This is a genomic window from Micromonospora sp. CPCC 205558 (assembly GCF_036902955.1).
Lineage (GTDB): Bacteria > Actinomycetota > Actinomycetes > Mycobacteriales > Micromonosporaceae > Micromonospora.
The window spans coordinates 1-56,457 of sequence record NZ_JBAKHR010000040.1 but is presented as its reverse complement, the minus strand read 5'-3'; the positions used below and the strand labels follow the sequence as shown (position 1 = coordinate 56,457).

56 protein-coding genes and 1 pseudogene are annotated in these 56,457 nt (G+C 71.6%); 17 read left to right on the top strand and 40 right to left on the bottom strand.

Going from position 1 to position 56,457, the window contains the following annotated elements; translation table 11 throughout:
* Nucleotides 1-64: 64 nt before the first annotated feature.
* The 9 genes from V6U86_RS30260 to V6U86_RS30220 form a co-directional block, all read right to left on the bottom strand.
* Entirely contained in the window at nt 65-1,297 is a 1,233-nt protein-coding gene (locus V6U86_RS30260) for an RNA polymerase sigma factor (protein WP_334509301.1), read from the bottom strand.
* 29 nt (nt 1,298-1,326) lie between these two features.
* Nucleotides 1,327-1,662 (bottom strand): YciI family protein, encoded by a 336-nt coding sequence (locus tag V6U86_RS30255; protein WP_334509298.1) that lies wholly within the window; start codon nt 1,660-1,662, stop codon nt 1,327-1,329.
* 86 nt (nt 1,663-1,748) lie between these two features.
* Nucleotides 1,749-2,360 carry a GTP-binding protein gene (locus tag V6U86_RS30250; protein ID WP_334509296.1) on the bottom strand — a complete coding sequence of 204 codons (612 nt, stop codon included), beginning with the start codon at nt 2,358-2,360 and terminating at the stop codon, nt 1,749-1,751.
* Nucleotides 2,341-2,727, bottom strand: coding sequence for a DUF742 domain-containing protein (locus V6U86_RS30245; protein WP_030337267.1), 387 nt, complete (start codon nt 2,725-2,727; stop codon nt 2,341-2,343). Before V6U86_RS30245 ends, V6U86_RS30250 begins: the two co-directional genes overlap by 20 nt.
* A gap of 5 nt (nt 2,728-2,732) precedes the next feature.
* Nucleotides 2,733-3,155 (bottom strand): roadblock/LC7 domain-containing protein, encoded by a 423-nt coding sequence (locus V6U86_RS30240; RefSeq protein ID WP_030337269.1) that lies wholly within the window; start codon nt 3,153-3,155, stop codon nt 2,733-2,735.
* Nucleotides 3,156-3,245: 90 nt separating this feature from the next.
* Entirely contained in the window at nt 3,246-5,798 is a 2,553-nt protein-coding gene (locus V6U86_RS30235) for a sensor histidine kinase (RefSeq protein ID WP_334509294.1), read from the bottom strand.
* Nucleotides 5,799-5,922: 124 nt separating this feature from the next.
* Complete coding sequence (locus V6U86_RS30230; protein WP_334509293.1) at nt 5,923-7,539, bottom strand: prenyltransferase/squalene oxidase repeat-containing protein; 1,617 nt, start codon at nt 7,537-7,539, stop codon at nt 5,923-5,925.
* Nucleotides 7,532-8,449 (bottom strand): terpene synthase family protein, encoded by a 918-nt coding sequence (locus V6U86_RS30225; protein ID WP_334509291.1) that lies wholly within the window; start codon nt 8,447-8,449, stop codon nt 7,532-7,534. Before V6U86_RS30225 ends, V6U86_RS30230 begins: the two co-directional genes overlap by 8 nt.
* Nucleotides 8,446-9,783, bottom strand: a complete 1,338-nt coding sequence (locus V6U86_RS30220) for a cytochrome P450 (protein WP_334509325.1) — start codon at nt 9,781-9,783, stop codon at nt 8,446-8,448. Before V6U86_RS30220 ends, V6U86_RS30225 begins: the two co-directional genes overlap by 4 nt.
* A 431-nt stretch (nt 9,784-10,214) precedes the next feature.
* On the opposite strand from V6U86_RS30220, the gene V6U86_RS30215 reads away from it, so the two are divergent.
* Nucleotides 10,215-10,463: a DUF2630 family protein gene (locus V6U86_RS30215; protein WP_184176801.1), complete on the top strand. Its 249-nt coding sequence runs from the start codon at nt 10,215-10,217 to the stop codon at nt 10,461-10,463.
* 45 nt (nt 10,464-10,508) lie between these two features.
* Here V6U86_RS30215 and V6U86_RS30210 read toward each other — a convergent pair whose 3' ends face one another.
* The 3 genes from V6U86_RS30210 to V6U86_RS30200 all read right to left on the bottom strand — a co-directional run bounded on the left by V6U86_RS30210 (nt 10,509) and on the right by V6U86_RS30200 (nt 13,210).
* Nucleotides 10,509-11,441 carry a serine protein kinase RIO gene (locus V6U86_RS30210; protein ID WP_334509286.1) on the bottom strand — a complete coding sequence of 311 codons (933 nt, stop codon included), beginning with the start codon at nt 11,439-11,441 and terminating at the stop codon, nt 10,509-10,511.
* A 198-nt stretch (nt 11,442-11,639) separates the two neighbouring features.
* On the bottom strand, nt 11,640-12,284 hold the full coding sequence (locus tag V6U86_RS30205; protein WP_334509284.1) for an HAD family hydrolase: 645 nt from the start codon (nt 12,282-12,284) through the stop codon (nt 11,640-11,642).
* Between the two features lie 65 nt (nt 12,285-12,349).
* On the bottom strand, nt 12,350-13,210 hold the full coding sequence (locus V6U86_RS30200) for a carbon-nitrogen hydrolase family protein (RefSeq protein WP_334509282.1): 861 nt from the start codon (nt 13,208-13,210) through the stop codon (nt 12,350-12,352).
* 77 nt (nt 13,211-13,287) lie between these two features.
* Here V6U86_RS30200 and V6U86_RS30195 point away from each other — a divergent pair, with 77 nt between their 5' ends.
* The 6 genes from V6U86_RS30195 to mug all read left to right on the top strand — a co-directional run bounded on the left by V6U86_RS30195 (nt 13,288) and on the right by mug (nt 17,632).
* The gene (locus tag V6U86_RS30195; RefSeq protein WP_091403732.1) at nt 13,288-13,860 is read left to right on the top strand and encodes a TetR/AcrR family transcriptional regulator; all 573 of its coding nucleotides are present in this window, start codon (nt 13,288-13,290) and stop codon (nt 13,858-13,860) included.
* A gap of 83 nt (nt 13,861-13,943) precedes the next feature.
* A complete protein-coding gene (locus V6U86_RS30190; RefSeq protein WP_334509277.1) occupies nt 13,944-14,870 on the top strand; it encodes a TIGR04222 domain-containing membrane protein in 927 nt (308 codons plus the stop codon).
* Nucleotides 14,867-15,685: a DUF692 domain-containing protein gene (locus tag V6U86_RS30185; RefSeq protein WP_334509275.1), complete on the top strand. Its 819-nt coding sequence runs from the start codon at nt 14,867-14,869 to the stop codon at nt 15,683-15,685. The genes V6U86_RS30190 and V6U86_RS30185 overlap by 4 nt, the downstream gene beginning before the upstream one ends.
* On the top strand, nt 15,682-16,227 hold the full coding sequence (locus V6U86_RS30180) for a hypothetical protein (RefSeq protein WP_334509272.1): 546 nt from the start codon (nt 15,682-15,684) through the stop codon (nt 16,225-16,227). The genes V6U86_RS30185 and V6U86_RS30180 overlap by 4 nt, the downstream gene beginning before the upstream one ends.
* A complete protein-coding gene (locus tag V6U86_RS30175) occupies nt 16,212-16,973 on the top strand; it encodes an SDR family oxidoreductase (protein ID WP_334509269.1) in 762 nt (253 codons plus the stop codon). Before V6U86_RS30180 ends, V6U86_RS30175 begins: the two co-directional genes overlap by 16 nt.
* A 29-nt stretch (nt 16,974-17,002) precedes the next feature.
* On the top strand, nt 17,003-17,632 hold the full coding sequence (gene mug / locus V6U86_RS30170; RefSeq protein ID WP_334509267.1) for a G/U mismatch-specific DNA glycosylase: 630 nt from the start codon (nt 17,003-17,005) through the stop codon (nt 17,630-17,632).
* Between the two features lie 14 nt (nt 17,633-17,646).
* On the opposite strand, the gene V6U86_RS30165 is transcribed toward mug, so the two are convergent.
* From V6U86_RS30165 to V6U86_RS30155, 3 genes are all read right to left on the bottom strand, one after another.
* Nucleotides 17,647-19,623 carry an ABC transporter ATP-binding protein gene (locus V6U86_RS30165; RefSeq protein ID WP_334509323.1) on the bottom strand — a complete coding sequence of 659 codons (1,977 nt, stop codon included), beginning with the start codon at nt 19,621-19,623 and terminating at the stop codon, nt 17,647-17,649.
* Between the two features lie 114 nt (nt 19,624-19,737).
* Nucleotides 19,738-20,505 carry an enoyl-CoA hydratase/isomerase family protein gene (locus tag V6U86_RS30160; RefSeq protein ID WP_334509265.1) on the bottom strand — a complete coding sequence of 256 codons (768 nt, stop codon included), beginning with the start codon at nt 20,503-20,505 and terminating at the stop codon, nt 19,738-19,740.
* A 46-nt stretch (nt 20,506-20,551) separates the two neighbouring features.
* Nucleotides 20,552-20,779: a helix-turn-helix domain-containing protein gene (locus V6U86_RS30155; RefSeq protein ID WP_007462679.1), complete on the bottom strand. Its 228-nt coding sequence runs from the start codon at nt 20,777-20,779 to the stop codon at nt 20,552-20,554.
* 216 nt (nt 20,780-20,995) lie between these two features.
* Here V6U86_RS30155 and V6U86_RS30150 point away from each other — a divergent pair, with 216 nt between their 5' ends.
* Nucleotides 20,996-21,595 (top strand): cadmium resistance transporter, encoded by a 600-nt coding sequence (locus V6U86_RS30150; protein WP_334509263.1) that lies wholly within the window; start codon nt 20,996-20,998, stop codon nt 21,593-21,595.
* Between the two features lie 8 nt (nt 21,596-21,603).
* On the opposite strand, the gene V6U86_RS30145 is transcribed toward V6U86_RS30150, so the two are convergent.
* Nucleotides 21,604-23,208 (bottom strand): ABC-F family ATP-binding cassette domain-containing protein, encoded by a 1,605-nt coding sequence (locus tag V6U86_RS30145; protein WP_334509261.1) that lies wholly within the window; start codon nt 23,206-23,208, stop codon nt 21,604-21,606.
* A gap of 263 nt (nt 23,209-23,471) precedes the next feature.
* Between V6U86_RS30145 and ypfJ the strand changes: the two genes are divergently transcribed.
* The gene (gene ypfJ, locus V6U86_RS30140; RefSeq protein ID WP_334509259.1) at nt 23,472-24,392 is read left to right on the top strand and encodes a KPN_02809 family neutral zinc metallopeptidase; all 921 of its coding nucleotides are present in this window, start codon (nt 23,472-23,474) and stop codon (nt 24,390-24,392) included.
* Between the two features lie 89 nt (nt 24,393-24,481).
* Here the strand turns inward: ypfJ and V6U86_RS30135 are convergent, their stop codons facing one another.
* The 12 genes from V6U86_RS30135 to V6U86_RS30080 form a co-directional block, all read right to left on the bottom strand.
* Entirely contained in the window at nt 24,482-24,841 is a 360-nt protein-coding gene (locus V6U86_RS30135; protein WP_334509258.1) for a YybH family protein, read from the bottom strand.
* A 77-nt stretch (nt 24,842-24,918) separates the two neighbouring features.
* Nucleotides 24,919-25,218: a muconolactone Delta-isomerase family protein gene (locus tag V6U86_RS30130; protein WP_279518060.1), complete on the bottom strand. Its 300-nt coding sequence runs from the start codon at nt 25,216-25,218 to the stop codon at nt 24,919-24,921.
* Nucleotides 25,219-25,313: 95 nt separating this feature from the next.
* Nucleotides 25,314-25,961, bottom strand: a complete 648-nt coding sequence (locus tag V6U86_RS30125; protein WP_334509254.1) for an acVLRF1 family peptidyl-tRNA hydrolase — start codon at nt 25,959-25,961, stop codon at nt 25,314-25,316.
* Between the two features lie 244 nt (nt 25,962-26,205).
* Entirely contained in the window at nt 26,206-26,838 is a 633-nt protein-coding gene (locus V6U86_RS30120) for a LysE family transporter (protein WP_334509252.1), read from the bottom strand.
* Between the two features lie 388 nt (nt 26,839-27,226).
* Nucleotides 27,227-27,673 carry a metal-sulfur cluster assembly factor gene (locus V6U86_RS30115; protein WP_334509250.1) on the bottom strand — a complete coding sequence of 149 codons (447 nt, stop codon included), beginning with the start codon at nt 27,671-27,673 and terminating at the stop codon, nt 27,227-27,229.
* 67 nt (nt 27,674-27,740) lie between these two features.
* Nucleotides 27,741-28,214 (bottom strand): Fe-S cluster assembly sulfur transfer protein SufU, encoded by a 474-nt coding sequence (sufU, locus tag V6U86_RS30110; protein ID WP_334509321.1) that lies wholly within the window; start codon nt 28,212-28,214, stop codon nt 27,741-27,743.
* 2 nt (nt 28,215-28,216) lie between these two features.
* Nucleotides 28,217-29,521 carry a cysteine desulfurase gene (locus V6U86_RS30105; RefSeq protein WP_334509248.1) on the bottom strand — a complete coding sequence of 435 codons (1,305 nt, stop codon included), beginning with the start codon at nt 29,519-29,521 and terminating at the stop codon, nt 28,217-28,219.
* A 20-nt stretch (nt 29,522-29,541) separates the two neighbouring features.
* A complete protein-coding gene (gene sufC / locus V6U86_RS30100) occupies nt 29,542-30,315 on the bottom strand; it encodes a Fe-S cluster assembly ATPase SufC (protein WP_334509246.1) in 774 nt (257 codons plus the stop codon).
* Nucleotides 30,315-30,641, bottom strand: coding sequence for a non-heme iron oxygenase ferredoxin subunit (locus V6U86_RS30095; RefSeq protein WP_334509245.1), 327 nt, complete (start codon nt 30,639-30,641; stop codon nt 30,315-30,317). Before V6U86_RS30095 ends, sufC begins: the two co-directional genes overlap by 1 nt.
* On the bottom strand, nt 30,641-31,786 hold the full coding sequence (gene sufD / locus V6U86_RS30090; protein WP_334509243.1) for a Fe-S cluster assembly protein SufD: 1,146 nt from the start codon (nt 31,784-31,786) through the stop codon (nt 30,641-30,643). The genes V6U86_RS30095 and sufD overlap by 1 nt, the downstream gene beginning before the upstream one ends.
* A 57-nt stretch (nt 31,787-31,843) precedes the next feature.
* Nucleotides 31,844-33,274, bottom strand: coding sequence for a Fe-S cluster assembly protein SufB (gene sufB / locus V6U86_RS30085; protein WP_030337321.1), 1,431 nt, complete (start codon nt 33,272-33,274; stop codon nt 31,844-31,846).
* Nucleotides 33,271-34,071: a helix-turn-helix transcriptional regulator gene (locus V6U86_RS30080; RefSeq protein ID WP_442935032.1), complete on the bottom strand. Its 801-nt coding sequence runs from the start codon at nt 34,069-34,071 to the stop codon at nt 33,271-33,273. Before V6U86_RS30080 ends, sufB begins: the two co-directional genes overlap by 4 nt.
* Nucleotides 34,072-34,169: 98 nt before the next feature.
* On the opposite strand from V6U86_RS30080, the gene V6U86_RS30075 reads away from it, so the two are divergent.
* Nucleotides 34,170-35,135, top strand: a complete 966-nt coding sequence (locus V6U86_RS30075; protein WP_334509240.1) for a COX15/CtaA family protein — start codon at nt 34,170-34,172, stop codon at nt 35,133-35,135.
* Nucleotides 35,136-35,545: 410 nt separating this feature from the next.
* Here the strand turns inward: V6U86_RS30075 and V6U86_RS30070 are convergent, their stop codons facing one another.
* The 3 genes from V6U86_RS30070 to V6U86_RS30060 form a co-directional block, all read right to left on the bottom strand.
* Nucleotides 35,546-36,466, bottom strand: a complete 921-nt coding sequence (locus V6U86_RS30070; protein ID WP_334509238.1) for an ATP-grasp domain-containing protein — start codon at nt 36,464-36,466, stop codon at nt 35,546-35,548.
* A gap of 13 nt (nt 36,467-36,479) precedes the next feature.
* Nucleotides 36,480-36,815, bottom strand: a complete 336-nt coding sequence (locus V6U86_RS30065) for a hypothetical protein (RefSeq protein ID WP_334509236.1) — start codon at nt 36,813-36,815, stop codon at nt 36,480-36,482.
* 405 nt (nt 36,816-37,220) lie between these two features.
* Entirely contained in the window at nt 37,221-38,174 is a 954-nt protein-coding gene (locus V6U86_RS30060) for a heme o synthase (RefSeq protein ID WP_334509234.1), read from the bottom strand.
* 265 nt (nt 38,175-38,439) lie between these two features.
* Between V6U86_RS30060 and tkt the strand changes: the two genes are divergently transcribed.
* From tkt to pgl, 6 genes are all read left to right on the top strand, one after another.
* Nucleotides 38,440-40,578, top strand: coding sequence for a transketolase (gene tkt, locus V6U86_RS30055; RefSeq protein ID WP_334509232.1), 2,139 nt, complete (start codon nt 38,440-38,442; stop codon nt 40,576-40,578).
* Between the two features lie 15 nt (nt 40,579-40,593).
* Nucleotides 40,594-41,793 (top strand): transaldolase, encoded by a 1,200-nt coding sequence (gene tal, locus V6U86_RS30050; RefSeq protein ID WP_334509230.1) that lies wholly within the window; start codon nt 40,594-40,596, stop codon nt 41,791-41,793.
* 76 nt (nt 41,794-41,869) lie between these two features.
* The gene (locus V6U86_RS30045; protein ID WP_334509227.1) at nt 41,870-43,519 is read left to right on the top strand and encodes a glucose-6-phosphate isomerase; all 1,650 of its coding nucleotides are present in this window, start codon (nt 41,870-41,872) and stop codon (nt 43,517-43,519) included.
* A gap of 2 nt (nt 43,520-43,521) precedes the next feature.
* Nucleotides 43,522-45,075 (top strand): glucose-6-phosphate dehydrogenase, encoded by a 1,554-nt coding sequence (gene zwf / locus V6U86_RS30040; protein ID WP_334509224.1) that lies wholly within the window; start codon nt 43,522-43,524, stop codon nt 45,073-45,075.
* Complete coding sequence (locus V6U86_RS30035; protein WP_124771041.1) at nt 45,072-46,088, top strand: glucose-6-phosphate dehydrogenase assembly protein OpcA; 1,017 nt, start codon at nt 45,072-45,074, stop codon at nt 46,086-46,088. The genes zwf and V6U86_RS30035 overlap by 4 nt, the downstream gene beginning before the upstream one ends.
* A gap of 143 nt (nt 46,089-46,231) precedes the next feature.
* Entirely contained in the window at nt 46,232-47,002 is a 771-nt protein-coding gene (pgl, locus tag V6U86_RS30030) for a 6-phosphogluconolactonase (protein ID WP_334509221.1), read from the top strand.
* Nucleotides 47,003-47,019: 17 nt separating this feature from the next.
* On the opposite strand, the gene V6U86_RS30025 is transcribed toward pgl, so the two are convergent.
* The 8 genes from V6U86_RS30025 to rapZ all read right to left on the bottom strand — a co-directional run bounded on the left by V6U86_RS30025 (nt 47,020) and on the right by rapZ (nt 54,120).
* Nucleotides 47,020-47,361, bottom strand: coding sequence for an RNA polymerase-binding protein RbpA (locus V6U86_RS30025; RefSeq protein WP_124771039.1), 342 nt, complete (start codon nt 47,359-47,361; stop codon nt 47,020-47,022).
* 140 nt (nt 47,362-47,501) lie between these two features.
* Nucleotides 47,502-47,762, bottom strand: a complete 261-nt coding sequence (gene secG / locus V6U86_RS30020) for a preprotein translocase subunit SecG (RefSeq protein ID WP_121653040.1) — start codon at nt 47,760-47,762, stop codon at nt 47,502-47,504.
* A 96-nt stretch (nt 47,763-47,858) separates the two neighbouring features.
* Nucleotides 47,859-48,650, bottom strand: coding sequence for a triose-phosphate isomerase (tpiA, locus tag V6U86_RS30015; protein ID WP_334509215.1), 792 nt, complete (start codon nt 48,648-48,650; stop codon nt 47,859-47,861).
* Entirely contained in the window at nt 48,651-49,850 is a 1,200-nt protein-coding gene (locus V6U86_RS30010; protein WP_334509213.1) for a phosphoglycerate kinase, read from the bottom strand.
* Complete coding sequence (gene gap / locus V6U86_RS30005) at nt 49,847-50,851, bottom strand: type I glyceraldehyde-3-phosphate dehydrogenase (RefSeq protein WP_088988543.1); 1,005 nt, start codon at nt 50,849-50,851, stop codon at nt 49,847-49,849. The genes V6U86_RS30010 and gap overlap by 4 nt, the downstream gene beginning before the upstream one ends.
* 267 nt (nt 50,852-51,118) lie before the next feature.
* Nucleotides 51,119-52,099 (bottom strand): DNA-binding protein WhiA, encoded by a 981-nt coding sequence (gene whiA, locus V6U86_RS30000; RefSeq protein WP_030337350.1) that lies wholly within the window; start codon nt 52,097-52,099, stop codon nt 51,119-51,121.
* A 54-nt stretch (nt 52,100-52,153) separates the two neighbouring features.
* A complete protein-coding gene (locus tag V6U86_RS29995; RefSeq protein ID WP_334509206.1) occupies nt 52,154-53,221 on the bottom strand; it encodes a gluconeogenesis factor YvcK family protein in 1,068 nt (355 codons plus the stop codon).
* Nucleotides 53,218-54,120, bottom strand: a complete 903-nt coding sequence (gene rapZ / locus V6U86_RS29990) for an RNase adapter RapZ (RefSeq protein WP_334509315.1) — start codon at nt 54,118-54,120, stop codon at nt 53,218-53,220. The genes V6U86_RS29995 and rapZ overlap by 4 nt, the downstream gene beginning before the upstream one ends.
* A gap of 313 nt (nt 54,121-54,433) precedes the next feature.
* Here rapZ and recQ point away from each other — a divergent pair, with 313 nt between their 5' ends.
* The gene (gene recQ, locus V6U86_RS29985) at nt 54,434-56,275 is read left to right on the top strand and encodes a DNA helicase RecQ (protein WP_334509204.1); all 1,842 of its coding nucleotides are present in this window, start codon (nt 54,434-54,436) and stop codon (nt 56,273-56,275) included.
* 73 nt (nt 56,276-56,348) lie between these two features.
* Here recQ and V6U86_RS29980 read toward each other — a convergent pair.
* A pseudogene (locus V6U86_RS29980) lies at nt 56,349-56,457 on the bottom strand (C39 family peptidase); the annotation flags it as partial.

Genomic DNA, 56,457 nt, shown 5'->3' with positions numbered 1-56,457 from the left:
GCCCTCTCCGATGCCCCGACCGGCGTCTTCGGCACGGTCGGACCACCAGACGCACAGAGCCGTTCTAGGGGGCGAGTTCGTCGGCCCGGTCGAGCAGCGCGCGGCGCTCGTCGGTCGAGCCGACCGCTGCCGCCGCCTCCCGGAACAGGCTGGCCGCGCGCAACCGGTCACCCTGCCGGGCCACCAGATCGGCCTCCACCGCCACGGCCAGCGGGTAACCGTCCAGCCCGCCCCCGGCCCGCGCCGCGTCGAGCAGCACCAACCCCACCTCCGGCCCGTACGCGTAGCCGTGCGCGACCGCACGGTTGAGCGCGATCACCGGGGAGGGCCGAATGTCGGCCAGCGCGTCGTAGGCCCGCGCGATCGTCGGCCAGTCGGTGTGGTCTGCGGAGGCGGAGGTGGCGTGGCAGGCCGCGATCCGGGCCTGCCACGCGTACGGCCCGTCGTGGCGTACCCGATCGAGGGCGGCCAGGCCCTCGGCGATTGCGGCGCGGTCCCACCGCGAGCGGTCCTGCCGCTCCAGGGTGTGCAGGTTGCCTGCGGCGTCGCGGCGGGCGTCCCGGCGGGAGTGCTGAAACAGGCACAGCGCCAGCAGCGCGGCCACCTCGGACTGCTCCGGCATCAGCCGGTCGAGGAGCCGTGCCAGCCGGACCGCCTCGTCGGCGAAGGCCGGTTCGCCGCCGGCGACGTAGCCCCTGGTGAACAGCAGGTACAGCACGGCGAGGACGCCGGGCAGCCGCTCGGTCAGCGCCGGCCCGCTCGGCACCCGGTACGGGATGCCGGCCTGGGCGATGCGGGTGCGGGCCCGGGTCAGCCGGCGGGTCATCGTCGACTCGCTGACCAGCAGGAGTCGGGCGATGTCAGCGGTCGGCACGCCGCAGACCGTTCGTAACGTCAACGCCACCCGGGCGTCGATCGCGAGCGCCGGATGGCAGCAGGTGAAGATGAGCCGGAGCCGGTCGTCCACCACGTCCTGGCCCACCTCCGGCTCCGACGACGCGTCGTCCGGCGTGAGCAACGCCAGGTCGTGCAGCTTGCGCCGCTCCACGGTGGCCCGGCGCAGCACGTCGATCGCCCGGTTGCGCGCCACCGTCATGAGCCAGCCGCCCGGGTTGGCGGGCACACCGTCGGCGGGCCAGCGTTCCAGCGCGACGGTCAACGACTCCTGGGCGCAGTCCTCGGCCAACGCCCAGTCCCCGGTCACCCGGATCAGGGTCGCGACGATCCGGGGGTACGCCTCGACGCCGGCGGCAGCGACGGCCTCCGCCGCCGCGCCGGCCGTTGCCCCCGTGCGCATCGGCCGGCGCTGCGACGTGGACACCTTCGTCAGTCGGCCAGGTCCGCGAACGGACGCAGCTCCAGTCGCCCTTCGCGGGCCATCGGATGGGTGCGGGCGACCTCGATCGCCTCGTCCAGGTCGGCGCAGTCGAGCAGGTCGAAGCCCACGATCACCTCGGCGGTCTCCGCGAACGGCCCCTCGGAGACGAGCAGCTCACCGCCGCGAACACGGACGGTGGTGGCCGCGCTGGTCGGCCCCAGCTCGTTGCCGCTCAGGCGGCGGCCACGAGAGTCGTTCTCCGCCACCCACTTGTCGATGTCGGGCAGCTCGGTGGGGTCGGTGTCCGGCTCGGCGTCGCTGCAAACGAACATCATGTACTTCATCTGGTCGCTCCCTGGTCTCTCGGGGTATCGCCAGCATGACGAACGGCCGACCGCGTTCCGGACACCCTCCCCCGAAAAAACTTCGGTCAGTCTCCGCTGGCGGCGCGGCGGCGGGCCTCGCGGGTCTTCATGGCGTGCTCCATCAGCGTGACGAGCACCTCCTTGCTGGACTCACGTTGCCGGGCGTCACAGAGCAGCACCGGCACGCCCGGGTCCAGGTTCAGCGCGGCCTGCACCTCGTCGAGCCGGTACGCCCGAGCGCCCTGGAAACAGTTCACCGCCACCACGAAGGGCGTGCCCCGACCTTCGAAGTAGTCGATCGACGGGAAGCAGTCGGCGAGCCGGCGGGTGTCGGCCAGCACCACCGCGCCGATCGCGCCCAACGCCAACTCGTCCCAGACGAACCAGAACCGGTCCTGCCCCGGCGTACCGAACAGGTAGAGCACCAGGTCGTCGCTGATGGTGATCCGGCCGAAGTCCATGGCCACGGTGGTGGTGGTCTTGCCCTCCACCCCGGACAGGTCGTCGATGCCGACCCCCGACTCCGTCAGCACCTCCTCGGTGCGCAACGGCCGGGTCTCGCTGACCGCGCCGACCATGGTCGTTTTGCCCACGCCGAAGCCGCCCGCGACCAGGATCTTGATCGCGGTGGGCAGTGGCGTCGCTCCCGCCGGCCGGTCAGAGTGCCCGTAGTCCATTGATTACCGCCTCGAAGATGCTGTTGTCGGGAAGACCGGCCGTGGTCTGCGGCTCGCGGACCTGCACCAGGCTGCGGGCTGCCAAATCACCAAGAAGCACCCGGATGGTGCCCACCGGCAGGTCGAGATGGGCGGCGATCTCGGCGACGGACTGTATGCGTTGGCACAGCCCGACGATCGCCAAATGCTCGGGACCGAGACCGACCTCGGGCGTGACCTCGGCTCGGGTCGCCGTGACCAGGGAGATCAGGTCGAAAGTGCCGGTGACCGGGCGGGCCCGGCCGCGCGTCACCGCGTACGGACGCACCACCGGACCCGCATGGTCATCCACCCACTGATGGTCTGCGGACTCCCCCTGGACCGTCATCGCCGTTACCTCTCGCCGACCTGCTGATCAGTGCCACGCGACGGCGATGCGACGTACTTGCCGACGCGGGTTACCAGCATCGCCATCTCGTAGGCGATCAGGCCGACGTCGGCGTCCTCGGTGGCCAGCACCGCCAGGCAGGCGTTGCGGCCGGCTGCGGTGACGAACAGGAACGACGACTGCATCTCGATGATGGTCTGCTGCACCTGCCCGCCACCGAAACGCTTGCCGGCGCCTCGGGCGAGGCTCTGGATGCCAGCCGCCATCGCTGCGAGGTGCTCGCCGTCGTCCCGGCTCAACCCCTGGGAGGAAGCCATCAACAGGCCGTCGGTGGAGAGCGCGACCGCGTGTTCGGCCTGCTTCACCCGGCCCACCAGGTCATCCAGCAACCACGTCAGGTCGGCGCTCGAAGCCGTCTTCTGGGTCACTTCGTCGTCCTCTTCTCGCCCGGCTGTGCGCCGTTTTCGTCTGGGGCTTGACCGTCACACCGCGTGGGAACCCGCGTCATCGGTGCTCGGTCAGGTCGCTTGTGGATCCTCGTCGGTCGGCTCGGGCGGTGTCGCCGCCGGGGTGCCGGAGGCACCGCCGAGGAGCCGAGCGGCGTCGGTCCGCCCACGCCGGGTGCCGGTCTGGTAGGAGCTCATCATCCGGCGGACCTGCTCCGGTGGGCGCACCACATCCTCGTCGTCGGTCTCCGACATCGCCGGGTCGTCTCGCAACTCGGGAACGATGTTCGCCTGTCGGACCCGGACGGGCAGGCCGGAGTCGGTCCGCTCGGCGTCGGCGCGGGCGGGCACCGGACCACCGTCGCCGGCCTCCACCGGCTCTGCGTCGCGGGTCTCCGGGCGGGCCCGGTCCACGGCGGGTAGGCCGGTGGGCACGGTCGGGGCTTCCAGGGCTGGTTGACCCGGGCCGCGTCGGGCGCGGGTGGGCAGTTCGGGTGTGCCGGTTGCCGGGGTGCTCCGCCGTCGGGTGGGGAGACCGGTGTCCGCCTCGGCTTCGTCGTCCGACGTCGGGGTTGTGGTGACGGCCGGCACCGTCGACGTCGCCGGTACGTCCGGCGCGGTGGTCGTCTGTGCGGCGAGCGCGACCGGCGCGGAAGACGCCGGGCGGCTGCTCTCCGTGGCGGGTCCCGACGACATCGGGATGGCCGTACCGGCCCGGAACGAGCCCGAGTCCTCCGGCGAGGCGTCGGCCTCGGTGACCAGCTCCAGCGGGATCAGCACAACCGCCGTGGTGCCGCCGTACGCGGACTCCTTGAGCCGGACCCGCACGCCGTGCCGTTCGGTCAGCCGGCTCACCACGTAGAGCCCGAGGCGGGCGGCGTTGGCGAGGTTCAGCTCGGACTGGTCGACGATCCGGTGGTTCGCCGCGGCCAGGTCCTCCTCGCTCATGCCGAGGCCCCGGTCCTCGATCTCGATGGCGAACCCGTTGGAGACCAGCTGGCCACGGACCTCGACCGTCGTGTGTGGCGGCGAGAACGACAGGCCGTTCTCGATCAGCTCGGCGAGCAGGTGGATGATGTCGCCGACCGCACGGCCGGCGAGCGAGACCGGCCCGAGCGGCAGCACGTTGACCCGGGTGTAGTCCTCGACCTCGGCCACGGCGCCGCGCACGACGTCGACCATCGGAACGTTGCGCCGCCAGGCCCGACCGGGGGTGGAGCCGGAGAGCACGATCAGGTTTTCCGCGTTGCGCCGCATCCGGGTGGCCAGGTGGTCGACCCGGAACAGGTCCTCCAGCTCCTCGGCGTCGTGTTCGCGGCGCTCCATCGCGTCGAGCAGGGTGAGCTGACGGTGTACGAGCGCCTGCGTGCGTCGGGCCAGGCTGAGGAAGACCTCGCGGACGTTGCGACGCAGGTCGGCCTGCTCGACGGCGGTCCGCAGGGCGGTCTCCTGGACGGCGTTGAACGCCTTGCCGACCTGGCCGATCTCGTCGGTGCCGAACTCCAGCGGGGGCGCCTCGGTGGCAACGTCGACCTCCTCGCCGCGCCCGAGCCGCTCCACCACCCGGGGCAGCCGCTCGTCGGCGAGCTGCCAGGCGGCCTCCCGCAGCCGGTCCAGCTGGCGCAGCAGGTTCCGTGCGGTGGTGATCGAGATGACGACCGAGGCGATGACGGCGAGCAGGCCCAGACCGGTGGCGAGCACCAGTCGGACGACGACCATCACGGCGACGCCGGTGGCGCGGTCCACGATGCCCTCGCCGCCGGCGGCCACCACATCGTTGACCGCGGCTAGCGCGGGTTCCACGGTGCCGCGCCACTGCTCGGCGTCGAGCGGCAGTTGGGTCGACGGTCGGCCCTCGCGGATGATGCTGTCCTGCACGGCGCGCAGTCGGGTGAACGCCTCACCTTCGACGAGCTGCTGGTAGCGGCGCTGGTCGGCGTCGGCAAGCCGAACCCGGGTCTCCTCACCGAGGAACCGCTCCGAGCCGACCAGCGCGACGTAGCGGGCGTACTCGGCGCCGCTCATCCGGCCATTGCCGAAGAGGCCGCTGAGCAGCGCGTCCTCCTGGGAGATCAGCTCCTTCGTCCGGTTGAGCTGGATCAGTGCCGCAGCCTCCGCGGCGATCTGCTTGTCGTCCAGACTGCCCGTCACGTCGTAGATCTGAAAGATCGACTCGATTGCGGTCGTGTACGCCTCGGCGGCGGCGACCCGATCGATCTTGCGGTCCAGCACTTCGGCGCGGGTCTGCTCCAACGCCTTGACCTGGGCGATCGTCAGACCGAGCTGGGTGTCCAGTGCGGAACTGCCGGCGACGTCGACCTGCCAGTTGCGCACCGAGTCGGCGAAGTCGGCGGCCAGCCCCGCGCTCTTGGCCTGCTCGGCTTCGAGCGCCGCCCGCTGCGCGGCCTCGGGGTTGCTCAGGTACGCCTGCGTCAACCGCCGCTCCACCTGGAGCTCCTGCAACAACGGCTCACTCGGCGTGTAGACCGTGCTGTTGAGCAACTGGACCCCGAGCAGGTTGAAGCCGTCCCGCAGGGTCACCCAGGCCGCGAACATCCAGAGGGCGACGAGGGAGAGCAGCAGGGCGACAACCTTGGTGCGGATACTCGTACCGCGAGAACGCATTGAACCGTCCCAGGCCGGGCGTTGACTCAGCGCATCAACGAATGATCAGAGGGGGCGACGTCCCACCGCAGTGGGGCATCCGGGGCTGAGGCTCTGCGTACGCTAGCAGTGTCCACACAACCCCTCAAGTTGTTGTTTTTCTTGACTGGTAGCCGCAATCCGCCACCGATCGGTCCACCCCGGAGGCCCGAATGCTGGCCAACCGGCAGGCGGCGAGCACCGCGGCGCGAACGATCATGGTGGGACAGTACAGCTCCTTGCCGTACCACAGTGGACGGTGGTCTCCGGCGGCGGATTCGTGCAGGTAGGCGTGCCCACGGGCCACGGCGTCGTCGACCCGGGGCACCGTCGTCGGCACCGTCAGCAGCACCCGCAGGGCGTACGCGGTCTCCTCGGCGGTGCCGTCCCACCGCCCCCAGGAGCCGTCCGGGCGCTGGCTGTTCAGCACCCAGCCGGCCGCCCGATCCACCGCCTCGGCGGCGGCGGCACCCCGGCCGAACTCGGCCAGCGCCAGCACGCAGCAGGCGGTGGCGTAGTACGGCGAGGCGTGCCACCGGTCCTGCCAGGCGCCGTCCGCGCGCTGATGCCCAACCAGCACCGTGCTCAACCGGTCGACGGCCCGGTGATAGCGCGCGTCCGCGTCCGGGTGCCGGGTCACGTGCTGACCGAAGGCGTCCAGCACGTGGGCGTTGGTGGTGACCGAGAAGCCGTCCTCCCCCGGCCAGGTGCAGAAACCGTCAGCCGTCTCGTACGCCCACAGGCTGGCCGGGTCCGCCGGGCGGCCGAGCCGAGCCAGCGCGTCGAGGGACACCGAGGTGGTGTCGGCATCGGTCGGCAGGCCGTCGCCGGTGGCGATGCCCTGGCCGGCGGTGGCCGCCGTCAGGCTCTCCAGCACCGAGGCCGGCGGGTTGATCGTGATCCCGGCGCGACGCAGGCCGCTCAGCACCCAGGCTCGCTCGAAAACGGTGATCGGGGCCGGGCAGGGCACCGGGCCTCCGCCGTCACGGATCAGTGCCCGCAGGAAGGCGTACGCGGCGGGGCCGGCGTCCGGGCCGGCCGCGGTCAGCCAGGCCGCGGTCGCGGCAGGTGAGGCGCCGACCGCGGTGAGGGTGGGGCCTGCGTCGGCGGGTACCGCGTCCAGGATCTCGTAGAAGTGGGCCAGCTTCGGTGGCAGCGTCGCTCCGGCGGCCACCGCGGACCGCACCGCGCGCAGCCGGTCCCGGTTCAGCCCGGCGGGCAGCGGCAGCGGCGGGCGGGGCAGTCGGTCGGCGGTGTCCCGCGGCAGCCCGGCGAGCCGGTCGTTGATCGTGTCGACCAGCGCCGGAACGATGATGTCCAACGCGGGGGTGTCTGGCAGCGTCCGGACGTCGGCGCGGAGCAGCGTGCCGACGAGCGCGTCGAGCCCACCGGCCACCGGGGCGAGCAGCTCCGGCGCGGCCCGACCGTCGGCCAGCGCCGCGAGCAGCGCGTCGGTGGCACTCAGCGTCGGCACCAGGGCGTACCCCTCGGGTGGGCCCCACGCCCCGTCCGGGCGCTGACTGCGCAGTAGGAACGCGATCCGCTGGTGGTGCCCGGCCAGCCAGGGAGCGTTGGCGACCAGCCGCCCGGTCTCGTACACCGAAGCGGCGACCTGCCCCCACGGCCGCAGGGCAAGGCCGGCGATCAACTCGCGGGCGGCGTCGGCGACCGGGTCGGCTGCGGTCGTCGCGTCGGCGAGCACCCGGGTGGCCCCGTCACTCATCGCGCTCTCCCCAGAAGTCCGACAGTTCGTAGAAGCCGCCGGTGAACGAGATCTGCCGGTTGAGGTACTCCGCCTGGCGGGGGCACCGTTCGGCGAGGGCGGCCAGGTCCCCCCGGGACCGGGCGGTCAGCTCGGCCAGTCGGTCGTGCACCTGCGCCGGGTCGTCGACCAGCAACAGGGCGTTCAGGTCACCCCACTCGGCGTCACGCCCCTGCGTGGCAAGGTCGTTGACCAGCCGCAGCACCCGCTGCACGCCGCGTCCGGCGTCCAGCAGGTCGGTCAACTGGGCGAGGGTCTTCTCGTCGCCGGTGGCGATCCAGTGTGTGACGTTGACGAATGAGCAAGCGAGGTTGTCCGCGTTGTCCAGGTAGCGGTCCAGGTCCGGCAGACGTCGCCCGGTGGTCGGGTCGGTCGGCAGGTTCTTCCAGTCCCACTCCCGCGCCACGGCGGCGAGCATCCGCGCCAACTCGTCGCGCCAGATCGGGCGCAGCCGGGCGAACGCCGGCACGGTGGCCAGCTCGTCGCGCAGGTCGGCCAGCAGTCGGGCGAGGTGGTGCCCCGGCGCCGGGGCGGCGCCGTCGGCCACCGCCAGGCAGTCGGTGACCACCTTCCGGACGTCGTCGACGGACCGCGCGAGGTAGTCGACCTGCCAGTCGGCGGCGAAGACCCAGAGCAGGGTACGGGTGGTGATCCGCAACTCCGCGGCGGTGTGCCACGGCGCGGTGAAGGCGATGGCGGTGGCCACCGAGCTGAGCAGCGCCGGGTCGAACGGCGCGGCGTCGAACAGCTCCGGGTGCGCGGCGGTGACGTCCTGGAGGTCGCGTACGCCCCGCACGGCAAGTGCGCACACCCGGCCCTGCTCGGCGACCGCGTCCTGACCTGCCCGTGCCGGTCGCGGGGTCTCCGTCACGATGCGGCCGGGCGCTCGACCGGGGTGAGGATGAGCTCGGCCCGCTGCTTGGGTTGCAGCGAGGCGCCCATCCGGGGGGTGAGATCCACCGGTTCGCGCAGCCGGAAGCGGTAGCGGCTCAGTACGGTACTGACGATGAGCTGGGCCTCCAGCAGGAACAGGTACTGCCCAAGGCACTGGTGCGGGCCACCGCCGAACGGGAAGTAGGAGTAGCGGTAGCGCCGCCGGGGCAGCTCCGGCGCGAACCGCTCCGGGTCGAAGAGCGCCGGGTCGTCCCAGAACGTCGACATCCGCTGGGTCACGTACGGGCTGACCAGCACGGTGCCGCCGGCCTTGATGCGCACCCCGCCCAGCACGTCGTCGCCGACCGCGGTGCGCGGGATCATCCAGCCGGCCGGGTAGAGCCGCAGCATCTCGTCGAGCACCATCCGGCCGTAGCGCAGCTGGGGCAGGTGCTCACGGCCGACCCGTTCGGCGCCGACCACCTGCTCGATCTCGTCGGTCATCCGCTCGGCCACGTCGGGGCGGGACGCCAGCACCGGCCAGAGCCAGGAGAGCAGCGCGATGGTGGTCTCGGTGGCGGTGGAGAACATCGCGACCACGTCGCCGCGGATCGCGTACTCGTCGGGTTCGCTGCCGTCGGCGCGCGGCCGGCAGAGCGTGGAGATGATGTCGTCGCCGTCGGTGGGACGGGCCCGGGCCTCCCGGATGATCGGCAGCACCACCTCGTCGATGGTGCGCACCGCCTCGCGGAAGGGCCGGTCGCCGGGCATCGGCACCGCGTACGGCACGGCGGGCATCAGCAGTCGGGGGAGCATCGCGGTGGTGACGGTGTCCAGCGCGGCGCTGATCCGCAGAGCGTCGGGGACCGAGATCCGGTCGGCGAAGAGGACCCGCATGGTGGTACGCAGGACGATCCGGGTCAGCTCGGCGCCCCCGTCGATCGGGCGACCGGCGAGGGCCGGTTCGAGCCATTCGTCGACCGCCTCGTTGATCGCCTCGGCCATCTTGTCGACGAGCGTCTCGGCCCGCTTCGCGGTGAACAACGGTTGCAGGGCGCCTCGGCTGGACTCCCAGATCTCACCCTCGGCGACCAGGATGGCGTCACCGACGATCCGACGAACGGGTCGCCACAGCAGCCCGTCGCCGTCCCGGGTGTAGTTGGCAACGTTGTCCCGCAGGACGCGTTGCAGGTGCTCAGGATGGCTGACCAGATAGGGGCGGAACGAGCCGAGATTCAGCCGGACGACCTCGCCGTCGGCAGCCTGCGCGAAGTCGACGAGCGCACCCAGCGGATCGCGGACCAGTGCGGGCAGAGCGCGTCGTAACGGGATCGTCCGGGGTTCGGTGCTGACGGTGGCGGGGCGCGCCTCGGACACCTGCGACATCGAACCACGTCTCCTCGTTGTCCCGACGACCGCAGCGATCCACTTCGGTCAGGCAGGATGATAGAACTTTCACCTTCTGGGCCAACGGGAAGCATCTCACCAAACGAGGGGCACCTCCAGACTTGCGCACGGCGCAATTTCCGTCTACGCGAACGCACTTATGTCGATATTTTTATTCGAACCGATCCTGAATGGACAGTCAGGCGAGCGACGGAGCAGCGCGACGGGTGGAACCGCCTGCCCGCCGCCGACCCGGCTGCGCGGCATCGGCACCAACCGGGCGATCGGCGGGCTGGCCGGTGCGGGTCGGTGACGCAGGACGCACCGGTACCCCCGAAATCGGGCGACGCCCGGCACCCTGTGCCAGGCTCTGTGGCATGGACGACAAGACCATCCTGAACCGGATCACCGAGCTGGTCGACGAGGAACACAAGCTGCGTGCCGACGCCCAGGCCCACGAGTCGGGCACCGAGGGCGAAGCCAGCGAGCGACTGCGCGCCCTGGAGGAGTCCCTCGACCAGTGCTGGGACCTGCTGCGCCGTCGGCGGGCCGCCCGGGAGACCCACGGCGACCCCGACGCCCAGGGCGAGCGCCCCAAGCCCGAGGTGGAGCGGTACCTGCAGTAGCCGACGCGGCGGGTCGGGCGGCGTGGCCGCCCGACCCCGCTCCGATCAGCGCAGGCCCGCCTCGCGCAGCAGCTCTCCGGTCAACAGGCCGGGATCGGCCTGTTCGCCGGGGAGACCCCGGGCCGCGAACCAGGCACCGACCACCCGCACGTCACGGGCCAGGAACTCCGGCCCCTGCGGGTTCGCCACCACGTCGACCACCTGCGGCAGGTCGATCACGACCAGCCTCCCCTGGTGTACGAGCAGGTTGTACGGCGACAGGTCGCCGTGCGCGTAGCCGGCCCGAGCCAGCACCCGCAGCGCCTCCACCAGTTGGGCCCACAGGTCACGCAGCTCGGCCGGGCCGGGCCGCAGTTGGGCCAGTCGGGGCGCCGCCTCCCCCGACTCGGCGTCACCGACGAACTCCAGCATCAGCTCGGTGCCCCGCACCTGCACCGGGTACGGCACGGCGATCCGGTCGTGCCCGGCGCCGATCTCCCAGAGCCGGCTCAGGGCGGCGAACTCGGCCGCGGCCCACTGCCCGGCGATCATCTGCCGGCCGAACGCCGTCCGACCGGCCATCGCCCGGTTCTCCCGGGACCGGCGCACCCGACGGCCCTCCAGGTAGCCGGCATCGCGGTGGAACAGCCGGTGCTCGGGATCGCGGTAGCGTTTCACAGCGAGCAGGCAGGACCGGTCGGTGTCGGGCACCGCCCGACGGACCAGGTGGACGTCGGCCTCCTTGCCGGTCTTCAGCACACCCAGCTCGGTGTCCTTCGCGGCCAGTTCGGTGACCAGCCAGGCCGGATGCGGCTGCGGCCCGTGCACGGCGTCGTCCCAGGACGACCAGCGCTCGCCGGTGTCCGGGTCGGGCTCGCTGTCCGGGTCTGCGAGCGGCTCGGTGGGCCGCCCGCGCTTCAGAAACTGTGGTTCGTCGTCATCGAAGCGGCTCTTGCCGCGGGTCCGGCGCTCAAGCGCCGGAAGGTCATGATCGCGCACTGTGGTGAGGTTCCCTTGGTCGAGACTGAGATAGGCAGCTGGAAACGACCTGCGAAGACGGCCATTACCGACCCCCTCTCCTCAACCGGGCACACACCCGGGATGCACGATGCGCGGACAATGCTGGTACCACCACGGCAGCCGGTCAACCGAATTACCGAGCCAGCACCCGACGGCGACGGCCAGCGCGGGAAACCCTCAGCGGGCGAGGACTGTGGCGACCGCGGCGATCAGCCCGTCCACGGTGCGGCTCGGCGCGAACCGGACGTCCGACCAGGTGCGCCCTCGGTGCAGCCAGACGCTGGGTAGCCCGACGGCAGCGGCGCCGCCGATGTCCGCCTCCGGGCTGTCGCCGATCACCCACGACCCGCGCAGCGGCATCCGCACCCGCTGGGCGGCGAGCGCGAAGATTCTCGGGTTGGGCTTGCTGACGCCGGCCTCCTCGGAGATCACCCAGTCCGCGACGTACTGGTCCAGCCCGGTCCGGCGAATCTTGGCGTCCTCGACGCGTACGGCGCCGTTGCAGACCACCACCGGCACCCAGCCGGCGTCGTCGGCGATCCGCAGCGCGCAGGCGGTCAGCGGGTCGAGCCGGGTCTGCGCCACCACCCCGTCGTGCAGCTCCTCCACCAGGTCGATCGAGGGAATGCGCAGCTCGTAGCGGTCCCTGATGGCGTCGGCGAGGTCCCAGCGGTCGGTCAGACCGTCGGCGTCGATCGAGACCAGCCAGTCGATGTCGGTGGGGGGCGCGCCGATGCTGTCCAGGAAGCGCTCACCCCAGCGGCGGAACGGCCCGGCCCGGTCCAGCAGGGTGTTGTCCAGGTCCAGCAGGAGCAGTGGCACTCGGGCACCCTACGGGACCGACGTGTCCGCCAACAGATGCGGCGGGTATCGACCTGACGAAGGGCTCAGCCAGGCATCGACACCCGCGGGCCGCCCTGCTCCGCCAGCCGATCGACGAGCATCGAGTGGGCCGACCGGGTGGCCACGAGCACGGCGGGATCCAGCGTCGCCACGAGCACCGCCGTGCCGTCGTCGGCCCCGCGAGCCAGCGCCCGCCCCTCGGGGTCGTAGATGGCCGCGCCGCCGTTGAACCGCCACGGGTCGACGCCTCCGACGGCGTTGGCGAAGACCACGAACATCGTGTTGTCCAACGCCCGCGCGGCGTAGTAGAGATCCCGACGGTGCTCGGAGCCGGCCAGGTATCCGCTGGGGCACAGGTAGGCGTGTGCGCCGTCGAGGGCGGCGGCCCGGCCGTGCTCGGGGAAACAGCCGTCGTAACAGATGCCCAGCCCGAGCCGCCAGTCGTCGACGAGCAGCGTCGCGCCCCGGTCGCCGGGGGTGAACAGCTCCCGTTCGTCACCCCACAGCTGCTGCTTGTCGTAGCCGACCCGCACCTCGCCGGCCCGGTCCACAACCAGCGCCGCGATGGTCCGCCGGCCGTCCGGGTGTCGGACGGCCGCGCCGACCAGCGCGGTGACGCCGGCCTCGCGGGCGGCGGCGCGCAGCGGGTCGAGCCGCGGATCCGCGACCATCCCGGCCGGATCGGCGGCGACGTCCGTGCCGGCCGGGTCGGCGGCGAGGGCCGGCGGGTGGTACGCGCAGAGGAACAGCTCCGGCAGGACGGCCACCCGGGCGCCCCGCTCGCCGGCTTGGCGGACCAGGTCGGCTGCGGCGACCGCGTTGCCGGCGACGTCGCCCGGCGTGGGGGTGGCCTGGACGGTGGCCACTGTCAGCGGGGAGCGGGGCACGGTGCGGGGCTGGGTCACCGGGCGATGGTAATCGGCAACATCCCAAGCCGTACGTACGGTTTGCATGCGTCGGGGTGACCTGCGACGATCGACCTGTGCCCAGAGTAAGCCAGGACCAGCTCGACGCGCGCCGGCAGGAGATCCTCGCCGCCGCCCGTGCGTGTTTCGCCCGGCTCGGCTATGAGGGGGCGACCGTGCGCCGCCTCGAGGAGGCCACCGGCCTGTCCCGTGGCGCGATCTTCCACCACTTCCGCGACAAGGACTCGCTCTTCCTGGCCGTCGCCGAGGACGACGCCGCGGCCATGGTCGAGACGGTCGCCCGCAACGGTCTCGTGCAGGTGATGCGCGATCTGCTCGCCCGAGCCGTCTCCCCGGACACCACCGGCTGGCTGGGCAGCCAGCTGGAGGTCTCCCGCCGGCTGCGCACCGACCCCGCTTTCGCCCGCCGGTGGGCCGAGCGGTCCGCCGCCATCGCGGAGGCGACCCGGGACCGGCTGGCCCGCCAGCGCGACGCCGGGGTGCTGCGCGAGGACGTCCCGATCGACGTGCTGGCCCAGTTCCTGGAGCTGGCCTACGACGGCCTGGTGCTGCACCTGGCCATGGGCCGACCGGCCGGTGACCTGGGCCCGGTGCTCGACCTCGTCGAGGAGGCGGTCCGCCGGCACTGACCGCGCGGACACACCGGTCGACCGACCGTGGCGAGGCTGCTCCACAATGGGGCCGCCGATCCCTCCGGTGACAGGAGCAGTCGATGATCGTCCACGCCGCGTCCGGCGATACCTGGGGCATCTCCGGCCCAACCTTCCTTCGGTACTACATCGCGGCGGCCGTCGTGGTGGCGGTGATCGTGGCGTACCACCGGATCCGGCTGGCAACCGGATCCACGGCCGCCATGACCGGCGACCCACTCGGACCACAACAGATCGCGTACCTCAACGGTGGCCCCCAACTCGCGGTCCACGCCGCGCTGGGCGGACTGCGCGGCAGCGGCGCGGTCGGCGTGAGGCCGGACCGCCGGCTCACCACCGGCGGGCCCGCCCCGGCCGGGCTCAGCCCACTCGATCAGGCCATCCACTGGGCCGCCCACCAGAACTCGCGGGTCCGGGACCTGACGCAGGACGAGCGCGTACGCACCGCGCTGCAACAGATCCGCGACGGCCTGGAGCAGCGCGGGCTGTTGACGAACGACACGAAGCGCGCCCGCGCCCGCCGCTGGATCCAGGTCCTGCTGGTCCTGCTGGGCATCGGCGTGCTCCGGCTGTTCTCCGGCCTGTTCGACGACCGCCCGGTGGGATACCTGCTGCTGACCCTGGTCCCGCTCCTGATCGTCACGCTGGCGCTGCGCCGGGTACCCGCGCTCACCCGGGCCGGTCGGGCCGCGCTACGCGACGTCCGCCGCCAGCACACCCACCTCGCCCCGGCCTCCTCGCCGGCCTACGCCACCTACGGAGCGACCGGCGCAGCGATGGGCGTGGCCCTGTACGGCACCACCGCGCTCTGGGCGCTCGACCCCGGGTTCGCCGAGCAGGCCGAGATTCAGCGCCAGGCCGCAGCGAGCAGCGGCTGGAGCGGAGGGGCAACGAGCAGCAGCGACAGCTCCAGCAACAACTACAGCGGTGGCGACAGTTCCTGCGGCGGCGGCAGCTCCTGCGGCGGCGGCGGGGGGTGTGGCGGATGACCGACCCGTCCGGGGTCGGCATCGGCTGGCGTCCGGAGATCGCCGGCTTCGTGGCCGAGCTACCCGGTCTGCGCTTCGTCGAGGTGGTGGCCGAGGGGGTTCCCGCCTCCGGGCCACTCCCGCCCGGCCTGACGCAGCTGCGGGAGCGCGCGGTGACGGTCGTTCCGCACGGGGTGCGGCTCTCCCTCGGCGGCGCCGAGCCGGTCGACCCGACCCGGGTCGCGCACCTGGCCGCGGTGGCGCAACGCCTGGACGCCCCGCTGGTCAGCGAGCACATCGCGTTCGTCCGGGCAGGCGGCCTGGAGGCCGGGCACCTGCTGCCGCTGCCGCGCAGCAGGGAAGCCGTCGACGCGGTCTGCGCCAACGTGGCACGGGCCCAGGCCGAGCTTCCGGTGCCGATCGCGCTGGAACCGATCGCCGCATTGGTCGACTGGCCCGACGACGAGCTGGACGAGGCGGACTTTCTCACCGAGATCCTCGACCGGACCGGGGCCCTGCTGCTGCTGGACGTGGCCAACGTGCACGCCAACGCCCGCAACCGGGGCGCCGACCCGCTGGCATTGCTGGATCGGTTGCCGCTGGAGCGGGTCGCGTACGCCCACGTGGCCGGCGGCGCGGAGCGCGGCGGTTTCTACCACGACACCCACACCGACCCGGTGCCGCCAGCGGTGCTGGAGCTGGTGGGCGCGCTCTGCGCCCGACAGCGACCGCCCGCACTGCTGCTGGAGCGCGACGGTCACTACCCGCCGGCCGCCGAGCTCCGCACCGAACTGGACGCCCTGGCCGCTGCCGCGGGCTTTCCGGCCGTCACATGACCGCCGCACCCGCCGGCGACCACGTGCCCACGCCTCGCGCAGGGCTCGCCGAACGGCAGGCCGAACTGGTCGCGGCGCTGGTCGCCGGTGGGCCACCTCCGCCGGGGTTCGCGCCGGGCCCCCTGGCCGCCACCCGCGCGGCCCTGCTGCGCAAGCGGGCCGGCGACGTCGCCCGACACTGGCCGCTGCTCGCCGCCGGCCTCGGTGCCGGGTGGTCGACGACCTTCGCCGGCTGGGCCGCCCGCCGACCCACCGCCGGGTCGTTGCGCGACGGCTGGGACCTTGCCCGCGCGCTGCACGCCGAACGTGCGCTGCCCCCGGCGGCCGCCGAGGAGTTGGCCGTCCGGGAGGCACGCCTGCGTTACGACGGGCTGCGGGCGCCGCGTCCGCGACGGTTGCCGGCGGTGGGCCGCGCCGGCGGCGCCGTCGCTGTGCAGATCGCCGGCCGGGTACGCCTGCTGCGTCCCGCCCCACGAGTACCCACCCTTGCTGGCGAGGGCGTGCCGGATGCGGCAGGATCGGCGTTATGGATCTCGGACTGACCGACCGCGTGTACGTCCTCACCGGCGCGTCCCGCGGCCTGGGCTACGCGACCGCGCAGTGCCTGGTGGCCGACGGTGCGCGGGTGGTGCTCTCGGCCCGCGACCCGGACGCCGTGGCCGCCGCCGCACAGCAGCTGGGTGGCCCGGAGCACGCTGTCGGGCTGACCGGCGACCTGGCCAACCCGGAGACCCCGGAGCAGCTCGTCGCCGCCGCCCAGGAGCATTTCGGCCGGCTCGACGGCGCGCTGATCTCGGTCGGTGGGCCACCGCCGGGCAACGCCGCAGCGGTCACCGACGAGCAGTGGCGGCTCTCCTTCGAGACCGTCTTCCTGGGCACCATCCGCGCCGTACGCACGGTCGCCAACGCCCTGCCCGACGGCGGCGCGATCGGGCTCGTGCTCTCCACCTCGGCGCGTGGCCCGGTGCCCGGTCTCGGCATCTCCAACGGTCTGCGGCCCGGCCTGGTCGGTGCGGCCAAGGACATCGCCGACGACTACGGCCCGCGCGGGGTCCGGGTGGTCGGCCTGTTGCCCGGCCGGATCATGACCGATCGCAACCGCGAGCTGTTCGGGGCGACCGGCGACCCGGATCGGGCCCGCGCCGAGGCGGAGGCCGGCATCCCGCTGCGCCGCGTCGGCGACCCGGCCGAGTTCGGCCGCGTGGCCGCTTTCGTGCTCTCCCCCGCCGCGAGCTACCTCACCGGGATCACCCTGCCGGTGGACGGCGGCGCGCTACGCGGGCTGTGACCCCCGACGGAGCCCGTCCGGCCCGTGCCGTGACCCCACCCGCGGCGGCCCGACCCGCCCGTGCCGCGCCGCCGCCCGGGACGGCCCGGCCCTCTCGGGCGGAGCTGGCGGCGGCCGCTGACCGGACCATCCCCGACGTGCTCGCGCCGGGGCTGGCGGTGCTCTTCGTCGGCATCAACCCCGGTCTCTGGTCGGCTGCCACCGGCTGGCACTTCGCCCGGCCCGGCAACCGGTTCTGGCCTGCCCTGCACCGGGGCGGGTTCACTCCCCGACTGCTGCACCCCAGCGAACAGGACGAGCTGCCCGCACTCGGGCTCGGCATCACCAACATGGCCGCCCGGGCCAGCGCTCGCGCGGACGAGCTGAGCATCGAGGAACACCTCGACGGTGCGGCGATCCTGACCGACAAGGTGACCCGGTACCGGCCGCGCTGGGTGGCGGTGGTGGGGGTGACCGCGTACCGGATCGGTTTTCAACGGCCGAAGGCCACCTTCGGGCCGCAACCGGAGTCGTTGGCCGGGGCACGGCTGTGGGTGCTGCCCAACCCGAGCGGCCTGAACGCGCACTTCACGCCGGTCACGCTGGGCCTGGCGTTCGCCGAGCTGCGGGCGGCGACCGATCTGCCGGACCGTCGAACCGCCGGAGCAGCCGACCGTTGATCGACGCGCAGCCGTCAGTTGGCGGCGGCGGGCGGCAACACCTCGTCGGCGCGGTAGGTGCCCAGCGGCATGACCACCGGCTCGGGGCCGGTCGCGTCGACGAACGGGGTGGGCGAGTCGGCGACCGCGAACTGGGTCCGGTACAGCTCGGCGTAGAGCCCGCCGACCGCGACCAACTCGTCGTGTCGCCCCCGCTCGACGATCCGCCCGCCGTCGAGGACCAGGATCTGGTCGGCGTCGCGCACGGTGGAGAGCCGGTGCGCGATCACCAGGGCGGTCCGCCCGGCCAGCGCCACCGACAGCGCCCGCTGCACCGCCGCCTCACTCTCCGAATCCAGGTGGGCGGTCGCCTCGTCGAGGATCACGATCGACGGAGCCTTGAGCAGCAGTCGGGCGATCGCGATGCGTTGCTTCTCGCCGCCGGAGAACCGGTAACCGCGCTCCCCCACCGTGGTGTCCAAACCGTCGGGCAGCGACCGGACCAGATCGGCGACCTGGGCGCCGGCCAGCGCGGCCCAGATCTCGTCATCGGTGGCGTCCGGCTTGGCGTAGCGCAGGTTCTCGGCGATCGTCTCGTGGAACAGGTGCGAATCCTGGGTGACCACACCGATCTCGTCACGCAGGGAGGCGAGCGTCGCGTCACGCACGTCCACCCCGCCGACCAGCACCTGCCCGTCGGTGACGTCGTAGATCCGGGAGATGAGCATCGACAGCGTCGACTTGCCGGCCCCGGAGGGGCCGACCAGCGCGACCATCTGCCCCGGCTCGACGCTGAACGAGACGCCCTTGAGCACCGGTTCGTTGACCGTCCGGTCGAGGGTGGCGACCTCCTCCAGCGAGGCGAGGGAGATCTCGGCGGCGCTCGGGTAGCGGAACCGCACGTCGCGGAAGTCGACCCGGCCGGTGCTCTTCGGCACCGGCACTGCGTCGGGCTTCTCCACGATGCCGGGCTTGAGGTCGAGCACCTCGAAGACCCGGTCGAAGGAGACCAGCGCGCTCATCACGTCCACCCGGACGTTGGACAGTGCGGTGAGCGGGCCGTACAGGCGGGTGAGCAGCAGCGCGAGCTTCACGACGGTGCCAGCACTGACCGCGCCGGCGACCGCCAACCAGCCACCGAGGCCGTAGGTGAGCGCCTGCGCCAGTGAGGCGACCAGCAACATCGCCACGAAGAAGGTGCGGGAGTACATAGCCGACTGGATGCCGATGTCGCGGACCCGCTCGGCCCGGTCGGCGAACCGACGGGCCTCGATCTCGGGCTGGCCGAAGAGCTTCACCAGCAGCGCGCCGGCCACTCCGAACCGTTCGGTCATGGTCGCGTTCATCTTGGCGTCGAGGTTGTACGACTCGCGGGTGATCTCAGCCAGTCGCTTGCCGACCCGGCGCGCCGGGATGATGAACACCGGCAGCAGAATCAGCGACAGCACCGTGATCTGCCAGGACAGGATCATCATCGCGCCGGCGGTGAGCACCAGTTGAATGACGTTGCTGACCACCCCGGAGAGGGTGGAGGTAAACGCTCGCTGAGCGCCGAGCACGTCGTTGTTGAGCCGGCTGACCAGGGCACCGGTCTGGGTGCGGGTGAAGAACTGCAACGGCATCCGCTGCACGTGGTCGTAGACCCGGGTGCGCAGGTTGAGGATGATGCCCTCGCCGATGCGCGCGGAATACCAGCGCTGGGCGAGGGAGAAGAGGGCGTCGGCGACAGCCAGCGCGGCAATCACCAGGGCGAGCTTGACCACGATGGAGCCGGCTTGCGGCCCCCGATCGGCGATGGCGTCGATGACCTCACCCGCCAGCAGCGGAGTCGCCACGCCGATCACTGCGGCAATCACCACTGTGACCAGGAAGATCACAATGTCGCGCCGGTACGGTTTGGCGAAGGCGATGATCCGCTTGGCGGTGCCGCGCTTGAGCTGGTGGCCGGAGACCTCGTCGCTGTTGCGCATCGACCGGAGCATGCTCCACCCGGCCATGCCGCCGCCGGACATCGGGTTGGACATCGCTCACCTCCGGGTTGCCGGGCAGACCGCACCGTCAGGTCGATTCTCCCGACGAGTGTGACAACCTCAGTCGTAACCCGGATCTTCCCGCGCGGTCCTTACCTATTCTCCCCTGCCCGCGAGATCGCGCAGCCGACGGGTCTGTGCCTCCCGCTCGGCGCGCTGCTGGTCGGCATGCGACCGCCCGGCCGCGCCGGCGAGCAACGCCTTGATCTCCACCACCGCGTCGCGGGCCCCGGAGAGCAGGCCGGCGGTCAGATCCCGCACCGCGCCGTCCAGCTCGGCCGGCGGCGCGACCAGGGTGGCCAGGCCGATCCGGTCCGCCTCGGCGGCGTCCAACCGGCGGCCGGTCGCACAGATCTCCAACGCCCGCGAATAGCCGACCAACTCGACGAGGCGTTTCGTGCCGGCCAGGTCGGGCACCAGACCGAGGGTCACCTCGGCCATCGACAGCTTCGCGTCCGCGGACAGCACCCGCAGGTCACAGGCGAGCGCGAGCTGGAAGCCCGCGCCGATCGCGTGGCCCTGCACGGCCGCGACGGAGACCACATCCGGTCGGTGCAGCCAGGTGAAACCGGCCTGGAACTCCGCGATGCGCTCGGCGCACTCCTGCTCGGGCAGCGTGGCCAACTCGGCGAACGACCCCGGGCCGGAGGCGCCCGCCACCGCGAGATCGAGGCCGGCCGAGAACGCGCGACCCTCACCGCGGACCACCACCACCCGCACGTCGCCGGGCAGGTCGCGGGAAAAGTCGCTCATCGCTCGCCACATCGCGGGCGTCTGGGCATTGAGCACGTCGGGCCGGCACAACGTCACCGTGGCGACCGGCCCGTCGCAAGTCAGCCGAACCCCGGTCGCCTCGGCGGTCACCGGACGTCCCGGGGCGCGGCGCTGGTGGACGACGCTGAGGGGCGGGTCACGCCTTCTTGCGGCGCCGGGCACCACCGCGCTGACGCAGCTGCACCCCGGACTCGGTGAGCACTCGGTGGATGAACCCGTAGGAACGGCCGGTCGAGGCCGCCAACGCGCGGATGCTCTCCCCCGAGGTGTACCGCTTTACCAGGTCCTTGGCGAGCGTCTGACGCTCGGCTCCGACGATCCGGCGACCCTTCTCAGTGCTGGTGGCTGTGCCAGTGGCTGCCATGCTGTGTCCTCACGTCCCAGACTGTGCGGTTCGGATACGGTCCCACCTATTAGACCGCCTCGAACGATCATGCGCCAGATATCAACTCTTCGCCAACCGACACGCTATGCAATGTCAGCTTCCCGATAGAGTGATCCTGGCGATCCGGCCCATCGCGACGTCCGGGCGTACCACCGCCGGGCGCTGGCGGCTGCCGACGACCCGTAGCCTGCGGTCGTGATCGACCTGTTGAGCACCACGGGCGCGGCGGCCGTGGTCTTCGCCGCCACCGATATCGACGACATCGTCATCCTGACGCTGTTCTTCGTCGCGGCCCGCACCACCGGCCAACCCCGCACCTGGGAAATTGTCGCCGGCCAATACCTCGGCATCGGCGCGCTCGCGCTGGCCAGCGCCGTGATCGCGGGTGGTCTCCTGGTGGTGCCCGACCCGTGGACGGGGTTACTCGGTCTGCTGCCGATCGCGCTCGGCGTACGCGCGCTGCTGGGTTCGGGCGACGACGAAACGCCTGCGGTCGTCACCGGAGCGCTCGGCGTGGCCGGGGTGACGATCGCAAACGGCGCGGACAACGTCGCGGTCTACGTACCCGTCTTCCGGGCCCTCGGTGTGGCCGACAGCGCTGTGTTCCTGCTGGTCTTCGTGCTGCTGATCGCGCTGTGGTGCGTGGCCGGAGCCTGGCTGGGCGGGCATCGGAGGGTGATCCGGCTGGTCGAACGCGCCGGCGTCTGGCTGATACCGACGATCTTCATCGCCATCGGGCTGGTGATCCTGGTCAGCTCCGGCGTGCTCGGCCGACTGGTCGACCTGCTCGGTTGAGAGGCCGATCAGGCCAGCTCGACCAGTTCGAGCAGGTCGTCGCTCCAGGCGTCCTCGTCGCCGTCGGGCAGCAGGATGGCCCGGTCCGGCTTGAGCGCCAGCACCGCACCCGGGTCGTGGGTGACCAGGACGATCGCGCCGGGGTAGTTGGCGATGGCGTCGAGCACCTGCTCCCGGCTGACCGGGTCGAGGTTGTTCGTCGGCTCGTCGAGCAACAGCACGTTGGCGCCGGAACAGACCAGGGTGGACAGGGCCAGCCGGGTCTTCTCACCGCCGGAGAGCACCCCGGCCGGCTTGTTCACGTCGTCACCGGAGAAGAGGAACGCGCCGAGGATCTTGCGCAGGTCGGTGTCGGACTGCTCGACGGCGGCGGCCCGCATGTTCTCCAGCACCGTCCGCTCCACGTCCAGCGTCTCGTGCTCCTGGGCGTAGTAGCCCAGCCGCAGGCCGTGACCCGCGTGCACCTCGCCGGTGTCCGGGCTGAGCAGACCGCCGAGCATCCGCAGCAGGGTCGTCTTGCCGGCGCCGTTGAGCCCGAGGATGGCCACCCGGGAGCCGCGGTCGACCGCGACGTTGACGTCGGTGAAGATCTCCAGCGACCCGTACGACTTGGAGAGGCCGGTCGCGGTGAGCGGGGTCTTGCCGCACGGCGCGGGGTTGGGGAAACGCACCTTGGCCACCCGGTCGGCGACCCGCACCTCCTCCAGGCCGGAGATCAGCTTCTCGGCACGGCGGGCCATGTTCTGCGCGGCCACGGTCTTGGTGGCCTTGGCCCGCATCTTGTCGGCCTGCGCCATCAGCGCGCCGGCCTTCTTCTCCGCGTTGGCCCGCTCCCGGCGGCGGCGCCGCTCGTCGGTCTCGCGCGCCTCCAGGTACGCCTTCCAGCCCAGGTTGTAGACGTCGATGACCGACCGGGTCGCGTCGAGGAACCAGACCTTGTTGACCACCGACTCCAGCAGCGCGCCGTCGTGGGAGATCACGATCAGGCCGCCCTTGTGATTGGCGAGGAAGCCCCGCAACCAGGTGATCGAGTCGGCGTCGAGGTGGTTGGTGGGCTCGTCGAGCAGCAGGATGCCGCCGCCGTTCTCGCCCGCGTCGCGGAACAGGATCCGGGCCAGCTCGATGCGCCGACGTTGACCACCGGAGAGGGTGCCGATGGTCTGCGCGAGCGCCCGGTCCGGTAGGCCGAGGTTGGCGCAGATCCGCGCGGCCTCAGCCTCGGCCGCGTACCCACCCAGGGCGGCGAACTGGTCCTCCAGCGCGCCGTACCGACGGACAAGCTTCTCGTTGGCGTCCTCGGCGAGCCGGGCCTCGATCTCCTGCATCTGCGCCATCAGCACGTCCAGGCCGCGCGCGGAGAGCACCCGGTCGCGGCCGGTGACCTCCAGGTCGCCCGTGCGCGGGTCCTGCGGCAGGTAGCCGATGGCGCTGCGCTGGTCGATCTGGCCGCCGTACGGCTGCCCCTCTCCGGCGAGCACCTTCAGTGTGGTGGTCTTGCCGGCGCCGTTACGACCGACCAGGCCGATCCGATCACCGGGCTGCACGCGCAGGGTGGTGTCGGACAGCAGGATCCGGGAACCGGCACGCAGTTCCAGGCCGGTGGCAGTGATCATGTTTGCGGGCTCGCTCTCGGGGTTCGGAAGGCTGACTCGGGGCACGCGAAACGGCCGGCGGGCTCAAGGGGCCCGACGGCGCGGGGCGGTTCAGCCTTCGCAGCGCAGCACCCGACAAGTGTACCGGGCGCCGCCGGAGGGCCCGCCCGGATTACCAATCAAGATCATCGGGTACGGGAACGCCTGTCCGGACCCCATCCGGCACTCGATGGACGAAACGACACACAACAGACACTCACCGACATACGGCGATCGGGGTCACCATGGAACTCAACGAGCGGGCCGAAATCGACACCTCCCAGGTCAACGACGTGGGCCGTGGTGGCGGATCCGGCGGCGGCATCGGCATCCCCATCCCCGGTGGCGGCGGCCGAGGCGGCATCATCGGCATCGTGGTGGCCGTCCTCGTCGCCCTGCTCGGCGGCGGGTTCGGCCTCAACGCCATGACCAACGGCGACGAGAGCGGGCAGGGCGGCGGCACCGACCTGGAACAGTTGTGCTCCACCGCGAACCCCGAGCGTCTTGACGACGCGCGCTGCCGCAACGCGCTCTACGTCAACAGCATCCAGGCCTACTGGCAGAAGGCGTACCCCAACCTGGGCAGAAGCGACTACGAGCCCACCATCACCAACTTCTTCCAGCAGGCCGTGAACACCGGCTGCGGGCAGGCCGACTCCGGCGTCGGCCCGTTCTACTGCCCCGCCGACCGGAAGGTCTACATCGACCTGAGCTTCTACGACGAGCTGGCCTCCCGCTTCGGTGCGAAGGGTGAGTTCGCCCAGCCCTACGTGCTCGCCCACGAGTACGGCCACCACATCCAGAACCTGCTCGGCACCAACGCCAAGGCCGGCCAGGGCGACCAGAGCGGCCCCCGCTCCGCCTCCGTACGCCTGGAGTTGCAGGCCGACTGCTACGCCGGCGCCTGGGCCAAGCACGCCACCGAGAGCAAGGACAAGACCGGCCAGGAGCCGCTCTTCAAGTCCATCACCCAGGCCGACATCAGCGAGGCCGTGCAGGCCGCCGAGGCGATCGGCGACGACAGCATCCAGGAACGCTCCGGCGGCCGGGTCAACCCCGACCAGTTCACCCACGGCACGTCCGAGCAGCGCAAGCGCTGGTTCACCCAGGGCTACGACCTCGGCGACCCGAAGATCTGCGACACGTTCGGCACCGACCAGCTCTGACCAGTTCCGAGATCGTGGCAGGCCCTCTCCGGCGGGCCTGCCACGATCTGTTCGGGGCACCAGACGGTGTCGCCGACGGCGCTTCCCGGTCAGGTGAGCCGCGACACCTGGTAGTGGCCGATGAGCCAGTCGTCGCCTACCCGCCGCAGCAGCACACCGAGGTTGACGGTCAGGGCCGGCCGGTCGGTGAAGCCGAACTCCACCTCCAGGTAGCCGAGGACCACGTCGTCGGCGAGACGGCGAATCTCCCGGACGTCGTACGCGGCGGTCAGGCCGAGCGGCTGGCCGGCGTAGTACGCGGCGACGCCGGCACGACCGACCGAGTACGGCTGCAACCCCTGGAAGATTGCGTCTTCGGTGAAGCACGCCGCGACCCGATCGGGCTCGTGAGCGTCGACAGCCGACTTCCAGCGGTCGAGGACGGTACGCAGGATCTGGGCCTCGGACATGATGATCTCCCTGTTGGCGACGTGCCCCGTAACGTGCCTGTCGTGCTCGCCCACCCACGGGGCGAGCCCCGCCAGGCTCAGCGCGGCGGTTGACCCGGGTCGTTCGGGTGCGGCGTCAACGGCGTCACGGTCTCGCGCCGCCAGGCACGCAGCGGCATCGACGCGAGCACCGCCTCCAACTCGTCGGCGTCGTCGGCCCGGAACAGCCCCCACGTACGCCACTCCCCCGGCGCCAGCGGTGGCCGCCACAGCCGCAGGAGACTGCCTTGCGCCGTCAGCTCGGCCGAGCGCGCCGCCTCTCGCGCGCGCATCTCAGCGACCCCGTCCTCCGACGTTCCGGGCGGCACCGTCGTCACCATGTCAACCAGAAACTCCACGCGCCCATCCTCCGGCCGCCCGCCGGGCAGCGCGCCGGGAACCCCGTTTTGCGTGGCGGTCGTCTCCCCTCCGACCTGGTCGGCGGAGGCCGAGGTCAGTCGGGGTCGCGCAACCGGATCCGGACCGCGCGGGCCGCGCCCACCGCCGCGAGCAGCACCGCGTGCCGGGGCTCCGGCACGTCGAGCAACCGCTCCGCCCGCAACGGCACGAGCGGGGCCAACCGTCGGTCGGCGAGCACCCCGTCCACGGCCCGCCGGTCACCGCCGCAGACCAGCGCGGTGAGCGTCGCCGCCGCCGGCAACAGCAGCCGTACGGCCAGGTCCGCCGCGTCGCCCAGCGCGGCCTTCGCCTGATTGTCGCGCCGGCGGGCGAACCGGTGCTGTGACCATCCCCCCGCGGCGGTGCGCCCCTGCACGTACCGGGTGTCCACCTTGGAGCTGACGAGGTCGGCACCCTCGGCCACCCCGATCGCCACCGCACCCTTACGGGCCAGCAGCAGACCGATCCGACGCGGCGTGACGGCGGAGGCCACGAACCCGGCCACATCCGCGCCGCTCGGCGCGCCCGGTGGGGCGTACAGCTCGGCGGTCGCCCCGTCCGGGGCGGCGAGCAGCAGGCCGTACTCCTGTGTGCTGGTGGTGGGCGGGCCGTGCCGGTCGGCGAAGCCCTCGACCCAGCGGCCGACGCGGGCCGGATCGACCTCGACCCACCGGCCTCCGCCGGCTGCGGGTCGACTGGTCACCGCCCGACCGTACGGCACCGCGAGCCCGCCCGGCCCCCCGGGCGGGCTCCCCGACCCGACAGCCCGGCACGGCACGGCACGGCGCGGCACAGCCCGTCCCGTCCCGGCACGGCACGGCGCGGCACGGCGCGGCACGGCGCGGCACAGCCCGTCCCGGCACGGCGCGGCACAGCCCGTCCCGGCCCGGCCCGGCACGGGACGGCGCGGCACGGCGCGGCACGGCCCGGTCCGGCCGGGTAACCGTTCAGCTGGGCAGTAGCGCGGCCACCGCCAACGCGGCGATGAGCGCGCTGGAGACCAGGCCGGTGACCAGCCGGCCACGCGGCCCGGTCAGCGCCCGGCCGACCACCGTGCCGCCGCCGGCGATGACCAGTTGCCAGCTCGCCGACGCCAGGAACACCCCGGCCACGAAGAGCGCCATGGGCACCACGCCCGCGTCGGTCGTGTCCCGGCGGCCGAGCACCAGCGCGGTGAAATAGAGCACCGTCATCGGGTTCAGCAGGGTCAGGCCGAGCAGTGCCGCGTAGGCCCGCCCCGGAGTGCCCATGCCCCGACCGGCGCGTTCCGCCGGTGGCCGCCGCGAGCGGTGCGTGGACCACGTCCGCCAGAGGCCCTGCCCGGCGAGCCCCAGCAGAACCACGGCGGCGACCACCCGCAGCGGCCCGGAGACCGGCGCGATGACATCGGCCAGCCCGGCACCGCCGAGCACGGCGACGGCCGCGTAGAGCCCGTCGGCCGTCGCCACGGCGAGCGCCGCGGCCGCACCGACCCGGAACGAGGTACGGGCACTGAGCCCCAGGATGAGAATCGCGATCGCGCCGACCGGGATGGCGACGCCGTAACCGGCGACCAGGCCGGCGAGGAACGCCCCGGTCACGGACGTCGGCGGCGGGTCGAGGCTCGTCCGCGGAGCGGCCGCTGTCGACGCACGGCAGTGGCCGCACGGACAGGAACCTGCTTCGGGTACGCCTCAATCACAAGCGCATCCTGCGCGCCGAACCCGCGCCCCCGCCACCGAATTTCCCCGCGCCCCGCCCCGCCCCGCGCCCCGCCCCGCGCCGCGCCCCGCCTCGGCTGGGCTCGGCTCGGCTCGGCCCGGCCCGGCCCGGCTCGGCTCGGCTCGGCCCGGCAAGATCGTGCTCGAACCAGGATGTAGTGGCCTCGGCAACGCACCGAGGCCACTACATCAATGATCGAGCGCGATCTTGAGCTAATGATCGAGCGCGGCACCCGGATGGGTGCCGCGTTCGACGAAGTGGTTCGGGTCAGACGTTGAAGCCGAGGGAACGGAGCTGGTCCCGACCCTCGTCAGTGATCTTGTCCGGACCCCACGGCGGGAGCCACACCCAGTTGATCCGGATGTCGCTGACCAGGCCACCACCGGGGCCGGTGGTCAGCGCCTGCCGGGTCTGGTCCTCGATGACGTCGGTCAGCGGGCAGGCCGCCGACGTGAGCGTCATGTCCAGGGTGGCGACGTTCTCCTCGTCGACGTGTACGCCGTACACGAGGCCCAGGTCGACCACGTTGATGCCGAGCTCCGGGTCGACGACGTCCTTCATCGCCTCCTCGATATCGGCGATCATGGCCTTGCTGACGCCGCCCGCAGGGGCAGCGGCGTCAGCGCTTCCATCGGTCGTCGCCGCCTCGGCCTGCGGCACGACGGTGGTGTCACCGGCCTCCGGCGTCGCCTCAGTAGCGGTGTTCTCGCTCATGCCGTCCCTCCGCATCGCTTCGTGATGCCACCAGGCACCACGGTGTCATTCGCTCGCTGACGCACGGTCACGCCTTCACCTCCGGGCTCACGCCCACACCGGCGCGTGCCGCGGCGTCCTTGAACGCCATCCACGGCAGCAGCGCGCACTTGACCCGGGCCGGGTAACGGGCCACGCCCGCGAAGGCAACCCCGTCACCGAGCACGTCCTCGTCGGGCGTGACCTGGCCACGTCCGGACATCAACTCGACGAACGCCTCGTGCACCTCGAATGCTTCCCCGGTGCCCCGACCGCGCAGCAACTCGTGCAGCACGCTCGCCGAGGCCTGGCTGATCGAGCAGCCCATCCCGTCGTACGAGATGTCATGCAGCACCGTGCCGTCGGTGGCCACCCGGACGGTGACCTCGTCACCGCAGGTGGGGTTGACGTGGTGCGCCTCCGCGACCCGGTCGTCCGCGTCGTCGGCGTCGCGCAGGCCACGCCCGTGCGGGTGCTTGTAGTGGTCCAGGATGATCTCCTGGTAGAGCTGGTCGAGCTGCACCATCAGTCGAACACCTTCCGCACCTGCTCCAGACCGGCCACCAGAGCGTCGATCTCCTCCGTGGTGGTGTAGAGGTAGAACGAGGCCCGGGTCATGGCCGGGACGCCGAACCGGCTGCACACCGGCTTGGCACAGTGGTGGCCCACCCGCACCTGCACACCGAGCGAGTCGAGCACCTGACCCACGTCGTGCGGGTGCACGTCACCCAGCGCGAACGAGATGGTGCCGCCGCGGCCCACCGGCACGGTCGGGCCGAAGATCCGCAGGTCCGGCACCGAACCGAGAGCGTCCAGCGCGTACGCCGTCAGCTCCTTCTCGTGCCACTGGATGGCCCGCATCCCGACGCCGGTGAGGTAGTCGACCGCCGCACCGAGCGCGACCGCCTCGGCGATCGGCGGGGTGCCCGCCTCGAAGCGGGCCGGCGGCGCGGCGAACGTCGAGCCGGCCATGGTGACCGTCTCGATCATCGAGCCGCCGCCCATCACCGGCGGCATGGCCGCCAGCAGCTCACCGCGACCCCAGAGCACACCGATGCCGGTCGGGCCGCACATCTTGTGGCCGGTGAAGACGATGTAGTCGGCGTCCAGGTCGACCACGTCGATGGGCAGGTGCGGCACGGACTGCGAGCAGTCCAGCAGCAGCAACGCGCCCACCTCGCGGACCCGGGCGGTGATCCGGGAGGTCGCGTTGACGGTGCCGAGGATGTTGGACGTGTGCACCAGCGAGACGATCTTCGTCCGTTCGGTGACCAGATCCTCCAGGCCCGACTCGTCCAGCCGGCCCTGGTCGGTGACCGGGAACCAGCGCAGGGTCGCGCCGGTGCGCTCGCAGAGCAGCTGCCACGGGACGATGTTCGAGTGGTGCTCCATCTCGGAGATCACCACCTCGTCGCCGGGGCCGAGCCGGAACCGGGGGTCGCCGTCCGGACGCAGCGAGGCGTTCGAGAAGGCGTACGCCACGATGTTGATCGCCTCGGTGGAGTTCTTCGTGAACACCACCTCGTCGACGCTCGGCGCGTGAATGAACGCGGCGATCTTCGCCCGCGCCCCCTCGTACGCCTCGGTGGCCTCGGTGCCCAGGGTGTGCACCGAGCGCGACACGTTGGCGTTGTGCCGCGCGTAATGCTCGTCGAGCACGTCGAGCACCTGGCGGGGTTTGTGCGAGGTGTTGGCGCTGTCGAGGTAGACCAGCGGGTGTCCGTTGATCTCCCGACCGAGGATCGGGAAGTCGGCGCGCACCCGGGCCACGTCGAAACGCGGCACGTCGTCGTACTGCGGCATCCCCTCAGGGATCGCGATGCTGGTCATCTCGGCAGCGCCTCTCCCGCTCAGGCCTTGGCCGTGCCGGCCCCGGCGGCGTACCGCTCGTAGCCCTCGGCTTCGAGCTTCTCGGCCAGCTCCGGGCCGCCCTGCTCGACGATCCGGCCGGCCACGAAGACGTGCACGAAGTCCGGCTTGATGTAGCGCAGGATCCGGGTGTAGTGGGTGATCAGCAGCACGCCGGTGTCGCCGGTGTCGCGGACGCGGTTGACGCCCTCGCTGACCACGCGCAGCGCGTCCACGTCGAGACCGGAGTCGGTCTCGTCGAGGATCGCGATCTTCGGCTTGAGCAGCTCCAGTTGGACGATCTCGTGCCGCTTCTTCTCACCGCCGGAGAAGCCCTCGTTGACGTTGCGCTGGGCGAACGCCGGGTCCATCTGGAGGCGCTCCATCGCGCCGCGCAGCTCGCCGCCCCAGGTGCGCAGCTTCGGCGCCTCGCCGTCGATGGCGGTCTTCGCGGTACGCAGGAAGTTCGCCACCGAGACGCCGGGGACCTCGACCGGGTACTGCATGGCCAGGAAGAGGCCGGCGCGCGCCCGCTCGTCGACGGTCATGGCCAGCACGTCCTCGCCGTCGAGCGTGACGGTGCCGCCGGTGATCTCGTACTTGGGGTGACCGGCGATCGAGTACGCCAGGGTGGACTTGCCGGAGCCGTTCGGGCCCATGATCGCGTGAGTTTGACCCGACTTCACGGTCAGGTCGACACCGGCCAGGATCGGCTTGAGCTCACCCTCGGGCAGCTTGACCGACACCTTCAGGTCGCGGATCTCCAGGGTGCTCATTATCGGGTCACTCCATTACTCGGCGTCAGGCTGAGGTAGATGTCGCCGTCGCGAACTTCGACGGGGTAGACGGGGACGGGTTCGGTGGCGGGCAGGCCGGTCGGCTCGCCGGTACGCAGGTCGAAGCGCGAGCCGTGCAGCCAACACTCCAACGTGCAGCCGTCGACCTCACCCTCGGAGAGCGCGACAGCGGCGTGCGAGCACTCGTCGTAGGCGGCGTAGAACTCGCCGTCCTCGCCGTGCACCAGCGCGATCGGCGTGCCGTCGACGTCCGCGCTGATCGCGGTGCCCTTCGGCACGTCCTCGGCGGAGCAGATTCGGATCATCAAGCGCCCGCCTTGGTCAGCCGGGCCTCGATCGCGTCGCCGAGGCTCTCGCGCAGCGGCTCCACCGGGATCTTGTTGATCAGCTCGGCGAAGAAGCCCCGAACCACCAGCCGGCGGGCTTCGCTCTCCGGAATTCCCCGGGCCATCAGGTAGAACAGCTGCTCGTCGTCGAAGCGGCCGGTCGCGCTGGCGTGGCCGGCGCCGGCGATCTCGCCGGTCTCGATCTCCAGGTTGGGTACGGAGTCCGCCCGCGCGCCGTCGGTGAGCAGCAGGTTCCGGTTGATCTCGTACGTGTCGGTGCCGGTCGCCTCGGCCTGGATGAGCACGTCACCCACCCAGACCGTGTGTGAGCTCTCGCCCTGCAGGGCGCCCCGGTAGCCGACGTAGCTGCGGCAGTCCGGCACGTTGTGGTCGACCAACTGCCGGTGCTCCAGGTGCTGGCCGGCGTCGGCGAAGTAAACCCCGTACAGCTCTGCCTCACCACCGCGGCCGGTGTATTCCACGCTGGTGAACTGCCGGACCAGGTCGCCGCCGAGGGTGACCTGGATGTGGATGACCTTGGCGTCCCGACCCAGCTTGATCTTCAGGTGCTGGGCCTGGACCGCGTCGTCGGCCCAGTCGGCGACCGTGACCAGCGTCAGCTTCGCGCCGTCGGCCACGGCGACCTCGACGTTGTCGGCCAGGGTGGCCGACCCGACGTGCTCCAGCACCACTGTCGCCTCGGCGAACCGACCCACCTCGACGAAGGTGTGACCGAACGCCGGCTGCTCGACACCCTCGCCGATCACCCGCAGACGCACCGCCTCGCCGAGCACCACGTCGGGGGCGACCCGCAGCAGCAGGGCGTCGGCGGCGGCGCCGTAGGCCAACGCGCTGACCCGGTCGACCGGGATCAGCACACTGCCGACCCGCTCGTCGTCCCGGCCGACCCGGGTGATGGCGACGCCCTCGGGCAGGTCGCCGTACTCGTGTCGGACCGTGCCGGTCGCGGCCGGCGCCTCGGCAGTCAGACCGCGGAGGCGCTTGAGCGGGGTGAAGCGCCACTCCTCCTCCAGGCCGGTGAGGGCCGGGAAGTCGGCGACATCGTACGAGCGCAGCGCCTGCGACTTGGTGCTGGGCGGCGGCGCGGAAGCCTGGGTAGTCATTTCTTCCTTGGTCTGTTCTACGACGACGGTGTCAGGTGCTCGGTCCGGCGGGCGGCGTCAGCCGACCGCGCCCTCCATCTGAAGCTCGATCAGACGGTTGAGCTCCAGGGCGTACTCCATCGGGAGCTCCTTGGCGATCGGCTCGATGAAGCCGCGCACGATCATGGCCATCGCCTCGTCCTCGCTCAGGCCCCGGCTCATCAGGTAGAAGAGCTGGTCGTCGCTGATCTTGGAGACGGTCGCCTCGTGCCCCATCGACACGTCGTCCTCGCGGATGTCGACGTACGGGTAGGTGTCCGAGCGGGAGATGGTGTCGACCAGCAGCGCGTCGCACTTGACCGTGCTCCGGCTGTGGTGCGAACCCTCCAGCACCTGCACCAGACCGCGGTACGAGGTGCGGCCGCCGCCACGGGCGATCGACTTCGACACGATGGTGCTGCTCGTGTGGGGGGCCGCGTGCACCATCTTGGCGCCGGCGTCCTGGTGCTGGCCCTCGCCGGCCATCGCCACCGAGAGCACCTCACCCTTGGCGTGCTCGCCGGTCATGTAGACCGCCGGGTACTTCATGGTCACCTTGGAGCCGATGTTGCCGTCGACCCACTCCATGGTCGCGCCCTCGTGGCAGACGGCGCGCTTGGTGACCAGGTTGTAGACGTTGTTCGACCAGTTCTGGATGGTCGTGTAGCGGCAGCGCGCGTTCTTCTTGACGATGATCTCCACGACCGCGCTGTGCAGCGAGTCGGAGGAGTACAGCGGCGCGGTGCAGCCCTCGACGTAGTGCACGTACGCACCCTCGTCGACGATGATCAGCGTCCGCTCGAACTGGCCCATGTTCTCCGTGTTGATCCGGAAGTAGGCCTGCAGCGGGATCTCGACGTGCACGCCCTTCGGCACATAGATGAACGAGCCACCGGACCACACGGAAGTGTTCAGGGCGGCGAACTTGTTGTCGCCGACCGGGATCACCGTGCCGAAGTACTCCTTGAAGACGTCCTCGTGCTCGCGCAGCGCCGTGTCGGTGTCCAGGAAGAGGACGCCCTGCTCCTCAAGGTCCTCACGGATCTTGTGGTAGACGACCTCGGACTCGTACTGCGCCGCGACACCGGCGACCAGCCGCTGCTTCTCCGCCTCCGGGATGCCCAGCCGGTCGTAGGTGTTCTTGATGTCCTCGGGCAGGTCCTCCCAGCTGGTGGCCTGCTTCTCGGTGGACCGCACGAAGTACTTGATGTTGTCGAAGTCGATCCCGGTGAGGTCCGCGCCCCAGGCCGGCATCGGCTTACGGCCGAACAGCCGCAGGCCCTTCAGCCGCAGGTCGAGCATCCACTCCGGCTCGTTCTTCTTGGCCGAGATGTCCCGCACCACCGCCTCGTTGATGCCGCGCTGGGCGACCGCCCCGGCGGCGTCCGGGTCGGACCAGCCGTACTCGTACCGACCCAGGGCGGCGAGCTGCTCTTCCTGGGTCAGGGGCTGGACGATCTGCTCGGTCATCTATCTGTCCTCACAGTGGTGACGGGATTACCGGATTGAGCGCGGCCCGGCTGGGTCGGGATGTGCGTGGTGCACACCCCGTCGCCGTGCGCAATGGTGGCCAGACGCTGCACGTGGGTGCCGACCAGACGGGAGATAACCGCGGTCTCGGCCTCGCACAGCTGGGGAAACTCGGCGGCCACGTGCGCCACCGGGCAGTGGTGCTGACAGAGCTGGCCGCCTGAGGCGATCGTGGTCGCGTTGGCAGCGTAACCCTCGGCGGTGAGCGCTGCGGCGAGTGCCTCGGCTCGGGCGAGAGGGTCGTCGCCGGCGTCCTCCATGGCCGTCCGACAACGGGACTCGAGCGCCGACACCTGCTCGGCGGCGAACGCCTCGACGGCGTCCGAGCCGCCGCTGCGGGCGATCCAGCGCAGCGCGGCGGTGGCCATGTTGTCGTAGTGGTGTGTGCCACAGCGGACCCGAGCGGCCTCGGTCAGCAGGAACACCTTGGCCGGGCGCCCCCGACCGCGGCTGCCCCGCACGGTCTGCTCGCGGGCGTACACGTCACCGTCGGCGAGCATGGCGTCCAGGTGCCGGCGGATCGCCGCCGGGCTGAGCCCGAGCGTCGCGCCAAGCTGCGCGGCGGTGGTGGCGCCCTGTTCCAGCAGCAACTGGGTGACCCGATCCCGGGTGGAGATCTCGGCCACCGCCGACCCGGCAAGGCCGGCCGGCGTGCTCACGGCGGGAGCGGACACGGGCTCACCGAGGGCCGGTACGGCCGTCGGTTGGTGCCCGGAGAGCGCCGCCGCGTTTTTCACAACGCCAACGTTACGTAATTACCCGGAGGGCCGCAAACCCGGGCCCCGGTGATCCGAACCACCGAGCCGGCGGAGTCGGACGAACCGCGACCACTACGGTGCGTAGGATTTGCGCCGTGAACCGAATCGTCCGTCCGGTCTCCGGCATCCTGCTGCGCCGTCTCGCGCTCGCCTCGATCATCGCGAACGTGGGCATCGTCGTCACCGGCGGGGCCGTCCGGCTGACCGCCTCGGGCCTCGGCTGCCCCACCTGGCCCCGGTGCACCGACGCGTCGTACGTCACGACGTCGGAAATGGGCGGGCACGGGGTGATCGAGTTCGGCAACCGGATGCTGACCTTCGCGGTAGGCCTGATCGCGCTGGCCACGGTGCTGGCCGTCCTGGCACACCGGCCGCGCCGGCCCGGGCTGCTGGCGCTCGCCGTCGCCGTCTTCCTCGGCATTCCCGCCCAGGCGGTGATCGGCGGCTTCACCGTGCTCACCAACCTCAACCCGTGGGTGGTCGGGCTGCACTTCCTCGCCTCGATGGCGGTGATCGCCGCCGCGTACGCCCTCTGGCGGCGCATCGTCGACCCCGACGGCCCGGCCGTGGCCGTGGTGCCCGCACCGCTGCGCACGCTGGCCCGGATCACCACCGGCGTCAGCGTCGCGGTGCTGGTCGTCGGCACCTGGGTCACCGGCAGCGGCCCGCACGCCGGCGACCACGGCGCTGCCCGCAACGGTCTGGACCCGGAGTCGATCTCCCAGGTGCATGCCGACGGGGTCTTCCTGCTGATCGGCCTCTCGGTGGCGCTCATCTTCGCGTTCCGCGCCGTCGGCGCCCAGCGGGCCACCCGCGCCGCGATCATCCTGGTCGCCGTGGAGTTGGGTCAGGGCCTGATCGGCTTCGTGCAGTACTTCACCCACGTGCCGGCGCTCCTGGTCGGCGCGCACATGCTCGGCTCCTGCCTGGTGCTGCTGGCCAGCCTGGCGGTGCAGTGGTCCACCCGGGAACGCCGCCCGGTGGGGCCGGCGCCCCGGTCCGCCCCGACCGACGCCGCCACCCCGGTACCGGTCACCGCCTAGCAAGCCCCCGCCCGGACACCCGCCGCCCGCCTCGGGCACCTCACGCCCCCACGCCCACCTCGGGCACCTCGGGCACCTCACGCTCCGACGCCCCACGCTCCCACCCCACCCCACCCCACCTCACGCCCCACGCCCCACGCCGGGCCGCCCGCGCCCGGCGCCAAGATCGTGCTCGAACCAGGAAGTAGTGGCCTGGTGACGCGCCAACACCACTACAACCAGGAAATTGCGCGATCTTGGCGAGGCCTGCGGCGCTGACGTGGCAGCGTGCGCGCCGCACGGACCTGGCGGGTGGGCGCCGCACCATCTTGGCGAGGCCCGCGGAGCGCTGACGTGGCAGCGTGCGCGCCGCACGGACCTGGCGGGTGGGCGCCGCGCGATCTTGGTGAGGGCTTGTGGCCCGGCGGGGGTCAGGCTTTGCGGGTCAGGTGGCTGGCGATCGCATCGGCGAGGCGGTCGGGGGCGCCGTCCGCGTACCCGATGAAGAGCGACGGCTCGGTCAGCTCCAGCTCGACCAGGACCGGCTCGCCGTCCGGGCCGGGGATCAGGTCGACCCGGGCGTAGAGCAACTGTCGGGTGCCACCGGGCACCGCCGCGAGGGTCCGCTCGGCCACCGCCAGCTGTTCGGGTCGGGCGGTGCGGGCGGTGATCTCTTCGGCCTTGTAGAGCCCGTCCGGGCCGAGGTCCGGCCCGGTCAGCATCGGGCCCTTGCGGATCGCGTGGCTGAACGCGAGCCCCTCCGGGCCCGCCAGAAAGAGCAGCGCCGTCTCGCCCTCGGTGTCGACCGCACGCAGGTACGGCTGGACCATGGTCACCCGGCCGGCCGCGGAGAGCCGGCGAACATGCGCGGCGGCCAGGTCCCGGTGTTCCGGGTCGGCCAGGTCGTACCGGCCGGTGTCCTGGCTGCCGGCGCTGACCGAGGGCTTGAGCACGTACTCACCCGTCTCGGCGGGCAGTTGCCAGCTCTCCCCCGGCTCGATCCATGACGTCGGCACGGTCGGCACCCCGCCGGCGCTCAGCTCGGCCAGGTAGCGCTTGTCGGTGTTCCACCGCACCACATCGGCCGGGTTGACCAGCGTGGGCACGGACGCGGCCCATGCGACGAACTCGTCCCGACGCAGGGCGTAGTCCCACGGCGAGCGGAGCACGACGAGGTCGTACGAGGACCAGTCGGCGCCCGGGTCGTCCCAGACGACCGCCTCGGCGGCGATCCCCCGGGCGGTGAGCGGGTCGAGGACGAGACGGTCGTCCGGGTCGAGGTCGGCCAGGTCGGCGCAGGTGACGAGAGCGACCCGGGGTTCCCCCCGGGTCGACTGGTGATCGGTGGTCAATTCAACTGTCTATTCAGCGGGCCATCGTGCGGCGAGCCATCGACCGCCAGAGGTCGTTGCTCGGACGCATCTGGTCCATCAGTTCACGCTCCCAGGCGTTCTCGACGGTGACTCCCGCCTTGGCGCACGCCTCCCGGGCGGTGACGGTGTCGTCGGCGAACTGGTCGCCCCACTCACCGTCGGAACCCACCAGGACGATCCGCGCGCCACGCTTGCCGACGTACTCGATGACCGCCTTCGCGCCGCCGTGTCCGGCGGCGAAAGCCTTGAGGCCCGCGACCAGGCCGTGGTGCGCCTGCTCTGCGGGGGTCTGCTCGGCCGTCAGCGTCGTATCGGAACCATCTGCCATGACGCGAAGCCTAGGCAGAGTTGCACCCCGTCGCGCGAGAACCATGAACCTTTTGTGATGCCAATTACCTACAGGTTTAAGGATGACCACAGGTTCGCTGTCCGGTTATATCCGGACTTTTACGCTCAAAGCACACCGGCAAACCAGCCCCGAACCGATCCGAGTTGAGCCGATCCGACTCATGCTGAAAGTTACTCTGATGTGACGTTAAACCCGGACAGTTCATCCATGTCCATGATTAGTCAGTAGATCATCGACACCATTCGCCACCGGGCCGTCCCGGCGGGGCCGGGCAGAGCCGGGCGGTCCCGGCGGGGCCGGGCAGAGCCGGGCGGTCCCGGCGGGGCCGGGCAGAGCCGGGCGAGACCAGGCAGAGCCGGGCGGGACCGGGCAGAGCCGGACGGGTCAGATCAGCGCGTCGAGCGCGACGGCCACGAAGACGATCGTCAGGTACGTCGTCGACCAGTGGAACAGCCGCATCGGCTTGACCGCCTCGCCGCGGGTCGCCCGCCGGCAGAGCCGGTGCGCCTCGACCACGAAGATGGCACCCACCACCAGGGTCGGCACTCCGTAGATCGCGCTGAGCCCCAGTGGCCAGACGGCCAGGGAGGTGAGCACGGTGAGCCACGCGAAGATCAGGATCTCGGCGTTCACCCGGCGGATCGAGGCCACCACCGGCAGCATCGGAATGCCGGCCCGGGCGTAGTCGTCCTTGTACTTCATGGCGAGCGGGTAGAAGTGCGGCATCTGCCAGAAGAAGACCACCGCGAAGAGCCCCCACGCGGCCGGTGCCAACGAGCCCGTCACCGCCGCCCACCCGATCAGCACCGGGGCCGCCCCGCAGGCGCCGCCCCAGAAGGTGTTCGTCGGGGTGGAGCGCTTGAGCCACAGGGTGTAGACGAGGTCGTAGTAGGCGATCGCGGCGAGGGTCAGCCCGGCGGCCAGCAGATTGGTGAACGCCGCCATCAGAGCGACCGACACCGCCGCCAGCACCAGACCGAAGATCAACGCGCTGCGCGGCGACACGGTGTGCGCCGGCAGCGGCCGACGCTTGGTCCGCCGCATCAGCTGGTCGATGTCGCGATCGATGTAGCAGTTGAGCACGCTGGCCGCGCCGGCGGCGAGCGAGCCACCGATCAGCACGATGGCCATCAACCACAGCGACGGCAGCCCACCCTCGGCGAGCATCATCGCCGGGATGGTGGTGACCAGCAGCAACTCGACGATCCGCGGCTTGGTGAGCGCCACGTACGCCGAGATGACCCCGCGTACGTCCCGCCGGGCCACCGGGCCCTCGGCCGCCCGCGCCGGGTGTTGCCCGGCCGGGTTGCTCGCGGGGCGCTCGGTGATCATGCTCACGGATTGCCACCTTCCGGCATCGGGCACGGGGAGATCGGATCGGTCGGGACCACATGGTCCGCATACCGACCCACACACTACGCGTCGTCGTTTTGGCTGCCCGGCCGACCCGACAACGGTGCGGGCCGTCACACCACCGGGTTGAACCGAGCATCCGGATGGTCACGTAGCGCACACCATGCGCAGATCCCTGGGCGCACGTTTAGGGACGCTCGATAAGGTCATCGGTGAGGGTTCCGCCCATCTGCCGAGGAGCACAACCATCGTGGCTGTTAAACGACCCGAGCACTCCGCACTGAACTGGTCCGACCTCGATCGCCGGGCCGTCGACACCGTCCGCGTGCTGGCCATGGACGCCGTAGAGAAATCCGGCAACGGCCACCCGGGCACCGCGATGAGCCTCGCGCCCGCGGCGTACCTCCTGTTCAACCGCGTCATGCGGCACAACCCGGCCGACCCGAACTGGCCCGGTCGCGACCGGTTCGTTCTCTCCGCCGGGCACTCCAGCCTGACGCTCTACATCCAGCTGTTCCTCTCCGGTTACCCGCTGAGCCTGGACGACCTGAAGTCGCTGCGGCAGTGGGGCTCGCAGACGCCGGGGCACCCCGAGCACGGGCACACCCCGGGCGTGGAGACCACCACCGGCCCGCTCGGGCAGGGTCTGGGCAACGCGGTCGGCATGGCCATGGCGGCCCGCCGTGAGCGCGGCCTGTTCGACCCCGAGGCCGAGCTCGGCGCGTCCGTCTTCGATCACGACATCTGGTGCATCGTCTCCGACGGCGACATCGAGGAGGGCATCAGCCACGAGGCCAGCGCCCTCGCCGGGCACCAGCAGCTGGGCAACCTCACGGTGATCTACGACGACAACGAGATCTCCATCGAGGACGACACCCGGATCGCCAAGAGCGAGGACGTGGCCGCCCGCTACGAGGCGTACGGCTGGCACGTGCAGACCGTCGACTGGCGCACCGGGGACGCCGACCAGGGCGACTACCACGAGGACGCCGAGGCGCTCTACGCGGCGCTGCTGGCCGCCAAGGCGGAGACCGGCCGCCCCTCCTTCATCGCGCTGCGCACCATCATCGGCTGGCCCGCGCCCAACAAGCAGAACACCGGCAAGATCCACGGCTCGGCGCTCGGCGCCGACGAGGTTAAGGCCACCAAGCGGATCCTCGACTTCGACCCGGAGCAGACCTTCCAGGTCGACGAGGAGGTGCTCAGCCACGCCCGCACCGTGATGAGCCGCGGCTCCGACGCCCAGCAGGCGTGGACCACCTCGTTCGACGCCTGGAAGAAGGCCAACCCGGAGCGCACCGCGCTCTACGAGCGGCTGGCTGGCCGCGTACTCCCCGACGGCTGGACCGACGCGTTGCCGGTCTTCCCCGCGGACGCCAAGGGGGTGGCCACCCGGGCCGCCTCCGGCAAGGTGCTGGAGGCGCTCGCGCCGGTGCTCCCGGAGCTGTGGGGCGGCTCGGCCGACCTGGCCGAGAGCAACAACACCACCATGAAGGGCGAGCCGTCGTTCATTCCGGCCACGCACGCCACCAAGGACTTCCCCGGCCACGAGTACGGCCGCACGCTGCACTTCGGCATTCGTGAGCACGCCATGGGCGCGATCCTCAACGGCATCGCCCTGCACGGCGGCACCCGCCCGTACGGCGGCACGTTCCTGGTCTTCAGCGACTACATGCGTCCGTCGGTGCGGCTGGCCGCGCTGATGAAGCTGCCGGTGACCTACGTCTGGACGCACGACTCGATCGGCCTCGGCGAGGACGGCCCGACCCACCAGCCGGTGGAGCACCTGACCGCGCTGCGCGCCATCCCGGGCCTGGACGTGGTCCGTCCGGCGGACGCCAACGAGACCGCCTGGGCCTGGCGGCAGGCGCTGGAGCACACCGACCGGCCCACCGCCCTGGCGCTGAGCCGTCAGCCGCTGCCGACCATGGACCGCGAGGTCCTGGGCAGCGCGGACGGCGTGGCCAAGGGCGGCTACGTGCTGGCCGAGGCGTCCAACGGCAAGCCTCAGGTGATCATCGTCGGCACCGGTTCCGAGGTGCAGCTCTGCCTGACCGCGCGGGAGCGGCTGGAGGCCGACGGCACCCCGACCCGGGTCGTCTCGATGCCCTGCCAGGAGTGGTTCTACGAGCAGGACGAGGCGTACCGGGAGTCGGTGCTCCCGCGCGGGGTAAAGGCACGGGTGAGCGTGGAGGCGGGCATCGCGATGTCCTGGCGCGCCATCGTCGGTGACCTCGGCGAGAGCGTCAGCCTGGAGCACTACGGAGCGAGCGCCCCGCACACCGTGCTCTTCGAGCAGTTCGGGTTCACCCCCGACCGGATCGTGGCGGCAGCACACGCCTCGCTGGCCCGGGTGGGCGACATCACCGGTTTCACGACCGGCAACTGAGGGAGCGTGGACGGCATGACGGACAAGCTGAATGAGCTCACCGCCGCGGGTGTGGCGGTCTGGCTCGATGATCTTTCCCGGGTGCGGTTGAGCTCCGGCGGGCTGGACCAGCTGCGCCGCGAGAAGCACGTGGCCGGTGTCACCACCAACCCGACGATCTTCGCCAAGGCGCTGAGTGACGCCGACGAGTACAACTGGCAGCTGCGTGACCTCGCCACCCGTGGCGTGGACGTGGAAGAGGCCGTGCGGATGCTCACCACGTACGACGTACGGTGGGCCTGTGACGTGATGCGCCCGTCGTACGACGGCAGCGCCGGCGTGGACGGCCGGGTCTCGATCGAGGTGGACCCGCGCAGCGCACACAACGCGGACAAGACGGTCGCCGAGGCCAAGGCGCTGTGGTGGCTGGTCGACCGGCCCAACCTCTTCATCAAGATCCCGGCCACCGAGGCGGGCCTGTCGGCGATCACCGACACCCTGGCCGAGGGGATCAGCGTCAACGTGACGCTGATCTTCGGTCTGGACCGCTACTCGGCGGTCATGGAGGCTTTCCTGGCCGGTCTGGAGCAGGCCAAGGCCAACGGCCACGACCTGTCGACGATCGGGTCGGTCGCGTCGTTCTTCGTCTCCCGGGTCGACTCCGAGGTCGACAAGAGATTGGATCGGATGGCCGACAAGGCCGCCGACAGCGCGGGCAAAGAGCGCGCGCTGGGACTGAAGGGGCGCGCCGCGGTCGCCAACGCGCAGCTGGCGTACGAGCGCTACACCGAGGTCTTCTCCTCGGACCGCTGGAAGGCGCTCGCCGCCGCCGGAGCGCACCCGCAGCGGCCGCTGTGGGCGTCCACCTCGACGAAGAACCCGGACTACCGGGACGTGATCTACGTCGAGGAGCTGATCGCGCCCGGCACGGTCAACACGATGCCGGAGGCGGTCATCCACGCGTACGCCGATCATGGCGAGACGCGCGGCGACACCGTCACCGGTGCCTACGACGCGGCCCGGAAGGTCTTCGCGGACCTGGAGTCGGTCGGGGTGGACATGGCCGACGTGATCGCCACCCTTGAGCGCGAGGGTGTGGAGAAGTTCGAGGCGAGCTGGCAGGAACTGCTCGACGGCGTCAGCAAGTCGCTGGCGGCGGCTGGCACCGGCAAGGGTGCTCCGAACAAGGCGGCCAAGGGCAACGCCAAGGCCGCCGAGAAGGCCGGTGGCGCATGAGCGAGCGCAGTGAGCGAATCAGCAAGCTCAGTGCGATGAGACCTCATGACGGCACGCAGCGAAGCGGAGTGGCGGCATGAGCGATCTTGTTGGAGGGCCGGTGGAGGCAGCCGCCGGGCTCGCCGTGTACGGCGCGGACGCGGTCGACAAGGCCGCGCCCGCCTCGACCCGGGACGCGCTGGTCAAGGCCGGCGTCCCGGGCAAGCTGGCGGGCAAGGACGCGAGCCTGTGGGGTCCGGACGCCGAGGCCGAGGCGAAGGTCCGGTTGGGCTGGGTGGACACCCACCGGCGCAGCCGCGAGCTGCTCGCGCAGTTGGCCGAGCTGAAAGCGGAGCTGGCCGACCTGGATCATGTGGTGCTCGCCGGCATGGGCGGCTCGTCGCTCGCGCCCGAGGTGATCACCCAGACGCTGGGTCGCCCGCTGACCGTGCTGGACACCACCGACCCGGGCCAGGTCCGGGCCGCGCTCGGTGACCGGCTGGAGCGCACCGTCGTGGTGGTGGCCAGCAAGTCCGGGTCGACGGTGGAGACCGACAGCCACCGGCGCGCCTACTGGCAGGCGTTCCTGGATGCCGGGATGACCGAGGCGGAGGCCGGTCGGCACTTCGTCATCGTCACCGACCCGGGTTCGCCGCTGGAGGCCACCGCGACCGAGATGGGCGCGTTCACCGTGCTCGCCGACCCGAACGTCGGCGGCCGGTACTCGGCGCTGACCGCGTTCGGTCTGGTGCCCTCGGCGCTGGCCGGCGTCGAGGTCGCGGAACTGCTCGACCAGGCCGACGCGCTGGCCACTTCGCTCGGCGCGGACCAGAACAACCCGGCGTTGGCGTTGGGCGCCGCCCTGGGCGCCGCGGCCACGCTGGCCCGGGACAAGGTCGCCCTGGTCTCTGACGGCACCGGCATCGACGGGCTCGGCGACTGGGCCGAGCAGCTGATCGCCGAGTCGACCGGCAAGGCCGGGGTGGGCATCCTCCCGGTGGTCGTGGAGTCCCCGCAGAGCCCCGGTGCCACCGGCGCGGACGTGCTGACCATCAGCTACGGCGGCGCGCTGGCCCCCGGTGACATGCCGGGCGGCGGCGCCAACCCGGACGTGGCCGTCAACGGCCCGCTCGGCGCGCAGTTCCTGGCCTGGGAGTACGCCACCGCGGTGGCCGGCGTGGTGCTCGGGATCGACCCGTTCAACCAGCCGAACGTCACGGAGTCCAAGGAGAACACCAACAAGATCCTGGCCTCGGGCCTGCCGGCGGAGACGCCGTCGTTCACCGAGGGCGCGATCGAGGTGTACGCCCCACAGGGCGCCCCCGGGGACCTGGCCGGCGTGCTGCGCTGGCTCCTCGACGGGCTGGGCGACGACGGTTACCTCGCGGTGATGGCGTACCTCGACCGGTTCGCCGACGCCGACGCGGCCCGGCTGCGGCCACTGCTGGCGCAGGCGGGCGGGCGGCCGGTCACCTTCGGCTGGGGTCCGCGGTTCCTGCACTCCACCGGCCAGTACCACAAGGGCGGTCCGCAGGTGGGTAGCTACCTCCAGGTGACCGGCGCGGTCGCCGAGGACCTGGAGGTGCCGGGCAAGCCGTACACCTTCGGTGAGCTGCAGGCGGCGCAGGCTGCCGGGGACCGGCAGGCGCTCGCCGGTCGGGAGCGGCCGGTGCTGCGGTTGCACCTGACCGACCGGGCCGCCGGTGTCGCCCAGCTACTGGACGCGGCCGGTGATCTACGGGCGTGAGGATGGACGACGTGACTGAAGCGGAGCAAGGGGGCGATTCGGTGAACCCGCTGCGCGACCCGCAGGACCGCCGGTTGCCCCGGATCCCCGAGCCGTGCGCTCTGGTGATCTTCGGGGTGACCGGCGACCTCGCCCGTAAGAAGCTGCTCCCCGCGGTCTACGACCTGGCCAACCGAGGGCTGCTGCCGCCGGGCTTCGTGGTCCTCGGTTTCGCGCGCCGCGACTGGGGTGACGGCGACTTCGAGACGTTGGCCTGCGAGGCGGCCCGCAAGCACGCCCGCACCCCGTGGCGAGACGAGGTGTGGGCGCGGCTGGCCGGCAACATCAAGTTCGTCGGCGGGTCGTTCGACGACGATGCCGCCTTCGACACCCTCGCCGAGACGCTCGACGATCTGCGACAGACCCACGGCATCACCGGCAACGCGGCGTTCTACTTCTCCATCCCGCCGGCCGCGTTCCCCGTCGTGCTCAAGCAGTTGGCCCGTACCGGAATGGCCGACAACGACAAGTCCGGCGGTTGGCGCCGGGTCGTGGTGGAGAAGCCCTTCGGCAACGACCTGCCGTCGGCGAAGGCGCTCAACGACCTCGTCGACGACGTGTTCACCCGGCAGGACGTCTTCCGGATCGACCACTACCTGGGCAAGGAGACGGTTCAGAACATCCTCGCCCTGCGGTTCGCCAACAACCTGTTCGAGCCGCTGTGGAACTCCAAATACGTCGACTCGGTGCAGATCACCATGGCGGAGGACGTCGGCATCGGCACCCGCGCCGGCTTCTACGACACCGTCGGCACCGCCCGTGACGTGCTGCAGAACCACCTCCTGCAACTCCTCGCCCTGGTGGCGATGGAGGAGCCGACCAGCTTCGACGCCGACGAGATCCGGGCCGAGAAGCTGAAGGTGCTCAAGGCCATCACCCTGCCCAAGGACGTCGCCCGCGACACCGTCCGCGGCCAGTACCTGCCCGGCTGGGTCGGCGGCGAACGCGCGGTCGGTTACCTGGATGAGCAGGACGTCCCCGCCGACTCCACCACCGAGACGTACGTGGCGGTGCGGCTGGGCATCCAGAACCGCCGCTGGGCGGAGGTGCCGTTCTACATCCGGGCCGGCAAGCGGCTGCCCCGGCGGGTCACCGAGGTCGCCATCATGTTCAAGAAGGCGCCGCACCTGCCGTTCAACGACGCCGACATGGAGTCGCTGGGCAACAACCAGCTGGTCATCCGGGTGCAGCCGGATGAGGGTGTGGTGCTCAAGTTCGGCTCCAAGGTGCCGGGCACGACCATGGAGGTCCGCGACATCGCGATGGACTTCCAGTACGGCGAGGCGTTCACCGAATCCAGCCCCGAGGCGTACGAGCGTCTGGTGCTGGACGTGCTGATCGGCGACCGCACCCTGTTCCCGGACGCGGCCGAGGTCGAGCAGAGCTGGCAGGTGATCGACCCTCTGGAGCACGCCTGGGAGGGCACCACCCCGGAGCCGTACCGGGCCGGCGAGTGGGGCCCCCGGGCCTCCGACGAGATGCTGGCCCGCGAGGGCCGCGCCTGGAGACGAGCATGATCGGGCTGTGGGACACCACCGGCAACGAGGTGGTCAAGGCGCTCGCCGCCGAGCGGCGCAGCGCCGGCGGGGTGGCCAGCGGCATGGCGCTCACCCTGATCGTGGTCGTGGACGAGAAGCGGGTCCGGGAGGCGGAGGCCGCGGCGACGATCGCCGCCGCCGCACACCCGTGCCGGCTCCTGGTGGTGGTGCGCTCGGAGATCGAGCGGGACCGCAACCGACTGGACGCGGAGATCGTGGTCGGTGGCCGGCTCGGCCCGTGCGAAGCGGTGGTCACCCGGATGTACGGTCGGCTGTCCCTGCACGCCGAGTCGGTCGTGATGCCGCTGCTGGTGCCCGACGTGCCGGTGGTCACCTGGTGGCACGGCGAGCCGCCGGCGGAGATCGCCACCGACTTCCTCGGGGTGGTGGCCGACCGGAGGATCACCGACTGCGCGCAGGCCGCCGACCCGGTGGAGGCGCTGCGGCAGCGTGCCCGGGACTACGCCCCGGGCGACACCGACCTGGCGTGGACCCGGATCACCCCGTGGCGCACCCTGGTCGCCGGGGCGTTCGACACCACCAGCGCCCAGGTCACCGAGGCGACAATCGTCGCGCCGCCCACCGACCCGACGGCGGCGTTGATGGCCGGTTGGCTGTCCAGCCGACTCGGCATCACCCCACGTCGGGTGGACAGCAACGAGTTCCCTCGGATGCGGGAGGTGCAGCTCAGCTGCGCCAACGGCGACCAGCTGACGCTGACCCGCGAGGACAGCATGGCCGTTTTTCGGCGGACGGGCCAGGACGACCGGGCCCTGCCGCTGGTCCGCCGCCCGCTCGGCGACGAGCTGGCCGAAGAGCTGCGCCGGCTGGACGCCGACCAGGTGTACGCGGAGGCGCTGGGCGCGACGGCCGGCCTGCGGGGGCTGGAGCAGCGCCCGCCGCAGCGGGTCCACGTCTGGAAGGATCCGGCCACCGCGCAGCGCGCCGAGGCCGGGGTCACCGCCCACGCCGGCACGAGCGGCGAGGGCTGAGCCCAGCCGGGGCACGACGTCGGGCAGGGCCGGTACCCACCGGCCCTGCCCCGCAATCTCCGGGGTTTTTGCCCCACCACCTCGGGCACACCGCCCCGGGCACGACAGCGACCGCCGCGCGGTCGGGAAACGAAGGCGCAACCATGAGTGAGGCGAGTGTCGCGGTCCACGCCGACGCCGACCTGCTGGCGCAGGCCGTGGCGGCCCGGTTGCTGGTGAAGCTGCTCGACGCCCAGGCCGACCGGGGCGAAGCGTCGGTGGTGCTCACCGGAGGTCGGGTCGCCGCCGCCGTGTACCGGGCGGTGGCGGCGCTGCCCGCCCGCGACGCGGTGGACTGGTCCCGGGTCGACGTGTGGTGGGGCGACGAACGGTTCCTGCCCGCCGGTGATCCGGACCGTAACGAGACGCAGGCGCGCGCCGCCCTGCTGGACGTGGTGCCGCTGGACCCGGCCCGGGTGCACGCGATGCCGGTCTCGGACGGCCCGGCCGGCAACGACCCCGAGGCGGCAGCCGCCGGGTACGCGGAGGAGCTGGCCCGCGCCGCCCGGCCCGGGCACGCCACACTGCCGCACTTCGACGTGCTGATGCTGGGCGTCGGCGAGGACGGCCACGTGGCTTCGGTCTTCCCCGAGCACCCGGTGGGCTACGAGACCCGGCCGGTCAGCGCGGTGCGGGGCAGCCCCAAGCCGCCGCCGACGCGGACCACCCTCACCCTGCCGGCGATCAACACCGCCGAGGAGGTCTGGTTGGTGGCCGCCGGCGCCGACAAGGCTCGCGCGGTGGGTATGGCGTTGGCCGGCGCCGGGCCGGTGCAGTTGCCGGCGGCCGGTGTGCACGGTGTGGGCCGCACCCGCTGGCTGTTGGACCGGGCCGCGGCAGCCGATGTACCCGCCCGACTGCGCAGCCTGCGCTGAGCGCGAGGAAGACCCCGCTACTCGCCGCGTCGACGGCGTAGTGCGGCGAGCGCCTCGGCGAGCAGGGCCTCCCCCTCCTCGGCGGTGCGCCGCTCCTTCACGTACGCCAGGTGGCTCTTGTACGGTTCGGCGCGGACCCGGCCCGGCGGGTTCTGCGCGTCCCGGCCGGCGGGCAGGCCGCAGCGGGGGCAGTCCCACAGGGCAGGCGGCTCGACATCAGCGGCGATCCGGATGTCGACCCGGTGGTCGTTACGGCACCAGTAGGTGACGTCCTGTCGGGGGGCGGGTTGGTGCCGCTCGTCCGGGCGCATGGGTGCGGACCCGACCCGGGCACCCCGGATAACGTTGCCATTCGGCACGGCTGCTCGCTCCTGTCGTCGGAGGGGACCCGCCGTCTTCGGGGGTGGTGCGGCGGGCGACGCGGTGCAGCGGAGAAAAGCCTGCGCGCGGCCCGCCGAGTGACGGACCGCGCGCAGATTGTACGACTTACTGGGCCTGCTCAGGCGCCGCTGTTCATTTGAAGGCGCAGCCAGAGCCCCAGCCCGATGATCGCGGCGAACCAGACGACGCTCACCAGAACGGTGTAGCGGTCCAGGTTCTTCTCCGCGACCGAGGAGCCGGCGAGGCTGGAGCTGACGCCACCGCCGAACATGCTCGACAGACCGCCACCCTTGCCGCGGTGCAGCAGGATCAGCAGGGTGAGCAGAATGCTCGTGATGACCAGCAACACGATCAACGTGTATGCGAACCAGATCGGCATGGCTGGGGTCAGTTCCTCTCGTAGCGATCCTCGCCCGGTCTGATCGGGCACGGCGGCACCGACCGGCGGACGGGCGGTGTCAAGGATACCGAGCGATCAGCGGGCGATGTGCTCCGGGAACCGGCAGATCTGAGCGAATTCCTCAGCGTCCAGGCTGGCGCCCCCCACCAGGCCCCCGTCCACGTCCGTCTGACTCATGATCGAGGCGATGTTGGACGCCTTGACCGAGCCGCCGTAGAGGACCCGAACCTGGTCGGCGGTCTCCTGGTCGAAACGTGCCGCCAGCCGCTGACGCACCGCCCCACAGACCTCCTGTGCGTCGTCCGGGGTCGCGGTCTTGCCCGTGCCGATCGCCCAGACCGGCTCGTACGCGACCACGACCTGCCGCACCTGCTCGGGGGTGAGACCGGCGAGGCCCCCGTCGAGCTGGTCGGAGCAGTGCGCCACATGGCCGCCCTGCTCGCGGACGTCCAGCCCCTCCCCCACGCAGAGGATCGGCGTCAGGCCGTGCGCCAGCGCCGCCTTGACCTTGGCGTTGACCAGCGCGTCGTCCTCGTGGTGGTAGGCCCGCCGCTCGGAGTGCCCAACCACTACGTACGTGCAGCCGAGCTTGGCCAGCATCGGCCCGGAGATGTCCCCGGTGTACGCGCCGGACGCGTGCGGGGAGAGGTCCTGCGCGCCGTAGCCGATCAGCAGTTTGTCCCCGTCCACCGCGGTCTGCACGGTCCGCAGGTCGGTGAAGGGCGGCAGCACGACCGTCTCGACGTCGGTGAGCTGCTTCTCGGTGAGGCTCGCCGCCAACTTCTGCACCAGCAGGTTGGCCTCGAGGTGGTTGAGGTTCATCTTCCAGTTGCCGGCCATCAACGGCCGGCGGGTGGTGCTCGACATTCAGTTCTCCAGGGCCGCGATGCCGGGGAGGGTCTTGCCCTCGAGGTATTCCAGGGAGGCGCCACCACCGGTGGAGATGTGCCCGAAGGACGACTCGTCCAATCCGAGGGCACGGACCGCCGCAGCGGAGTCACCGCCACCGACGACGCTGAACGCGTCGGCCTTGGTGATCGCCTCGGCGACCCCCCGGGTGCCCGCCGCGAAGGCCGCCATCTCGAACACGCCCATCGGGCCGTTCCAGAAGATCGTCTTCGCCTGGGACAGCGCGGCGCTGAAGCCGGCCACCGTCTCCGGGCCGACGTCCAGGCCGAGCCGGTGGCTCGGGATGCCGTCGACCCGAACCGTGTCGTGCGCCGCGTCCGGAGCGAACGCGTCAGCGACCACCACGTCGACCGGGAGCATGATCTTGCCGCCGGACCGCTCCAGCAGGTTGCGGCAGGTTTCGACCATGTCCTTCTCCAGCAGCGAGGTGCCCACCTCCAGGCCCTGGGCCTTGAGGAAGGTGAAGCACATCCCGCCACCGATGAGCAGCCGGTCGACCGTGGGCAGCAGCGCCTCGATGACGGCGAGCTTGTCGGACACCTTCGACCCACCGAGCACCACCACGTACGGGCGCCCGGGATCACCGGTCAGCTTGGAGAGCACCTCGACCTCACGCAGCACCAGCCGGCCCGCGACGTGCGGCAACCGGGCCGGCACATCGAAGACGCTGGCGTGCTTGCGGTGCACAGCACCGAACGCGTCATCCACATAGGCATCGCCGAACGCGGCGAGCTGGTCGGCGAAAGCGCCCCGCTCGGCCTCGTCCTTGCTGGTCTCACCGGCGTTGAAGCGCAGGTTCTCCAGCAGGGCGACCTGGCCGTCGGCCAGGTCGGCGACTGTGGAACGGGCCGACTCACCGACGGTGTCGGTGGCGAAGTGCACCGGAGCGCCGAGCAGCTCACCGAGCCGCCCGGCGACCGGGCTCAGGCTGAACTGCGGGTCCGGCGTGCCCTTCGGGCGGCCCAGGTGCGAGCAGACGACCACCTTCGCGCCGGCCTCCACCAGCGCGCCGAGGGTCGGCAGCACCGCGCGGATCCGACCGTCGTCCGTGATGGCACCGGTCTGCTTGTCGAGCGGGACGTTCAGGTCGGCGCGCACCAGCACGCGCCGACCCGACACCCCCTCGGCGAGCAGGTCGTCGAGGGTCCGGATGCTCACAGCGACGAACCGACCAGCTTGACGAGGTCGACGAGCCGGTTGGAGTAGCCCCACTCGTTGTCGTACCAGCCGACGACCTTGACCTGGTTGCCGACGACCTTGGTCAGCGGCGCGTCGAAGATGCACGACGCCGGGTCGGTCACGATGTCGGTGGAGACGATCGGGTCCTCGTTGTAGACCAGGATGCCCTTGAGCGGGCCGTCCGCGGCGGCCTTCAGCGCGGCGTTGACCTCGTCCACGGTGGTCTCGCGACCCACGTTGACGGTGAGGTCGGTGACCGAGCCGGTCGGGATCGGCACCCGCAGCGCGTACCCGTCGAGCTTGCCCTTGAGGTCCGGCAGGACCAGGCCGATCGCCTTGGCGGCGCCGGTCGAGGTCGGCACGATGTTCAGCGCGGCGGCCCGAGCCCGACGCAGGTCCGAGTGCGGCGCGTCCTGCAGGTTCTGGTCCTGGGTGTACGCGTGGATCGTCGTCATCAGACCGTGCTGGATGCCGAACGTGTCGTGCAGGACCTTCGCCATCGGGGCGAGGCAGTTGGTGGTGCACGAGGCGTTGGAGATGATGGTGTGCTTCGCCGGGTCGTAGGTGTCGTGGTTGACACCCATGACGACGGTGACGTCCTCGTTCTTCGCCGGGGCGGAGATGATGACCTTCTTGGCCCCGCCGTCGACGTGCGCCTTGGCCTTGGTGGCGTCGGTGAAGAAGCCGGTCGACTCGATGACGACGTCGGCGCCGACCTCGCCCCACGGCAGCTTCGACGGGTCCTTTTCGGCGTACGCCTTGATGGTCTTGCCACCGACGGTGATCTCGTCGGCGGTGGCCTTGACCTCGTACGGCAGACGACCGAGGATGCTGTCGTACTTGAGCAGGTGGGCGAGCGTGCCGTTGTCGGTCAGGTCGTTCACCGCCACGACCTCGATGTCGGCGTCAGACGCCAGCACTGCCCGGAAGAAGTTACGGCCGATTCGGCCAAAGCCGTTGATGCCAACCCGGATGGTCACAGGTCCCATCTCCTCGCGTTCTGGTCCGCCGGCTGCAGACAACGCGCCGGCGGGAATGGTGTGCGCCGACCGTTTGGAGCCGGCCGTCGACGGTTCATCTCGGCCACCCCGCCGCGCGGTCTGAGGACCTGACCGCCCGAGGCGGTGGGCACGACGAGAAGTGCCGGTGTCGGCCCCCTTGCCGTACTCAGCGACCTTATCCGAGCGTGCGAGACCACGCTGCGCCGGGTCGTGCTCCCGGGCGCACCGTGCGGCCCCACCGTCCTATCAGACCACGAGCATGTCGGGCGTGACGGCTGCTTCCGTATCCGGGATGCCAAGGTCGCGCGCCCGCTTGTCGGCCAGCGCCAGGAGCCGGCGGATCCGCCCCGCGATGGCGTCCTTGGTCAGCGGGGGGTCGGCCAGCGCGCCCAACTCCTCCAGCGACGCCTGCCGGTGCTCCAGGCGCAACCGCCCGGCGTCGGTCAGGTGGTTGGGCGCCTCGTCGGCGAGGATCTCCAGCGCACGGGTGACCCGGGCGGCGGCGGCGACCGCCGCCCGCGCCGAACGGCGCAGGTTGGCGTCGTCGAAGTTGGCGAGCCGGTTGGCGGTGGCGCGCACCTCGCGGCGTACCCGGCGCTCCTCCCAGGCCAGCACGCTGGAGTGCGCGCCGATCCGGGTGAGCAGCGCGGCGATCGCGTCACCGTCCTTGACGACCACCCGGTCCACCCCGCGTACCTCGCGGTTCTTCGCGGTGATGCCGATGCGGCGGGCCGCACCGACCAGCGCCAGCGCCGACTCCGGCCCCGGGCAGGTGATCTCCAGCGCGCTGGATCGGCCAGGCTCGGTGAGCGAGCCGTGGGCCATGAACGCGCCCCGCCACGCGGAGACCGCACAGCAGACGTTCGCCGCCACCACGTGCGGGGGCAGCCCGCGCACCGGGCGACCCCGCACGTCGAGCAGGCCGGTCTGGCGCGCGAGTGCCTCGCCGTCCTTGACCACCCGCACGATGAAGTGGCTGCCCTTGCGCAGCCCACCGGAGGCCAGCACGTGGATCTCGCTGGGATAGCCGTAGACCTCGGCGATCTCCCGGCGCAACCGCCGGGCAACCGCCCCGGTGTCCAGTTCAGCCTCCACCACCACGCGGCCGGAGACGATGTGCAACCCGCCGGCGAAGCGCAGCAGCGCGGCCATCTCCGCCCGCCGGCAGCAGGGCTTGGGCACGTCGACCCGACTCAGCTCGTCCTTGACCGCGGCCGTCATCGCCATTGTGCGTCCCCTCACGGACCTGTTCCGGCGTGTCGCCGGAGATTACGTACGTGTCTAACGATCGGCGCCCAGGACAGGCACCAGCGCGGCGCCCAGGGCAGCCGGATCATGGCGGGGAGTCCCGTCGACAACGGCGACGGGGGCGAGGACCAGGCGGGCACCCAGCGATTCTGCCGCACGTTCGACCGGTTCGGGGTCACCCACCGCCTTGGCATCGGCGAGCACAAGATCCACCTTGAGTTCGGGCAGGTACCAGTGCAGCGCCGCGAGATGGTCGGCGACGGAAAGCCCGAGGGTTTCCTTCTCCGCGGCGAGGTTCAGCGTGACCAGCCGCCGGGCCGAGGTGGACACGATGGCGTCGGCCAACTGCGGCACCAGCAGGTGCGGAAGCACACTGGTGTACCAGCTGCCCGGCCCGAAGATCAGCCAGTCCGCCGCCCGGATCGCCTCGATGGCCTCGGCGCAGGCCGGCGGGGCGCTCGGAGTGAGGCGCAGCGACTCGACCCGGCCGGTGGTGACGGCCACCTGGTGCTGGCCGCTGACCGTGCGCACCTCGTCGGGCGCGGCCGGGTCGGCGCCGCGTACCCGCGCCTCGATCCCGACCGGTTGGCGGGACATCGGCAACACCCGACCCACCGCGCCGAGCATCGCGCCGGCGTGCTCCAGCGCGGCCACCGGGTCGCCGAGCAGCTCCATCAGGCCGCAGAGCACCAGGTTGCCCACCGCGTGCCCGGTCAGACCGTCGATCCCCGCCAACCCCCCGTCGGCGCTGCGCGGGGCCGCGCCGTCCCGACCCGGGTCGTCGCCCACCGCCGGGCCCGGGTCGGTCGCGTCGGACCGGCGTACGCCCTCCGGCACGGCGGCGAAGCGGTGCTGGAACAGCCCGGCGCTGCGCCGGGTGGCCGGGTGGTCCCCGGCCAACGCCACCAGCGCCTGGCGCAGATCCCCCGGTGGCAGGCCGCCTCGCTCGGCCCGCAGCCGGCCGCTGGAGCCGCCGTCGTCACCAACCGTGACCACCGCGGTGATGTCGAGGTCGAGTTCGGGAGCGCAGTGGCGCAGCGCGCGCAACGAGGCGGACAGCCCGTGGCCGCCGCCGAACGCCACCACCCGCCGGGCCGTCATTCCCGCCCCAGGTCACGATGCTGGGCGTTCGCCGCCAGCCCGGAGTGACGCAGTCGGCCGGCCAACTCCTCGGCGATGGCCACGCTGCGGTGCTTGCCGCCGGTGCAGCCCACGGCGACGGTGAGGTACCGCTTGCCCTCCCGCTCGAAACCGGTCGTGGTGGCGTTGACCAGGTCGGCGTACGAGGCGACGAAGGCGTCCGCGCCCTCCTGGCCCAGCACGTACGCGCTGACCGCCTCCTCCCGCCCGGTGTGCTCGCGCAGCTCCGGCACCCAGTAGGGATTGGGCAGGAAGCGGGCGTCCAGCACGAAATCGGCGTCCGGTGGCAGGCCGTACTTGAAGCCGAACGACAACACGGTGACCCGCAGCCGGCGGGCGTCCTCCCCGCCGAACAGCTCCTCGATGCGCCGCCGGAGCTGGTTGACGTTCAGGTGGCTGGTGTCGATGATCACGTCGGCCTGGTCGCGGGCCTCCTCCAACAGACCGCGCTCCACGGCGATGCCGTCGGCCAGCCGCCCGTCACCCTGCAACGGGTGCGAACGCCGAACGCTCTCGAACCGCCGGATCAGCACCTCGTCGTCGGCGTCGACGAAGACCACCCGGGGCGAGAACCCACGCTCTTTGAGCTCCCGGATGGCCCCGACCAGGTCGGTGGAGAAGGCCCGCGACCGCACGTCCAGCACCATGGCCGTACGCCGGGCCGCGCCACCCGCCTTGAACGCCAGCTCGGCCATGTCCAGCATCAGGGCCTGCGGCAGATTGTCCACGACGTAGTAGCCGACGTTCTCCAACGCCCGGGCGACAGTGCTGCGGCCACCCCCGGAGAGGCCGGTGACCACCACGAGAGTGGTTTCCGACTCGGCCGCCAACTGCTCGTCGTCGGCCTCCGGGCCGTCGATCCGGTCGCCGGCTGTGCGCGCCTCGCTCACCCGTACCCCCAAGCCGTGGCGCCGCGGCCGCCCTCGGCCGCGATTGGTCAATCAGCGACTCTATCCCGCCAACGGCTCGCGGCCGGGCACCCGTGGCCGGGCGGCACCGACGGGCCGTTCGACGGTCGCCCTCCCGTCGGGGCGTACGACCTGATGTTCACGCGGATCAGCCCCGAGATGAGGACCCCGCAGCGGGGGTCCGGCCGACCGTGTCGCCCGTGCGGCGCACCCGGACCGGGTGCGCCGCACGGGCGCTGTCGGGGTCGGCTCGTAGACTCCCCGGATGGCTTCCCCCACCGAGCTGCGGACCGAGGACGCGCTGCCGGTGCTGCGCCGGGTGTTCGGCTACGACGCCTTCCGCGGTTTCCAGCAGGACGTGATCGACCATGTCGTCGCCGGCGGCGACGCGCTGGTGTTGATGCCCACCGGTGGCGGCAAGTCCCTGTGCTACCAGATCCCGGCCCTGGTCCGCGACGGGGTCGCCGTCGTCGTGTCCCCGTTGATCGCGCTCATGCAGGACCAGGTGGACGCCCTCACCGCCGTCGGCGTCCGGGCCGGGTTCCTCAACTCGACCCAGACCCTGGACGCCCGGCGGCGGGTGGAGGCCGCCTTCGTCGCCGGCGAACTGGACCTGCTCTACCTGGCCCCGGAGGCGCTCGGCGTCCGGTCCACCCTCGCCCTGCTGGACCGGGGGCGCATCTCCCTGTTCGCGATCGACGAGGCGCACTGCGTGTCCCAGTGGGGGCACGACTTCCGCCCCGACTATCTCGCGCTGTCGATGCTGCACGAACGCTGGCCGCAGGTGCCCCGCATCGCCCTGACCGCCACCGCGACCAGCGCCACCCGCACCGAGATCGCGACCCGGCTCAAGCTCGACGACGCCCGGCACTTCGTGGCCAGCTTCGACCGGCCCAACATCCAGTACCGGATCGTGCCCAAACGCGAGCCCCGCAAGCAACTGCTGACCCTGCTGCGCGACGAGCACCCCGGCGACGCCGGCATCGTCTACTGCCTGTCCCGGGCCTCCGTCGACAAGACCGCCGAGTTCCTCACCGCCAACGGAGTCGCCGCCCTGCCCTACCACGCAGGGCTGGACGCGGGCACCCGCGCCGCCAACCAGCAACGCTTCCTGCGCGAGGACGGCCTGGTCATGGTGGCCACCATCGCCTTCGGCATGGGCATCGACAAACCCGACGTCCGGTTCGTCGCCCACCTCGACCTACCGAAGTCCGTCGAGGGCTACTACCAGGAGACCGGCCGCGCCGGCCGAGACGGCCTACCATCCACCGCCTGGCTGGCGTACGGGCTGCAGGACGTGGTCCAGCAACGCAAGATGATCGAGACGTCCGACGGTGACCTCGCCCACCGCCGCAACCTGGCCGCGCACCTGGACGCGATGCTCGCCCTCTGCGAGACAGTCCGCTGCCGCCGCGTCCAACTGCTCGAATACTTCGGCGAGACGACCACAACCGCCTGCGGCAACTGCGACACCTGCCTCACCCCACCGGAGTCCTGGGACGGCACCGTCGCCGCCCAGAAGCTGCTCTCCGCAGTCTTCCGCCTCGACCGCGAACGCAACCAGCGCTTCGGCGCCGGGCACTGCATCGACATCCTGCTCGGCAAACAGACCGACAAGATCAGCCAGTACGGCCACGACTCGCTGACCGTCTTCGGCATCGGCGCCGAGCTCAGTGAGGCCGAGTGGCGGGGCGTGGTCCGGCAACTGCTCGCCGAAGGGCTCCTCGCCGTGGAGGGCGACTACGGCACGCTGGCGCTGACCGAGGCGAGCGCCGACGTCCTCGGTCGCCGCCGTACCGTCACCATGCGCCGCGAGCCGGAGAAGCCGGCATCGAGCCGCTCATCGAAGCCGCGCGGCTCGTCCACCGTCGTGGCCGAGCTGACCCCGGCCGCCGCGTCACTGTTCGAGCGGCTGCGCGGCTGGCGCGCGACCACCGCCAAGGAACAGGGCGTCCCGGCGTACGTGATCTTCCACGACGCCACCCTGCGACAGATCGCCAGCGACGCGCCCAGCACACTGGCCGACCTGTCCCGGGTCGGCGGGGTCGGCGAGAACAAACTCGCCAAGTACGGCGAGCAGATCCTCGCCGTCCTCGCCACCGACTGAGCGCATGCCGAAGGGCCGGGCCCCGGTGGTGGGGTCCGGCCCTTCGGTTCGTGCTGGTGTGCTGGTGTGCTGGTCAGCTGGTGGCGTAGCCGCGGGTGGCGATCCAGTCGGCGAGGTGTTCGACGCTGATCTGGTAGGCGGCCTGGTTGGGGTCGGCGGAGTCGGCGATGGTGACGGTGTTG

Excerpts from the sequence above, each read along its gene's own strand:
- V6U86_RS30260 (WP_334509301.1), bottom strand. The coding sequence starts at position 1,297 with ATGCGCACGGGGGCAACGGCCGGCGCGGCGGCGGAGGCCGTCGCTGCC.
- V6U86_RS30255 (WP_334509298.1), bottom strand. The coding sequence starts at position 1,662 with ATGAAGTACATGATGTTCGTTTGCAGCGACGCCGAGCCGGACACCGAC.
- V6U86_RS30250 (WP_334509296.1), bottom strand. The coding sequence starts at position 2,360 with ATGGACTACGGGCACTCTGACCGGCCGGCGGGAGCGACGCCACTGCCC.
- V6U86_RS30245 (WP_030337267.1), bottom strand. The coding sequence starts at position 2,727 with ATGACGGTCCAGGGGGAGTCCGCAGACCATCAGTGGGTGGATGACCAT.
- V6U86_RS30235 (WP_334509294.1), bottom strand. The coding sequence starts at position 5,798 with ATGCGTTCTCGCGGTACGAGTATCCGCACCAAGGTTGTCGCCCTGCTG.
- V6U86_RS30230 (WP_334509293.1), bottom strand. The coding sequence starts at position 7,539 with ATGAGTGACGGGGCCACCCGGGTGCTCGCCGACGCGACGACCGCAGCC.
- V6U86_RS30215 (WP_184176801.1), top strand. The coding sequence starts at position 10,215 with ATGGACGACAAGACCATCCTGAACCGGATCACCGAGCTGGTCGACGAG.
- V6U86_RS30190 (WP_334509277.1), top strand. The coding sequence starts at position 13,944 with ATGATCGTCCACGCCGCGTCCGGCGATACCTGGGGCATCTCCGGCCCA.
- V6U86_RS30185 (WP_334509275.1), top strand. The coding sequence starts at position 14,867 with ATGACCGACCCGTCCGGGGTCGGCATCGGCTGGCGTCCGGAGATCGCC.
- V6U86_RS30180 (WP_334509272.1), top strand. The coding sequence starts at position 15,682 with ATGACCGCCGCACCCGCCGGCGACCACGTGCCCACGCCTCGCGCAGGG.
- V6U86_RS30175 (WP_334509269.1), top strand. The coding sequence starts at position 16,212 with ATGGATCTCGGACTGACCGACCGCGTGTACGTCCTCACCGGCGCGTCC.
- V6U86_RS30165 (WP_334509323.1), bottom strand. The coding sequence starts at position 19,623 with ATGTCCGGCGGCGGCATGGCCGGGTGGAGCATGCTCCGGTCGATGCGC.
- V6U86_RS30155 (WP_007462679.1), bottom strand. The coding sequence starts at position 20,779 with ATGGCAGCCACTGGCACAGCCACCAGCACTGAGAAGGGTCGCCGGATC.
- V6U86_RS30145 (WP_334509261.1), bottom strand. The coding sequence starts at position 23,208 with ATGATCACTGCCACCGGCCTGGAACTGCGTGCCGGTTCCCGGATCCTG.
- ypfJ (WP_334509259.1), top strand. The coding sequence starts at position 23,472 with ATGGAACTCAACGAGCGGGCCGAAATCGACACCTCCCAGGTCAACGAC.
- V6U86_RS30135 (WP_334509258.1), bottom strand. The coding sequence starts at position 24,841 with ATGTCCGAGGCCCAGATCCTGCGTACCGTCCTCGACCGCTGGAAGTCG.
- V6U86_RS30115 (WP_334509250.1), bottom strand. The coding sequence starts at position 27,673 with ATGAGCGAGAACACCGCTACTGAGGCGACGCCGGAGGCCGGTGACACC.
- V6U86_RS30105 (WP_334509248.1), bottom strand. The coding sequence starts at position 29,521 with ATGACCAGCATCGCGATCCCTGAGGGGATGCCGCAGTACGACGACGTG.
- sufC (WP_334509246.1), bottom strand. The coding sequence starts at position 30,315 with ATGAGCACCCTGGAGATCCGCGACCTGAAGGTGTCGGTCAAGCTGCCC.
- V6U86_RS30095 (WP_334509245.1), bottom strand. The coding sequence starts at position 30,641 with ATGATCCGAATCTGCTCCGCCGAGGACGTGCCGAAGGGCACCGCGATC.
- sufD (WP_334509243.1), bottom strand. The coding sequence starts at position 31,786 with ATGACTACCCAGGCTTCCGCGCCGCCGCCCAGCACCAAGTCGCAGGCG.
- sufB (WP_030337321.1), bottom strand. The coding sequence starts at position 33,274 with ATGACCGAGCAGATCGTCCAGCCCCTGACCCAGGAAGAGCAGCTCGCC.
- V6U86_RS30065 (WP_334509236.1), bottom strand. The coding sequence starts at position 36,815 with ATGGCAGATGGTTCCGATACGACGCTGACGGCCGAGCAGACCCCCGCA.
- tal (WP_334509230.1), top strand. The coding sequence starts at position 40,594 with ATGACGGACAAGCTGAATGAGCTCACCGCCGCGGGTGTGGCGGTCTGG.
- V6U86_RS30045 (WP_334509227.1), top strand. The coding sequence starts at position 41,870 with ATGAGCGATCTTGTTGGAGGGCCGGTGGAGGCAGCCGCCGGGCTCGCC.
- zwf (WP_334509224.1), top strand. The coding sequence starts at position 43,522 with ATGGACGACGTGACTGAAGCGGAGCAAGGGGGCGATTCGGTGAACCCG.
- V6U86_RS30035 (WP_124771041.1), top strand. The coding sequence starts at position 45,072 with ATGATCGGGCTGTGGGACACCACCGGCAACGAGGTGGTCAAGGCGCTC.
- pgl (WP_334509221.1), top strand. The coding sequence starts at position 46,232 with ATGAGTGAGGCGAGTGTCGCGGTCCACGCCGACGCCGACCTGCTGGCG.
- secG (WP_121653040.1), bottom strand. The coding sequence starts at position 47,762 with ATGCCGATCTGGTTCGCATACACGTTGATCGTGTTGCTGGTCATCACG.
- tpiA (WP_334509215.1), bottom strand. The coding sequence starts at position 48,650 with ATGTCGAGCACCACCCGCCGGCCGTTGATGGCCGGCAACTGGAAGATG.
- whiA (WP_030337350.1), bottom strand. The coding sequence starts at position 52,099 with ATGGCGATGACGGCCGCGGTCAAGGACGAGCTGAGTCGGGTCGACGTG.
- V6U86_RS29995 (WP_334509206.1), bottom strand. The coding sequence starts at position 53,221 with ATGACGGCCCGGCGGGTGGTGGCGTTCGGCGGCGGCCACGGGCTGTCC.
- recQ (WP_334509204.1), top strand. The coding sequence starts at position 54,434 with ATGGCTTCCCCCACCGAGCTGCGGACCGAGGACGCGCTGCCGGTGCTG.